Genomic DNA, 57,671 nt, shown 5'->3' on the forward strand with positions numbered 1-57,671 from the left:
GAAAATGAATGATTTTCCCTTAGCGGTGGTGTTTAGTCGTGATCTGGATACTGTGTTGTTGGAATGGCGTAAGCGCTTGGAACAAAAAATATTGATCGCCTCAATTTCCATTAGTTTTACCTTATTACTGGCGTATTTGTTATATCGCAAAGTCACTAGCTTGCGCCTCTCACGTGAAAAATTGAGTGAGAGTGAACGCCGCTACCGTATGCTGTTTCAGGACGCGCAAGACGGCATTTTATTGATAGACAAATCGTATAACTTTGTTGATGGTAATCAGAACGCTTTGGAAATGTTGGCGGTCGATAGTAAAGATGATTTCGTGCTCTTGGACATTAGCGAGTTTTCTGCTGACTTGCGTTATACGCAGCCTACAGTCGCCGCCAAGAAGGCAGAGGCGATTAAGAAATTTGTCGATTTAGCGTTTAAAGGGAAAGTGCAAAAATTTGAATGGATTGCCCACAGACGCGGTAAAGATTGGTATAGCGAAGTGACTTTGAGTCGGGTCAAAATCTCGGCTGAAGCCATGGTGTTTTGTGTGATGCGTGATATCTCCTTGCGCAAACATGCTGAGCGTTTGCTACAAGGGCAAAATCAATTATTGCAATTGATCGGTAGTAGTGAAAGTCTGGAATCGATATTGGTCGACACCTGTCATTTCGTGGAACGTAATAATCCACATTGGCATTGTGGCGTACAGTTATTGACCGTCGATCAAAAAGTATTTACCCAAACCATAGGTCATCACTTTCCTGAAATCTTACGCCGTCAGCTCACCGAAGCGCCCGTGTGTTATGGCAATGGCGTTTGGAGCGAAGCGGTGATTGATGTGGTTCCAGTTTGGACGCAAGACATACCTCGTTCTCCTTCTATGGAATTTATTGCCCAACGTAAGTTGTTGGCGAATTATGCTGCGGTAGGCTCATGGCCCATCATGGGGAAAACTGGTTTGGTCCTAGGAACCTTCACTTTATTTTCAGAATCTACCGTTGCTTTGAGCAATGAAGATTTAAGTTTGATTAGTATCGCTACTGATGTATCGAGTATCGCCATTGAAGGTAAGCGCGCGGAAGAAAAAGCGATACGTTTGGCGCACTATGATGACATCACTAAATTACCGAATCGCTTTTTGTTCAGTCAGTATTTATCGAAAGCCTTAATTTATGCGGATGACACCGATGGTAGTTTAGCGGTGCTCTTGCTCGATCTAGATAGATTTAAAGCGATCAACGATAGTTTTGATCATGATGAAGGGGACAATGTTTTACGCAAGGTTGCCGAGCGTCTCAAGGCCAGTTTGTCGGAGTCCGATACGATAGCCAGAGTGGGCGGCGATGAGTTTATGTTGTTGCTTGATCGGTATAAAACGCCGCGTGAACTAACCGATATCGCCGACAAGCTATTGCAAGCGGTTGCCACACCATTTGAGATCAATGGGCAAGAATTGCAGATCAGTGCGAGTATTGGTATTGCGGTATTTTCACAAGATGGTACTGATGCTCAAGTGCTGATGAAAAATGCAGAGATAGCGATGTATCGCGCCAAACACAATGGTAAGAATAATTACCAATTCTATGATGCGCACATGAACGTTCACACCATAGAGCGTTTGGCGTTTGAGGCACAACTGCGACGCGCTTTAGATAATCGTGAATTCTTGGTGTATTACCAGCCTAAAGTGTGTGTTACCACAGGTAAAATCCTTGGTGCCGAAGCTTTGGTACGCTGGAATCATCCCGAAAACGGCATTATTTTGCCCGCACAATTTATTACTCTCGCCGAGGAAGCTGGACTGGTGGGTCGTATGGGAATGCAAGTGTTAGATATGGTATGCCGTGACATCGTGCATTTTAAAAGTATGAATAGTGAATTTGGACGAGTGGCAATTAATTTGTCGGGGGCGCAATTTAATGATGATTTTCTTTTAGATGAATTGCAGAAGGTAATCGATTTTTGGCAAGTGCAACCACGCGATATTGAATTTGAAATTACCGAGAGCATGGTCATGAATAATCACGAACGTGCCATACAACATATGGATGGTTTAAATGCGGCTGGTTACACTTTATCTATCGACGATTTTGGCACTGGCTACTCATCTCTAGCATATTTAAAACGCTTCCCTGTCAATAGCTTGAAAATTGACCGATCTTTCATTCAAGATATGCCGGGAGATTCAAACGACACTGCCATTGTGTTGGCTATTGTGGCGATGGCTAAGACTTTAGGTCTAAAAGTGGTCGCAGAAGGCGTGGAAAATGCGACTCAATTGGAGACACTCGTATCGTGTCAATGTGACGAATATCAGGGATTTTATTTTTCAAAAGCGGTTCCCGCCGATGCTTTTGTCGCGTTGCTAGAACGTTCTGCGCTGCATTGAACGCAGGCTAGCTAGTAAGGAGTGTTAAGTTAGCATGGGCAAGAAATAAATACTATTCAGGCGCTTGCGATACAGCGCATATAGGCTTGCTCTAAGGTTTCAGCCTCATATTGTTGACGGCAAGCTTGCGGGCTACCGACGAAGCGCAATTGGCCTTCATGTAGAATCGCCATACGATCACAAATGCCTTCCACATCAGCTAAGGCGTGTGAGCTGAAAAACAGCGTACCATTTTGCTCACGCAATGCCTGTAGCCGTGCCCGCAACAAGGCGCGCGCTTTAGGATCGAGACCACTCATAGGTTCATCTAATACATAGAGTTTTTTTTGTGCCAAAAAGCAGGCCGCCAGGCCGAGTTTTTGAGTCATGCCTTTGGAGTAAGACCGGACGGGTTTGCTCAAAGCGGACAGGTCTAAATCGAGTTCATGTAGAGCTTGCTCGGCTGTCTCGGCTTGATACCTCATATTTTGTAAGCGCAGCATGTAAGTCAAAAAATCTTTACCGGTCAAATAATACGGCGGCATAAAACGTTCCGGCAAAAAGGCCAAAGACTCTCGTGCTTGGGTTAATCGGTTACTAACGCCGAAGATTTCTATACTGCCCTGATCGATAGCGCAAAAATCTAGCAAACACTTGAGTAATGTCGTTTTGCCTGCACCATTCATGCCAACCAAGCCAAAAAACTCACCTTGCGCGATCTCAAGATTAATTGATTTTAAGACCGTTTTTTTGTCGTAGTTTTTAATAACTTGTTGTAGGTGGATGGCAGTATTAGACATGGTATGAACGACAAGAAGAATTGACCGTAGCATCATAGCATCATAGTCATAATGATTGCTGCTATGTAAGCACTAGGGCCTGTTGATATATATTTTAGGTAAAGTTGGGGTAACAGCTTCGAGCAAACGTAAAAAAAGCCGGAAAATTTTCCGGCTTTTTTATTCTAGCTAGTAAGACTTATTGCAGACGACGGCACATAGTCCATGTCGTTGCTAATGTTTCGTTATAAGGGGTTGCAGCTGGTGCTGCAGCAGTAGGTGCCAAAGGTGCTGCGCCTGCTGCACCACGTGCGTCACCAGTGTTGTTCGCTGCGGCTGCACCATCAATAATTGTATCAACACCAAGAGCCTGCTTATGGGTCAGTGCAGAAACACAAATAGAAGGACCTTGCAATGCGTAAGGTGTGACACTAGCCCCCATCAAGCCGCCAGTGCCTGCACGTGGCAAGGCAGCAACGCCAGTTGCAGTTGAATCGCCAGTTAAGAAGCCTGACGCACGTAAGAATTGCCACATTGCTGCTTGTTCAGCCGCTGCGTTAGTGAATGTCTGTGCCTGTGCCATGACTAAAGTGCCGTCACCATTGCCGCCTGCTGCACCGACGTTCCAACCACGTCCGGTCGCTACGGCATTGGTTTCATCGCCAGGCAAAGCGCGGTAACGATCAAAATAACCTGTGAATGCAGTAGATACGCCGCGCATATCAGTAACAACTGATTTAATGCGAGAGTTTTCTATCATTTCTTGGCCTTTTAACACGCCACCTAGCAATAAGCCGATGATGACCAGAACGATAGCGATTTCGATCAAGGTAAAACCTGATTGTTGAGATTTGATTTGTTTCATACACACTCCAAAATTAATACAATAAACACCGATAAAACCGAAATAAAACGATAAGACACCAACTAATACAATTTACAGAGTCTAAGTTACCACAAAGAAAAATTGGCGCAAGATGTCTAATTTATTTACATGCGGCAATGTTTATGATGGTTTAACTATTTAAAGTATCTTGAGAAAGATTATTTAAATTTTTAATTTGATAAATGCACTTATTAAAATTACTTGAAAATATAGCTTCAATTTGGGCCTTCTCGATTGATGTCACCGCCGAATTTTTTTGGTAGCTGTAGCGTAAATGAAAGCTGTTGATATGCGTTGTGGCTTACCGTCAAGTTGGCACCGCAGCTTTCTAGTAAATGTTTTGCTTGATATAAACCTATGCCAAGGCCATGTGGGCTCATACTCCAAAATGGCTCAAACAATCGTTCTATCTGTGGCATAGCGGGTGTGTCGTCGGAGCTGATGGTGATGCTGACCTCTGCTGAAGATTCCGTTACCTTGATTTTTACTAGCGGTTTGACGCCACCAAGACGCAAGTGGATATCGCTGTAATTTTTTAGAATGTTTTCTAAGGCACCTTCCAGATTGGTTTCCGCGATATCAATCGCGGCAGATCCGCTTACTTCCGCATTGAGCTGATATAGATCGATCAGCGAGTTTAATAGTTGAGGTACATCGACAGTTCGTATGACTTCATTTTGGGCCTGCCCTAAGGTCAGTGTTTGTACAATACGGTCAGCACGTTGTCGCATGAGCGGCGCGGCGGTACGCAAATAGTTTAAGACTTGTAATTCTTTGCCTTGTGGTACGTCGGCCAATTGATCGGCCATCAGTTGAATAAACTGCGCCACATTTTTCATATCGTGTTGCAAGAATAATGTGAGTTTGGACATTTGCGCCAAGGTCGCATCGACGGCACCGGCTTTAATCCACATATCACTGCGTAACAGTAATAAAAATGTTTCTATCAAGGTCGCATCAAAGTATTTTTTTTCGCCGCGATGGCTTTGAAAAAACGCTATGCTTAAGTGCATTTCACCTATATGTATTTCTTGTTTGATGGACTTGCCTTGACGGATACCTTCTTCTGCTTGAATCAAGACCCCAAACCAGTCAAATTGCCAGCGTATGCCAATCAGCCCCGCGCTCTTTAATAAGGGCCAGGCATGTTGCAAGAACGCTGGTGCATCGAATTTGTGTTCTTCATTGAGGCGTATCAGTGCCAGATTGTGATTGCTCGCGCTACGTGCTTGCCACCATAAGTACGCCAGTACCAAACCTATCGTGGCACCGATGACAATGAGCAGAGGGTAGAGCAGATTAAGCATCGCGCTCGATACCGAATTTTTTTAAAAAATAGTAAATATTCTCGCGCTTCACGCCAAGACGTTTGGCGCTTTGGTTGACATTGAATCCCGTCTCTTTCAGGATTTGACGTACCAGACGTTCTTCCGCATCAACTCGCACACCTTTCAGCCCATCACTGATTTGCGCATTGATTGCGATTCGGGTAATGCCTTGTGCGCCTAATTCACGCTCCTTCTGTAAAAATAATTCAGCACGCCGCACGGCTCTTAATATCGCGTCCGCACTGGCAGGTTTGGCTAAAAAATCAAAGGCGCCTTCACGTATCGCAGCCAACGCGGCTGCTTCTTGATCTTGCCCTGTTAACACGATGACTTTGACTGGCAAAATCGCGTCCTGTATCGCCTGTAGTGTGGCGATGCCTTCGCTTATTTCGTGCGCATGTGGCGGCAAACCGAGATCAAGAACGACGACCGCGATATCGTTTGCTTCCGCTAATGCACGGAGTGCTGCGTCACGCGAATCGGCTTCGCTCACACGATAGTCAGAAAGCTCCAGAACGCCTCTGAGCATCATGCGCAATGCGGCATCATCATCGACAACCAGCAGGTGAGTCGCGTGCCTTGTATTCATGGTTTTTTTACTTTATTGGCCAAGCTAGTTTCAAGCGCCGCCAAACGTTGTTCAAGGAATTTGAATTCATGCGGATCGCTGATTTGTCCACTTTGCAATAAGCCGCCCAGTAAAATTTTAGCGCGCTCTAATTCATTCATATCTTCTAATAAAAATATCTCCATTTGCTTGGCCCAGCTCGGCACCTCTGGGGCAGTTGCATAAAGGCGAATTGCTTGGGCATATTTTTGTGCTAATGCGAGATCATTCAATCGATGGCGTGCCAGCGTCGCCGCATGTGCTAGCGCTTTCCAGCGGTGATTGGGATCGAGTAGGAATTGACGATAAATGAAATCGAGCATGCGTCTTTGCTTGGCCTCATTATTGATTTCGCCGTAGAGCTGGCTAGCCGCAAATAAGGGATACTGAGAGCGCGGATCAAGCGTTATTGAGCGATCTAACCATGCTTCAATTTGTGTGTAATCTAGCTGCTGAAATGAGAGATGAAGCCCGGCCTGATTGTCAAACGCTTGTACATATAACATTGCGACTTTAGACAGCGCAATGGGTTCACCAAAACTGGCCAAACGCATGCTAGCTAAACTGGGGGGCGCCATTAGGTTTTCTGCTTTTGCTATCTGTGTTGGCTGCATAAAATGCCAAAGTAGTTGTGCTAAAAAAGCCAAGGCTAATAATACTAGCGCTGGTTTGGGAACTGAGGAAATTGGGCGTTCACGCATGGATTTGACGTCTCATTCAAATGTTTTTGCGGTAGAGGTCAAATAGGCCTGCTGACACCAATAGCACTAGACAAATTGTGCTTTGTAATGCGATCAATTTCAAGTCAGCCCATTGTCCGGTTTGATACACCAGCCATTCCGTTTTGGTGAAGTTGTCTAAATGGGGAATGACGGCCGCGACGCCATTCATGACCATACTCATGAATTGTTGTGAGCTACTAGTTTCAAGTTGTGCTTCTTTGGCGATGAGTTGCAAGGCCGTGATTGATCTTGCCAATAAATAAAATCCCAGAGTTGCGCTTAAAGCCGCCATGATTTGATTAAAGCTCAGTACACATAACATCGCGAAAGCTGCGACTATCCAAAGTTCAAAAATTAGAGAAATCGTCCATAGCAGACTTTGGTTCAGACTACTAAAAAATAAGCTGAGTGCGCCAAATAAAAACGCCGGTACGATGGCCAAAGCTGCAAAGCCCGCTAATTTTCCCAGCAAATAGGCGGCGCGTGGCAAAGCCAGCGAGAGTAGTAACTCCAGACCTTTATCATTAAACTCACGCACCATGCTGGTCACCACAAAAGTGGCCAGTAAAAATGCGGCTGAAAAACGTAAGAATGCGGCCAATAAAGCCAACTGGGTTGCTTGACTTTCGGTTAATGCCAAAGCATTTAAGAAACCACTTAAACCTATTCCAAGAAAAACCACGATTAGCATCAGCCAACTCAAACGATTGCGCAATGCTTCTAATAAGGTGTAAGTGGCGATGCTATAAATTTGTTTGAACATAGGTGCTGGTGTCGATGTGGGTGCTAGTGTGAATATCGCTGCTGAGGCATAGCATAGCTTGAACTATGACAAAATCAAATATAGGGCAGAATTTAGGATTATAGTGTGGTTTAGTATCTGTGAATTTACAGCTGAGCAGGTAGTGAGCTTATGTTTATCGTTAAAATAGTCGCGGAAAGGCCATCATAAGAATTGAAGGATCAATATGAATCAGCAAAATAAAAGAAAAACGCAAGGTTTTAGTTTAATTGAGCTTGCGTTGGTATTGTTGATCGGTGGTTTAGCATTTGGCATGATCGTCGGCGTCACCGGTAGCCTGCGCGAAGGACAGCAACGCAGTACGATACGAACCCAGTTAGAAACCATAGATACGGCCTTGGCAAATTTTGTCACGCAGTATAAGCGTTTGCCCTGTCCTGCGAATGGCACTATCGCTAGCGACATTCCAGGTGCAGGACAAGAGACTTTATCGGCCGGACCACCGCCTGCGACATTACCTCCCAAAGGTACTTGTGACCCAAATAATCAACTAAACGGTGTGGTACCTTGGATCACTCTAGGGCTGAGTGAAGCAGATATCACCGATCCTTGGGGAGGACGTATTAGCTATCGTGTCGATCCTGCGCTAGCGGCAGGTAGCCCTTTCCCTGCTTTAATGGATATGAGTAATTGTGATCCTTCGAGTTTGGCTCCCACACCACCTTTTCCTGCTATAAGCGCTTGTAAAACACCTGTGCCCTCGTGCACCAACACCACTGGCTGTACTTCGCCGACCGAGTTTTTGTTTAATAAGGGTTTAGATGTGTGGGATGGCGTTAATGGAGCCACTGGTTGGAGTGTAAGGCAAAACAATCGAGGTGCCGGTACTGGGGCTGCTTATGTGTTGATTTCGCATGGTGTCAGTGGAACGGCTGCCTATAACGCGAAAGGCTTATTGCAACCAGGTAGTATCGCGGCGGGAGCGAATGAGATTCCTAATCGTAATAATAATCCTCTGATTTTGCCCGCCACTCTAGCAAGCACTTATCGCGACGCAGCCATGGACGATAGAGTGTCCGCCACGCACTTTGATGACTACCTGAGTCATCCAACTATCATGACCGTTTTGATGAAGGCCAATCTTGGACCACGCGCACATCCCTAATTCTATGCGGCGTCAGGCTGGTATTGCCTTGTTCGTTATCGTTGCCATAGTCGCGATCTTGGCGCTTGCCGTATTTGCAAAATGGGCGATGTCTGATGCTCAGCGGCGCTTGGGACAGAATACAGGGATTAACAAGGTTTTAAATAAAGCTGAATTGGCCCTAGCCAGTTTTGTCGCACAACATCGACGCCTACCTTGCCCTGCTGATGGACGTATGGTGAGTAATACAGCGAATGTCGGTTTGGAGTTGGCCAGTTGCACGGCTCAAGCACATGGCGTATTGCCGTGGGTGACTTTGGGATTAAGTGAGGATGACGCCCGCGATCCTTGGGGGGCTCGCCTGACTTATAGAGTCGATCCGGCGTTGACCGGAACCGCTGTGCGCCTGATGAATATGAGTAACTGTGATATTTCAGGCACCGGTTCTGTGGCTGGTGGTGGTGCTTGCCGTAGCCCTACCCCGACCTGCGTCGCCAATCCAACTTCATGTACTTCGCCCTCGACTTTTTTGGTTGGCAAGGGTTTGGATGTCTGGGATGGGACTGGCGGTGCGGCAGCTTGGGCTACCCGAGTTAATAATCGCGTGCTGGGTAGTGGTGCTGCGTATGTATTAATTTCTCATGGGGAAACCGGGGCGGGAGCCTATAACGCGCGGGGTATCTTGCAACCAGGTACGATAGGGGTGATCGCCTCAGTTCCACCTCCGGGAACGCAAATTGCAGGCGACGATGAGATGCCGAATTTTGCGAATTTGGGTTTAAATCTCCCTGCGACTCAGGCTAGCACTTATCGCGCTGCACGGTATAGCACGGGTATCAATTCCAGCCATTTTGATGATTACGTAAGGCATCCTACGATATCCGAGGTGCTGAAAAAAGCGAGTTTGCAGGATCGTATCCATTAGCGTTCTAGACCTCTGGCGCAGATCTAAGCTGTAGTCCCACGCTTAATAAATACCTTAAGGTTTATCTTCGGTTTTCTTCAGCGGCCTAGGCGGCGCTGCTTCATAGACCTCGCGTATTTTTCCAGTTGTGGCATCAAAACTTTGCCCCACTTTTAGCTCCTGACGTTTTCCTGATGGCAGTAATACCGTGACGGTGGGGGCTTTACTTAATTGCTGGCGCACTTTGATATTGGGCAAATTTTTCTGACTAAGATTGACTTGTTGATTTATCCACGTGGTTTCCATGCCGTTGCTGCGTTTTACAAAACCATTATGGGTAAATTCTTGTGGTGGTATCTCTGTAGCGGGAGTTGTGACAGTTTCGGTAGCGACTTCACCCAATTTATTTTGCAGGCGTAAACGATCCAGATTAGCGCGCTCTGCTGGCGTCGAAAATAGGCGCCCTAAACTTGGCTCTTGAGCCTGAGCTTGAGTCTGAGCGTGACTAAAAAATATCATGAGTGAAAGCACCACAGAAAACCTTGATCTGGTTTGCAAATCAGTTTTGCCGTGACGTAGCTTAATAATTTTCTGCAGTCGTTTACTTAGTGAGTGCATCGCGAACTCTTCTTTAATAATTTACTTCTATTGCGCTGGCGTAGCGGCTTGATCAGCAGGTACTGCGGCTCGGCGTCCCATCGTCACCCATTGCAAACTACACTCAGCTTCTAATTGCTGCGGCGTGCTCAGTGAATTGATTGCATTGCTGGTTTTTATGCTACAAGCTTGGGGGATAAATTGTCCGCGTTCTCGCAAGCTTTTGAATAGATTGAGCATATCCATTTCGTGAAGCAAATTCATGCGGAAAACTAATCTACTTGCGCGTAATTCTAATTCGCCTGCGTTAATGGGTGCCCCTGTCTGCTCCATTACTATTTCTGCGATAGGTACAATTTGTTGTGGAAATAATTCATAGCTCATCGGTAGCAAACGATATTTTGCTTGAATGGATTGAATTAATTCGACGATATCCAAACGCTTTTCTTCACCGACAAAACCACGTTCAACCAACTGTATATATCTGGGTTGGAATTCTTTGATGTCGTTTTTTTCATTGGTCGCGTAGGTGTATTTACCTTGTGCTTGGGTCAGTTCAGTTTGTGCAGCTTGTTGTAACGCGCTTTGCTGCAAATAGAAAAAGTGTGAGCCACCGATTAGGACTGCGGCGATCGCCAAGCAAATTCCCAGACGTATGCAGGCCTGCCGTATAATCGGAAAATCTTCGTGTAAAAAACCTTGCAATTTGACCGACTCTTTTGCTGTGCCGATATTTAATTTGCTAGGCGGCTGTTGATTTTGCGCCATCTTAGGGTTTCCAAATAATTTTCAGATTAAAACGAGGTTTTGCGAGTGCTTCGTCATTACCAATCTGGCTTTCTAATTTTACGCTGGGGCGTGTATCTAAGGCAGGTTTGACGACATTGACCTTGATGTGCGTATCTTTTTGTAATTCATCAACCAGCAACTGAACGCTTTCAAGCGCGCTGCGATAATCATTTTTAAACGGAATAATTTCCGCTTCTAATTCAAGAATTTCAAAAGCCCGTTTTGGGATACCTAATAAACCAGGCGCTACTGGTGCAGATCCATCAACTGGCGGTGCTGGCATGGCATTGGGATCAATGGGGCGGCCGTCGGTTTCGCTGCTTTTCCAATTTAGCTCATGGATTTTGATCTGAGGTAATCCATCTAGTGCACGACTGAGCGCGATTAATATCGCGCTTGGTTCCGGCGCATTTTGAGTCAGCATTCGTTCTAAATCGACGGCAGCTCGCATCTCTTGTGGATTGGCGACCGTGGCGGGCATGCTATTAGCGGTTTCACGATATTTGCTTAGTGTGCTCAAGGTTTCGATTTTTGCTTGTTGTGCAAACTGATGTGCATGGTAGGCGTCAAAGGCGTTCGAGCCAGACCAAAATAAAGCGAGCGCGACGCTAGCGACGCTGACGACATTGAGTGTGTCTCTAAGCTGAGAATAATAATGCGTGCGAGTTTGTTCCGCCGTTGCGTAATGACTGCTAATTCTTTGGGAACCCAACAAGGACAAGAAAAGCGGATCGCAATAAGTCAATTCCAATGAGGCAGGCATCTTAAACACTTGACGCGCTTCATTGAGATCAATGAAACGATAATGTGTTCCGTCTTCTTCGTATGATCGGGATTGCAAATGCGTCAGTATCTCGTCTTGCGCGACGACGACAATTTCTAGCGGAGCGCCGCGCGCTAACTGACGGGTGCTAGCCAAAAATTGGCGGGTCTTGCCGATTTCAATAGTTGTGGTGTCGGCAATCGATTCTGGACTCCAAGCAGTCTCGGGTGCTAAACGACTAAACCGTAAATAACCATCTTGAAAAAAACTCTGACGTAGCCCACTGGATTGATGTGTGACTAATAGCGATGCTTGCTTGCCTAAATTCAGACGTTTGAATAAATAGGGATTCAACAAGGCAACGGAATAAACCCCAGCGATATCAATTTTTAAATTTTGTAGCGCATCTACCCACGGTTTCAATAATTGCGGATTAGTCAGTGCGCTAAACAGCATCTGATCGTCTTTGCGTCCTTCTTTGGCGCGACCTTGTCGGCTGGCTTCGCGATAGGGGGTGTCGCGATAGAGGGAATTGAGACGACGTTCTACTAAATTTTTCCGGGCTGATCCATATACATGTGGAAGGCTGTCGCGTTGAAAATCTTCTTCGATCAAGTCGGTGAGAAAATAGGCGGAAAGTTTGACAGTGTCTTTTAAATACTCGGCAAACTTGGACCAACCGCTAGCATAGTTATCAAAAATCTGGACGTTGGACAAGACGCCTTTATCCCAGATACAGGCGCTTAATTGATTGTTTGTCAGATATAGCAGATGCTTAGCCAAAATCGTTCCCGGTTATTCTATTTTAGTTTTGTTAAATTATCGTAAATCGGTCCCATGACGGCCAACATAATCCAGCCCAAAGTCAATCCTAGGATCACCGTCATGGCTGGTCCTATCATGGCTTGGACTTTCTCTATCATTTCTTTGATGTCACGGTTGTAGAAATAACTTACATTGCGTAGCGCGGTATCCAATGCACCAGTTGCCTCGCCGATTTTCAGCATGCGTATCACCATAGGTGGGAAAATATCCGTGCTCTGGAACGCCGCTGTCACACTTTGACCTTCTGAAATCAAAGTGCCAGCACGACGTAAGCCTGCTGCGATCGCTTCGTTATCCACGATATCTTCGGACAAACGTATGCAATCCAAAATCGTAATACCTGACTCGTACATGAGTGCGAAGAAAGTGACGAATCGCGACAAAATAATTTTATGCAGTACAGGGCCGATCATCCAAATCCGTAGTTTGTAGGCATCGGCTTTGAAGCGCGCGGTGGGGCTGTTTTTTAGAGTCAGTATTACACCTATCCATAGCACGAAGGGCAAGCTTAGTACCAAATACCAATAGTGAATGAAAATATTAGATACAAAGATTAAGGCGCGAGTATGGAGCGGTAGCTCTTGCCCCATGCTAGTAATAAAAGCGATTAATTGCGGTACTAAATAAATCATCAAAAAGAAAATGACGGCCATCACGACACAGCCGACGGTGAGTGGGTACATGATGATTTTTTTGGTTTGAGCCGATAATTCATCTTGCCATTTGATGCTATCGCCTAAGCTCTGGAATACTTCTGAAATGCGTCCTGTCTTTTCACCTGCCGTAATTAAGCTAGTGAAAGTGCGATCAAAAATCATGGGATAGCGTTCCATGGCTTCGGATAATTGTGAACCACCTTCAATGTTTTCAATCAAGTCAGCCATCACACCACGAAAGCGTATATTCTCCGCACCATCTCTTAAGTCGCCTAAGCCTTCTAATATTGGCACACCTGCCGCCGTCATTTGCTCCATATGAAAGCAAAAATTGATCAAGTCTTTGCGGCTGACTTTGACGCGTCCTAAGGAGATCGATTTGGCAGCCTGTTCTTTGTAATCAATCAGGTCTAAGTCCATGCGCTTTAAGCGTAGCTCTAGCTCAGGCACATTCGCGGCATCCATGCTGCCTTTTTGTTTTTTACCGTTGCTATTAATAGCGCTGTAGCTGTACATCGTCATGGTTTTAACCTATCGGTCAGATCGACCACGCGCGATATTTCATCTAGGCTGGTGACGCCTTCCAATACACGTCTTACGGCATCTTCAACCAGTGGGCGGAATCCTCCCGCGATAGCGGCTTTACGCAGTTCACGTTGGGTCGCTCGACGGGCAATTAAATCATCTAAATCACCATCAATTTTTAAAATCTCTAATATGGACATCCTGCCTTTATAACCTTGATGCACGCAATGGGGGCAACCAACGGCGCGATAAATACGGGTCGGTGGTTCGTCTTTTTTGATGCCCAATAATAGTCTTTCCATCTCGTCTGCATTGACTGCTTCTTTACAATGCACACATAGTTTGCGAACCAAACGCTGCGCTACGATACCGATAATATTACCGGCCATAATATCCGGCAAAATGCCGATGTCGAGTAAACGCGGGATGGCACCAATTGCGGAGTTGGTATGTAAAGTGGAATACACTTGATGACCCGTCATGGCGGCGCTAAATGCCATTTCTGCAGTCTCTGTATCACGGATCTCACCGACTAAGATAATGTCAGGATCTTGTCGCATCATGGAGCGTATACCGCTGGCAAATCCCATTTTGGCCGATTCGTTCACTGAGGTCTGACGTATCATGGGCATAGGATATTCAACGGGATCTTCCAAGGTCATGATATTGACCGAATCCGTATTGACATGGTTCAGAATGGAATACAAGGTCGTAGTCTTACCACTGCCAGTTGGGCCCGTGACTAGAATGATTCCCTCAGGGCGCGCGATCATGAGTTTGAGTAACATCAGATCGTTTTCTTCTAAGCCTAGATTATCTAAAGGGACTAAACCTTTTTGGCGATCCAGAATACGTAACACAACGTTTTCACCGTGCGTCGTTGGTTGTGCGGCGGAACGAAAATCAATTTGTCTGCCAGAAAAATTGATTGAAATCCTGCCGTCTTGCGGCGAGCGAGTTTCAGCGATGTTCATATTGCTCATGACCTTTAGACGTACCACCATCGCCGGCCAATAGGTTTTGTGCAAACTACGAATCTGACGCAAAATGCCGTCGATACGATAACGTATGCGTAAGAAAAATTCTTCTGGTTCGAAGTGAATATCGGAGGCATTTTGTTGAACCGCATCAGCCAAAATCGCATCCATTAATCGGACTAGCGGCTGGCTGTATTCGTCGGATACCGATTGCAAACTTTTGTAATTAATTTCTCCGGTTTCTATCTCTTGCAAAATGCCGTCAATCGATAATTCAAATCCGTAATATTGATCGATTGCTTTAACGATATCCGACTCACTGGCCAGCATCGGTGTAACACCAATATCTTTTCCCAACATGGCGCTGATTTGATCGAGTGCGACAATGTTGGCGGTATCCGCCATCGCTAACATCAGCTTGCGCGAATTTTTATCGAATACCATAGGGAAAACGCGATAGCGCTTCGCCACATCTTTCGATATTAATTTGATGGCATTGGCATCGGCGATGATGCTGGTGAGATCGGTGCTTTGCTGATTGAGATTTTCACTTAGTGCTTCACGTACCGTTGCTTCGGTGACAAAGCCTAAGGTGATGAGTAGCTTACCGAGCGGCAGGCTGGTTGCTTTTTGCTCTATTAGTGCGATGCGTAATTGATCTTCACTGATGACCCCTTTCGAGATCAAAAGCTTACCTAAGGGAAGTTTGCTTGGTTCTGCCATACGTGTTTTTACGCTTGTGCTTTATCGATTTTGTTATGCTGGGATAAAGCAAAACATTGGGTTGATACGACTTGTTTTTTGCTTTGTTTTATTTAGGCTATTCATGCAGCGCCTTATCCAGATCGGCGATACGCTGTTGAACTTTGCTACGATTAAAGTTTCCTGTGCCTGCTTGTCCAGAATCTAAAGCGCGTTGATAGTAGTCTTTAGCGAGTTTACTTTGATTCAGTCTGTCTAAGCTCACCGCAAGATTAAATGCGTAATCAGCATTGTTGGATTGCGTGGTGTAAGCTCGGAAATAGTATTGTTGTGCTTCGGACCAGCGCGCTTGTTGGGCATATAGATTCCCCAAAGCGAACATGATAGCACCAGCATTCGGGTGCATGCTTAAAGCTTTCTTTAAGCGACTTTCGCTCTGTGCGGGGTCGCCTTGTTGCAAGCTGGTGAGGCCAGCGATAGCATCAGGATCGTTCGGGTCCAGTTCCAATAATCTGCCGTAAAAGCTGCCTGATTTATCCGCATCTTTTTGGTTTAAGGCGAGTGCTGCGAGGCCAAATAAGGCATCTCGGTTATACGGCTCTTGTACTAATACACTTTGATATTGGCGCTCTGCTGTTGCGGTATCACCGGTGATAAATGCCTGATAAGCACTACTCAATGTCGGGTTGATCTGATTGCCACTATTCCCTTTGCGAATCTGGATGGCATTGGCATCACTAACTAAGTGCGAAGGCAAATTGTTTGCTTTTAAGGCGGTATTTCTTGTCAGCTTGCCGCTGGAGGTGGTAGCGCTACGATCAACTGGGTCGGGCGCCTTATCTGCCCTTATCTTGCCAAGGGGAGCGGTTTTATCGCTCGTATCTTGTCCTTGCTTTTGATTTGATGCCGTCGCTGTCCCGTTGACTGCAATTGTTGCTGCATCTGTTTTATTAGGCGTCGCGCTGGCAGCAGCGCTTGCGATCACAGGCACATTATTAGCATTGTCCGAAGTGCTGGCTCCGACACTGGCGTCTACCGCCGCATTTGGTTCAGGAATAGGATTGGGTGCCGTATTGGCCGCACTACCTAACAATCCAGGACGATTTTCGAACTGCTTATTTTGCCAATACACATAAGCAAAACCCGCTGCCATGAGCAGGCCGACACCACCAAGTGCAATTAACCAGTTTTTTCTGGATGGTTGAGCTAAGGTCTTAGAGGAGAAGACGGATTGTGCTTTTTTTTGCTCAGCTGCGAGGGAAGCGCCTGCTTTTGCATTGGCTCGCAGTTGTTCTGGATCTATTCGAGGTCTGTGCAATTTATCCGCCATGGACGGCACTGAATCCGATTTTGGCATGGCCTTGGATGTGGTTACATCCAACATAGCATCGGCCGGGTGCGCTTGCTGCGACTTATTTGCCGCCGGCATAAGCCGCTCGGTGTCAGCGAGAAATGGCTCGTGTTGAGCTGCTAAGGCATATGCAGCCTGATTTGTACTCTCAGCGTGGGGCGTTGGCGTAAGCGACGGGATATCTTCGATGATATGTGTGTTTGATTCTTGTTGAGTCAGACTCAATGAAAGCGAGGTGGCATTGTTCGTGTTGTTATTGTTAACGCCATCGTCAGCATTTTCGTTTAGCTGTTTATTTAAAGCAAGAAATTCAGTCGTGTCGTCGGTAGGTATTACCGCAGCATCTTGCGCCATATCTCTTGCCGCATCTTCTGCAGGATGATTGTCCGTGGGAGACAAAGACAGAACTGCTTCGCTTTGTTGCTTTTGCTTAGTTTGTTCTGCTTTTTTTAATGCTTGCATTAACAAACTCATAGCTGACCTGCTTTCTTAGTAGTGCTGGCAGATGAGGCAGGTGCTGATTCTGTGTAAGGCTCTTTGTTAATCGGAGCGTCATTGGGTAGCAAATAACGATAATTTTTGTAGTCGCCACTTAAACTGGCATCCTTGACGACGATAGGGCGCATAAAAATAACCAACTCCGATTTAGTCGCAGTCTCATTTCTATAGGCGAGCGCATTTCCGAAAAACGGAATCTTGCTCGCGCCTGGTACTTCATCTTTGAGATTGTTGACGCTGTCTTGCATCAAACCACCCATGACTGCAATCTGACCGCTGCTGACTTTCAAGACCGATTCCATCTCACGAGTTTGTATCACCGGCACATTACTAACGACCGGTACTACCGCATTGGATAAGGCGGGGTTTGGATCTTGCACAAAACCGATAATGCGTGAAATGCTGGGGCGAACATTGATCGTCACTTCTTCGCTGTCGGCGATTTGCGGTGTCACGCTCATCACGAAACCTACTGGTACGGTATTGAGTGTAGAAGTGTAAGTGGTGATCGCAGGCGTGTTGACGCTGCCTTGCTGTGTGGTGGCCGTGATGGTGAAATAGACCCGGTTATCGACTACTTTGAGTAAGGCAGTTTGATTATTTAAGACGCTAATTTTAGGGCTGGACAGCACTTTGACTTTGCCAAAGGATTCCAACAGTTGTATGGTCGCAGCGATATTGCCTACGCCTGTTAAGGGTTTTAAGAAATTAAAGTTCAGAATGCCCTGGCTAAGGCCGGGGTTGATTCCTGACGGCAGCGCTGTTCCATTTGCCTGACCAAAACTGACGCTAGGACCTTCATTGGGACTAGTACGTAATGAAGACCAATTGATACCTTGTTGATATTGATCATTGAGCTGCACTTCGATGACGGTCGCTTCTATCAAGACCTGACGCTTGGCGCTGGACATGACCATGTCTAAAAATTCTTGTATTTTTTCGTGCTGACGACCCGTAGCGCGCACTGCGATCAGGCCGGTTTCTGGATTGGCAATGACCGAGGCAGCCTCCCGATACACTGGCTGACGTGCAGGAGTGTTTGGTGTAGCGTTATTTGGTGTGCCGCCAGTGGCGGTTGGTGTGGCTGCTTGTGTCGTGGAATTGGCGGCGTTGTTGTCAGGTAGCTGCTTGTCTGTTTCGCGTAAGGTATCCTTGATGTTCTCAACCAAGGTTGTCCAAAAGCGATTATTTGAGGTATTCGATACCGTCGTGGTCGAATTATTATTGCCACTACCGCTGCTTCCGCTGTCTCCACTGGCGGTTGAAATTTGAGTGGCGATGCTAACGGTGCTATTGGTGTCACGTGATACGTTGACATAATCAATCTTGTAGTTGCGCAAGAAAGGTGTATCAGGCAAAACGACTAAATTGTTTCCATTTAATTCAAATCGCATATCTACTTGTTTGGCAATTCGCGACAAGATCTGCGGTAAGGTTTGATCTAAGGCATTTAAGGTTATTTCGCCTTCGATACCAGAATGGATGTCGACATTGACTTTGGCATCACGAGCTAAAGCAAATAATAAAGATTGTACGGGCACTTTGTAGACCGCAACGCTGTAGGTTTCTACCTTAGGCGTGGGTTTTGGCGGGCTGATACTGGCACTTTGGCGTACAGTTTCAGGAATCGTATCCTGACTACGATTGGTATCTTGAATGTGACTGGTGGACGGTGCGATGGCTTGCGTACCGCAGCCAGCTAGGAGAACACAACAGGTAACAGCTAATTTATTCATCGGTTCTAGTCATTGATCAATTGTTCTTCGGTGGCTGCTGAGTTGTTACTTTTGTTTGTTATGCAGCAGAATTGCAGCTTAGTTGTAGTTCAGTTGTAGTTCTTAATTGAGTTTGGTGAACATTCAACCTTAGCCTAATTACATGTTCATACATGGCAATTCTAATGCTGTCCGGCAAAATAGGCCGTAGATTTCTCTATTTCACCACAAATCTTCACTCTGAGAGCGCTGTATTTCCGTCTTTAAGCCTTCTATAGTGCGTAATTGCGCATGATACTTAGCGCTATCTTCTAATTCTTTCCGTTTCAGCCAAGCATTTTCGCGTTTGCTGAAGCTGTTATAGACAATTCCAAAACGTTTTTGGTTCGCCAATCGGGTTGGGTATAGATAGAGATTATCGATGCCAAATTGGCTGGCATATAGTTTTAGTAATTGTTCTAATTTATCGACGTCTTTGCTATCGACTAAGCTGAGTTGTAGGGTATAAAAATGTTCTGGTGTTTCGTGCAGCCATTTCTTTGATTGCTGAATGCGCTGAGTGAAGAGGCTGGAATTTTCATTGCCTGGTAGCGGCGCTTCAGTGATCGAATTTTGTGTCATCGATTCGGTTATGTTGGCGGGCTGTTGCGGGGCGATGCTGGGCGCCGCCTGGTTGGTGGTATTGCTGGCTGCTGTTGTTGGTGATGTCGCTTGCGCCGCTACCTGTGTTGAAGCGTGAGTGTCAGCGCCGGTTTGTTTTGTTGACGTAGCGACCGATGCAGGTTCCGTTATGGTATTTGAATGACTAACTTTCCAGGTCCAGTGCGCCCAGTATGCTAATGCGCAGCTTAAAATCAAGCCAAGTAAGATCAAGCCGATTTGTTTAAAGTGATTGTCTGATTTATTTGACGAGAACTCACTGTCACTGATAGCTGCGTTGATATGTTTGGTTTGAACTTCATGGGTATTATCTGCGAATGCCGCAAGTAAGGCTTTATCCGCCAGTATGTTAATTCGTCTGACTATGCCCTCTGAAACTTTCGCCAAGCGTTTAATGGCGCCTCGACTAAAGACATTGGGGCCATGATAGCCAGCTGCTCTCATCCGGAACATGAGAAATTCGGGAATCAAACTGGCGGGCATAGGCGGTACCATAAAACTATGCGTGATCCGCTCTTTTAATTGCCGCATGCTGGGTAAATTGAGATTTTGGTCTAGCTCAGGCTGTCCAAATAAAACGATTTGTAATAGCTTATGGTGCGCTGTTTCCAGATTGGAGAATAGGCGTATTTCCTCCAAAGTATCGAGTGGCATTGCTTGCGCTTCCTCGACCAATAATACGACTTGCTTGCCGTTGATATGTTTACTAATCAAGTCTTGATGCAGCAGACGTATCACTTCATCTGGTCGTTTTCCTTCGGTTGGAATGGCTAACTCGCCAGCGATGGCAAATACGACTTCTTCGCGACTTAAAGTGGGATTCACCAGATAAATAACTTCGACATGCGCCGGCATTAGTCCTTCTAGCATGCGGCATAGCATGGTTTTGCCACTACCCACTTCACCCGTAACTTTGATAATGCCTTCACCATGCGTCACCGCATAAATTAAGGCATCCAAAATATCACCACGCTTGCTGCCTGAATAAAAAAAAGCAGGATTGGGCGTGATACTGAAAGGAGATTGGTTCAGTCCAAAATGAGTATGGTACATAACACCTAAAATAAACTAAGAGAAATGACGGTCTGTTATTCAAGTGGCGATTATAAGCATTTCTCTTTGCAAGCATACGCACTATCTAGGCGAGCTTGAGAGAATTCAATGAGTCTTGTTGTTTCTTTATGAGCTCATTTTTAATAAATGATAGTGTTCTAGGTAAGAATGTCTCTGAAGTTGCTTGATGGCGATAGTCGTTTTGCTTCTTATTTTTTACAAAGTCGACTCAGCTCTATACTCATTTCTTTGAAATACTTTGGATAATACTAGGCGAAAAAGAAAAATCGATAGGATAATAGTGCTCAATAGAGTTTCAATTAGCGCTAACATTTTTTTGGATAATTATGGTTTCTCATATGACTAATAGTGTGACGACAAAAGTCGCAAGTTCTCTGCGCTTAATTTATGCATTGTTTGGATTGCTAGTGACTGCGATGCTTCTCGTTTCGTGTGGTGGAGGTGCCGGTACAGTCGGCATTCCTACAGGTAAGTCTTTATACACGACAGCGTCTGGAACGGTGAGTATTGCACTCGGTAGCACGGTGAGTTATGAAATAGGTGGCGGCACTGCGACTTATAAAGCCAGTAGCAGTAACGCGTCAGTGGCTAGTGTGGAAGTCAAGGGAACGGCTTTAAGTATTAAAGGTCTGCTGAACGGCACGGCGCAAATTATCGTTAGCGATGCGACAGGAACACAAGTTGGTTTTAATGTCACGGTTGGTAGTGGTAATACTAGCGTTGATTTGTTTGTGACCGCACCGAGTAACTTGAGCTTAGCGCCCGGATTTTCAAATAGCTACGTGATTGGTGGCGGCAAACCCGCTTATTTTGTGAGTAGCAGTAATACGGCAATTGCTGCAGTCGGGATTAATGGCAATAGCTTTTTCATCTCCGGACTGAAAGCAGGTACGGCTCAAATTATTATTGTCGACAGTGTCGGTACCGCAGTTACTTTGAATGTGACTGTGGGCAACGGTGGTACTTTAGCGCCTCTTTATGTAACTGCTGCAGGTACCATTAATTCAAGTATCGGTGAGCTCAACGATTATGTGGTCGGTGGTGGACTTGGCCCATATTTAGTGACTAGCAATAATAAGAGTGTCGCTACCGTTTCACTTAATGGAAATGCGATTTCGGTGAAAGGTGTTGCCAAAGGATCTGCTCAAATCATGGTATTTGACGCAACGGGGGCATCGGTCACTACCACTGTTGTCGTTGATCCTACAGGTACCGTAATTCCACTGTACATTGCAGCCGCCAGCGCAGTAACGATGGAGCCGGGTGCAAAAGCTTCTTACACAGTTGGCGGTGGAAGCGCACCCTACGCTGCGACCAGCAGTAACATTAATGTAGCGAGAGCTGAGGTGGCTAACAACCTATTAACTATTAATGCTGTAAGCGCTGGTAGTGCACAAATTTTAGTGTTTGATGCGAATGGTGTGTCGGCGACAATCACGTTGACGGTGGGTTCGGGTGGAGGAAGTACAACGGCGCTTTATACTACGGCTGGGACTGCGATTGCAATGCCTGTAGCGACAAGCAATACCTATACGATAGGTGGTGGTAAAGCGCCTTACAAAGCGACTAGTAGTAATTCTGCTGTGGTAACGGTACCTTCTTCTATAACTGGCACCGAATTTACTATTTCTAGTGTAGCTGTCGGCACAGCGCAAGTAACTATATTTGACGCCACCGGCGCTTCGGTCAGTTTTAGTGTGACTGTTGGCTCTGGTGAGGATGGCATTAGTCTTTTTACGACTGCTGGTACAGGTGTTGTGACGCTAAGAGCTAGTAGTAACACTTATACGATAGGTGGCGGTAAAGCGCCTTACAGAGCGACGAGCAGTAATTCTGCTGTGGTAACGGTACCTTCTGCGGTAACAGGCACAGAATTTACTATCTCTAGTGTTGCCGTTGGTTCTTCACTAGTAACAATATTTGACGCCACCGGGGCATCAGTTAGTTTTAGTGTGACGGTCAGTTCTGGTGATAGCAGCTCACCTTTATATACTACCGCTGGAAATAGCCTGACTCTTGCTGCTGGTGTCGCAGACACGCATCTGATTGGTGGTGGTGTTGCACCTTATCGCTCTACTAGCAGCAATCCAAGTGTGGCAACCACCACAGTTATTGGTGGGACTACACTGTACATTAGTCCAAATGTCGCGGGTAATGCGGTGGTCACGGTGTTTGATAACACGGGTGGGTCTGTAACGATAGGGGTAACGGTTACTTCCGCATCCTTTGGTCCGATTGATGTTCAACCCAGTGGCGCTAGCGGTAATGTTGGAAGTAGCTTGAATTTTTTAGTGCTTGGTGGAAAACCGCCTTACTCAATCATAAGTAATAACTCTAGCATTGCAACGGTTACCCCAAGTTCGGTGAGTGCTAGTGGTGGAAGTTTTATCGCTAATTTGCAAAGTAGTGGAGATACTTCCATTGTTATTACCGATGCTTTGGGGCAAGTTAAGTCCATTGCCTTGACCGTGAATCCAGTGTCGTCGTCATTGATCACTGTGCAGCCAGATGGTGCTGGAGGTAATGTTGGCGACGCTTTGACATTCCTGATCAGATCAGGAACGCCACCTTATACTTTAACGGTCAATAATCCTAGTATAGCGTCCGTGGTTCCATCTTCTGTACCGAGTAGTGGTGGGAGTTTTACGGCGACTTTGTTGAACGTCGGAAGTACGATTGTTACGATTACAGATGCGTCGGGGCAGAGCAAAGCCTTTACCTTAACTGCTAGTCAAATTAATACAATTTTGCGTTTATCCCCGAGCCCGTTCTTGCTTGGTGAAGATAGTACTGACACCATTAATTTGAATATTTTTGGTGGTACAGCACCTTATCGCGCTTTTACTAGTGATCAACGATTGTCTAGTGTGAGTGTTGCTGGCAGCGTTTTGAGTGTCGGTCTTGGAAGTAATGGTAATCGCTGCTTTACTCCGTTCGACCCTGACGGCAAGCGTGTTCCTTTTGGGACCTTTGATGTAACGATTACCGTACTTGATAGCCTTGGGGCGGCTGCTACATCTACCATGACGTTGAAAGATAATGGTCGTGGCGATGGTGTAACTCTGCCCTTGTGTAATTAACTGATATTAGAAGTTTTGAGAAAGAGTCCAGCTGCTTAGTCTGGGCTCTTTTTCTTTGCGCTCGATTTCGTTTGTTGATTTGCTAGCCGCTTGCCTTGCTCCAATGGTCTGGCGAGCGGGCGCTCGCTCTTCCCCTTCTTGTCGTATTTCTCTCGCTATTCACAATTTAGGTCATCTAGCCAAACACATGGGTATAGCTGATATCCTACTTTCAGTATCTTTCGTAAGTCTCTAATTTATTGAGGTATTCTTCCTTACGTCAGTTTAACTGTGTGCGCTAAGTCCTTGACTTCATTCAATAATTTCTCATTTTGCATATGAATTTGCTTGACCATGCTCAAGTGATCCTCTAAAGTGGGGAAAAGTGTGAAAAAGTGTTTTTTTGTGGCATAAATTTGTAAATCGCAAAATTACTCAACTTCTCGAAGTTATTTCTAGAAAGCAAGGCCAAAATCGTGTTTCAAGGCGCGTCAGCACTCAATTTAGATGCAAAAGGTAGGATGTCTATTCCTGCCCGGCATCGTGACGCGCTCGCTTTGCAATGCGAAGGTCGGGTGACCTTGACCCGCCATCCTCATGGTTGCCTCTTATTGTTTCCTCGCCCTATTTGGGAGTCACATCGCGAACAGATCGCCGCATGGCCTATGGCAGCGCGTGCCTGGCAACGTATTTTTCTTGGTAACGCCTCTGACGTGGAGATGGATGGCTCCGGTCGTATTTTGGTCTCGCCTGAATTGCGTAATGCGGTCGGTATGGAGCGTGATGTCATGTTGCTTGGCATGGGTTCGCATTTTGAAATTTGGGATGCGACCAAGTTGGCTGAAAACGAAGCGCAGGCTATCGCTGGTGGTATGCCCGAAGCACTCAGTAATTTCTCTTTCTGATAGCGCGTTATGACTGTGAATCATCAGGAAGAATTCATTCACCACACGGTGTTGTTGGACGAGGCAGTTAACGCGCTCGATATACAAGGTCCGCGTGCCAACGCGATTTTCGTGGACGGCACTTTTGGTCGCGGCGGTCATAGTCGCAAGATTCTGAGTCAACTCGGCCCTCAAGGTCGACTAATTTCCTTTGATAAAGATTTATACGCGATTGCCAATGCGCAGCAGATTACTGATGCGCGTTTTCATATCGTGCACGACAGTTTTGCCACTATGTCTGATGCTTTGCGTGAGCAAGGTTTGGCGCAGGTGGATGGTATTTTGATGGATCTCGGTATTTCATCGCCGCAGGTGGACGATGCGGAGCGAGGTTTTAGTTTTAGAAATGATGGCCCATTAGATATGCGTATGGACACGACACGCGGTATGTCTGCGGCGGAGTGGTTGGCGCAAGAGGATGAGCAAAAAATTAGGGAGGTCATAGAAAATTATGGGGAAGAACGGTTTGCTTTTCAGATTGCAAAGGCGATTGTTGCTCGCAGGGCGAGCGAGTCCATTTCAAGTACTCGGCAGCTTGCCGAACTCGTCGCACACGCCGTCAAAACTCGCGAGAAGGGCAAAGACCCGGCAACTCGCACCTTTCAAGCTATACGGATTTTCGTCAATAAAGAACTTGAAGACCTCGAGATCGGTTTAACTGCTGCATATGAGAGCTTGGCACCCGGTGGTCGTATGGTTGTGATTAGTTTTCATTCGTTGGAAGACCGCATCGTGAAGCAATTTTTTGCGTCTAAAGCGAAGGTGGTGCAGCCGGATCGTCGTTTGCCTATTCGCGATGCTGATTTACCCAAGCCGCAAATGCGTTTGATTTCCAGAATTAAACCGAGCGAGGAAGAAGTGTCCCGTAATCCGCGCGCTCGTTCAGCCATTATGCGTGTCGCTGAGCGCATGGCGGGAGTAGCGTGATGGGCGCACGTCTAAATATTGTATTGGGAGCAGCGTTGGTCATTTGTGCCTTGACGCTGATTAATTCGCAATATCAGGCTCGTCGCTTGTTTATTGAGTTGGAGCGCGCTCAAACTTTAAGTAAGCAATACGAAGTCGAATGGACTCAACTCAAATTAGATCAATCGACTTTTGGTAAGCATGCACGGATTGAAACCGTCGCCAATCAAGAGTTAGGTATGGTGCACGTGACACCGGATCGCACTCAGTATTTAACTGCCGAGGTGGTTAAATGAGTCGCGGAAATTCAAATTCCAGAATGGCCGCTGGCAAAGGTGTGTCGTTTTCTTCTAATCCAGTGCTGGCGGTGAAGTTACCTGTCTGGCGTTCTCGTTTGCTGTTATTTTTCTTGTTCGCTGCGTTTTTTGCTTTGATGACGCGCGCTTTGTATTTGCAAGGAATGACGACCGAGTTTTTGCAAAAGCAAGGTGAAAACCGTTATGCCCGAACTTTAGAGTTGTCAGCGACACGCGGCAAGATCATCGATAGACATGGTCAGGTCTTGGCCTCGTCTGTGCCAGTAAAAGCGATTTGGGCGATACCAGAAGATGTCTTGACCGCGCCAGATGCCAAGTTGCGTGAATTGGCCGGACTGTTGGAGATGTCAGAAGCTGAATTAAGAAAAAAATTGGATTCAGATCGCCAATTTGTTTATTTAAAACGTCAGGTGGAACAAGCTGCCGCCGACAAAATTGTGGGGCTCGGTATTCCGGGTATAGAAACGCGTAAAGAGTACAAACGCTTTTACCCTGAAGGTGAAGTGATGGCGCACGTCGTTGGTTTTACCAACGTAGAAGATAAAGGTCAGGAGGGAATTGAACTCGCTTCTGAGAAAAATCTCGCAGGTAAAACAGGTAGCCGTCGTGTGATCAAAGACCGTCTCGGCCGTATCGTTGAGGATATTGAATCGATTCGTCCGCCGCATGATGGCAAAGATATCAAGTTGTCGATAGACAGCAAAATTCAATACATCGCCTACACGCATGTCAAAGAAGCGGTAGAAAAATTCAAGGCGAAAGCCGGCGCTGCGGTTGTGCTCGATGTGCAGACGGGAGAAGTCTTGGCGCTGGTGAATCTGCCTACTTATAACCCGAATGACCGTTCAGTGTTAACCGGTGCGCAATTGCGTAATCGTGTGATTACCGATACCTTCGAGCCAGGCTCTACGATGAAGCCTTTTACGATTGCTTTGGCATTGGAAACCGGTCGCGTCACACCAGAGACCATCATACAAACCGCGCCTGGCGCGATGACTATCGGCACTCAGACGATACATGACGCGCACAAGCAAGGTACTTTGACAGTCGCTGGCGTGATTCAAAAATCGTCCAATATTGGCACTGCAAAAATTGCCTTGCAAATGCCACCTCAAGAAATGTGGGAAATGTTCGCCACTTTGGGCTTTGGACAGCAACCGAATATAGGATTCCCGGGTGCGGTAGCTGGGCGTATGCGCAACTTTAAAACTTGGAAACCGATTGAGCAGGCCACCATGAGCTATGGTCATGGCTTGTCAGTTTCTTTATTGCAGATTGCCCGTTCTTACATGATCTTTGCACGCAAAGGCGATTTGATTCCATTGACCTTTCAACAGTCAACTGAAATGCCGATGGGCACTCGTGTGATCTCAGAAGCGACCGCGATGAAAATGCGTGACATGCTGGAGAGCGTAACGCAGCCAGGCGGTACTGCAACGCAGGCACGTGTACCTGGCTATCGTGTTGGTGGTAAGACCGGTACCGCACATAAAGTCGAAGCGGGTCGTTACGTGAATAAATACGTCAGTGACTTTGTTGGCTTTGCACCTATGTCTAACCCACGCATCATTGTCGCGGTGATGCTCGACGAACCTAGCGGCGGCGCTTACTACGCAGGTACCGTCGCTGGACCGGTTTTTGCGGCGATCATCGCTAATGTTTTACGTTCTATGAACGTTGTTCCCGATTCTTCAGTCATGAATATCATTCCTGAGCCTAGTGTGCCGGAGGCATTGTAATGACGAGTCAAACTATGATTTCAGTACAGATACAAGAAATAGTCGATTGGTTGCGCGCCAATGTGGCTGATGTCGTAAAAGCGCAGTTAACTTCCGATTCGCGTGAAATCGGACAAGGCGATGTGTTTTTCGCTTTTCCAATTACATCTGGTATTGCCGCTAAAGGCGATGGTCGTGCCTTTATTCACAACGCGATTGAGCGTGGTGCTGCTGCCATTGTGTACGAGAAAACAGATGTTTCCGCAGCGATGGAAATCAGTGTGCCGCATTTGGCAGTGTCTGGCCTGATCGATTTGCTCGGCGCGATTGCTAGCGCATGGTATGGCGAGCCTGATAAAGAGATGTTCAGTGTGGCGGTGACCGGCACCAACGGCAAGACCTCATGTTCGCAATGGATAGCCAAAGCCTTGTCTTTGCCAAACACGCCATGCGCCGTGATTGGCACTTTGGGCGTTGGTACTTATCGTGACGGTATGGTCGCTAGTTTACAAGAAACAGGATTTACTACGCCTGACGCGCTACAACTGCAACGTCGTTTGGCGGCATTGAAAAAAAATGGCGCAAAGGGTTTGGCGATAGAGGCCTCATCGATAGGCTTGCATCAGGGGCGCTTAAACGCTTTGCACTTTGACGTCGCTTTGTTCACTAATTTAACGCGTGATCATCTCGACTATCATCAAACCATGGAAGCTTATGCGGCGGCGAAAGAGGCACTATTTCAATGGACAGGTTTGCAAGCTGCGGTAATCAATGCAGACGATGCTTTTGGCGCAGAGTTATTGCAAAAACTATCTGTTACCCAGCCTGCACTTAAGTTGCTCGCGTACTGTATCGATAGTGCCTCGGACTTGGGTGGTTCAACTTCAGATGTTGCAATGTTACGTGCAAGCCAATTGAAAACTACCCACACCGGTACGCAGTTTTACCTAGAATCTCCGTACGGAAGCGGACTAGTTAAAACGCAGACCATAGGCCGTTTTAATATCAGTAATGTGCTGGGGGTTTTGGGTGTGCTGTTAATGCGCGGCATTACTTGGGAGCGCGCAATCGCCAGTATAGAAAAATTGACGTCAGTGCCGGGTCGTATGCAACAACTCGGCTCTGCGGGGCAAGCTATGGTTGTGGTCGATTATGCTCACACTCCCGATGCGCTGGAAAAAACTTTAGAAACTTTGCAGCAAGTTGCGCTCGAACGTCAAGGTAATTTGTGGTGCGTATTTGGCTGCGGTGGTGATCGTGATCCGGGCAAGCGTCCACAAATGGGTAAGATCGCGCAGATGGCGCAGCATGTCGTTGTCACCAGTGATAATCCACGCACCGAAGCACCCGCGAAAATTATTCAAGACATTTTGCAAGGTATGAGTGGTGCGCCACATGCAATTGAAGACAGAGCTAGCGCAATCTTGTTCGCGGTTAAACATGCACAAGTCAATGATGTCATCTTGATCGCTGGTAAAGGCCATGAAACCTATCAGGACATCAATGGAAAAAAATGGCCATTCTCAGATGAAGAACATGCGTTGTTGGCGCTCGCCACCGTGGCAACCAATAGCACCATGAGGAGAACGACATGATTCATTCTTCTCTACTCGCCTTGCAAAAAGTCGTTGCGAATTCGAGCGTGACAGCCGATGCGCAGTTTAGTGGCTTGAGCACCGATAGTCGTAAAGTAGAAAGCGGTAATGTCTTTCTCGCTTTGCGTGGCGAGACATTTGATGCGCATGATTTTCTCAATCAGGTAGTGCAAGCCGGCGCGGTCGCGGTCATCGCTGAGCGCCTTCCTGCTGATTTTTCAGTGCCTGCTTTAATTGTGCCTGACACCAAGTTGGCTTTGGCGGCTATCGCAACTTATTGGCGTCAACAATTTAATTTGCCCGTGATCGGTGTTACCGGCAGCAACGGTAAAACCACAGTGAAAGAAATGATCGCGTCTATTCTGTTAGCGCAATATGGCAGCGAACACATGCTTTCTACCAGAGGTAATCTGAATAATGAAATCGGTGTGCCATTAACGGTTTTTCGTCTACAGCAACAACATCAGGCAGCCGTGTTTGAACTCGGAATGAATCATCCAGGTGAAATTGCCGTATTAAGCGATATAGCGAAAGTCAATGTGGCCTTGGTGAATAACGCGCAGCGCGAGCATCAAGAATTCATGCAGACCGTAGAAGCGGTCGCGATTGAAAATGGTTCGGTGATCCGTAGCTTGCCAGTCGACGGTGTTGCGGTTTTTCCTGCGCAAGACACTTACACGCCGATCTGGCGTGAGTTTGCCGCCAATCGTCGCTGTCTGACATTTGGCTTAAGCTCATCTACTGGCTCGCAAGCAGATGTCTATGCCAGTTTCGTTCCACACGATTTTGGTAGCGAATTGCAAATGTCAATTTTGGGTGAGCTTGTGACGGTGAGTTTGGCAGCGGCTGGGCAGCACAATGTGCTCAATGCGCTCGCTGCTGCTGCCTGTTGCAAAGCGATAGGCGTTTCCAATGAAAAAATTGTCGAGGGCTTACAAACATTTTCTCCGGTATCTGGTCGTCTACAAGCAAAGCAAGCAGCGGCAGGTGCCTTGGTAATTGATGATACCTATAACGCTAATCCCGACTCGGTGAAAGCGGCGATTGAGGTACTCGCAGCAGCAAAAAATACGACGACTTTGGTACTCGGTGACATGGGGGAAGTCGGTGTTGATGGTGCCGCGTTTCATCAAGAAGTTGGGCAATACGCGAAGGCCTGTGGTGTGGAATATTTGTTCACACTCGGACACTTAGCACAGGCATCTACGCAAGCATTTGGTAGTGGTGCGCAACACTGCGAAGATTTACCGCAGCTATTAACGCAACTGAAAGATAAAGCGCGTGCAGGGAATACGATTTTAGTTAAGGGTTCGCGTTTCATGAAGATGGAGCGGGTAGTTGCACATTTGATTTCAGGCGAGCATCTATAAAGATTCAAAAAGATTTAAAAAATTAAAAGAGAAATTAGGGAAAAATATTATGTTGCTTTGGTTGGCGGAGCTTTTTAAACAAGACATCAGCTTCTTCCGCGTATTCGGATTTATTACTTTCCGTGCGGTTTTTGCGACGATGACGGCGATCTCGATAGGTTTGCTCGCGGGGCCTGCCGTGATTCGTATGCTTACGCGTTTAAAAGTGGGGCAGGCAGTACGTACCGATGGCCCACAAACCCATTTAATTAAATCTGGTACACCGACGATGGGTGGTGCTTTGGTGTTGATCTCGATCGGGATTTCAACTTTGTTGTGGTCAGATCTGAGCAATCGATTTGTGTGGGTAGTGTTGATTGTGACTTTGGGTTTTGGTGCGATCGGCTGGGTAGATGATTATCGCAAGGTGGTTTATCGTGATCCAAACGGTATGGCATCCCGTGAGAAATTTTTCTGGCAATCTTTGATTGGTATTGTGGCTGCGGTGTATTTGGCGTTTTCTGTGTCGGCACCAACCAATACCAAAGTAATGGAATTATTTTTAGCTTGGGTGCAATCTGGTTTCAGCATGGATTTGCCACCGAAGGCGGATTTGATTATTCCGTTTTTCAAAACTTTTAATTATCCGCTCGGCGTTTGGGGATTTATTGCCTTAACTTTTTGTGTGATTGTTGGTACTAGTAATGCCGTGAATTTGACCGACGGCTTGGATGGTCTGGCGATTATGCCGACCATTATGGTGGGTTCGGCATTAGGTATTTTTGCTTACTTAACAGGGCATGTTGGTTACTCTAAGTATTTGTTGATTCCTTACATTTCTGGTGCGGGGGAACTCTTAATTTTCTGCGGTGCGATGGCAGGCGCTGGCTTGGCATTCTTGTGGTTTAACGCCCATCCGGCGCAAGTGTTTATGGGTGATGTAGGTGCTTTAGCTCTAGGCGGTGCACTGGGTACGGTAGCCGTCATTGTGCGTCAAGAAGTGGTGCTGTTCATCATGGGTGGCATTTTTGTCGTGGAGACTTTTTCCGTGATGCTGCAAGTGACTTATTTTAAGTTCACTAAGAAAAAATATGGCGTAGGTAAACGCTTGTTTTTGATGGCTCCATTGCATCATCATTTTGAACAAAAAGGTTGGAAGGAGACGCAAGTAGTCGTGCGTTTTTGGATCATTACGATGTTGTTAGTGTTGTTAGGTTTGTCGTCATTGAAATTGCGGTAAATAGGGTTAAGTATGAACTCCTCGGATTTATTGAATAAGCAGGTATTGATCGTCGGACTGGGTGAATCCGGTTTGGCGATGGCACGCTGGTTGTCGCGCTGTGGCGCACGCTTGCGGGTTATCGATACGCGTGCAAATCCTGAGCGTTTGCCTGCTTTAAAAGATATAGCGCCTGAGGCCGAATTTTTGGGTGGCAAGTTTCTAGCTGAACAGGTCGATGGTGTCGATCTGGTCGTTCTTAGTCCCGGTTTATCACCTCAGGGTGAATTGCAAATCATTTTGCAGCGTGCTCAGGAATTGAATTTGCCAATCTGGGGTGAAGTTGAATTGTTTGCACAAGCCTTGGCTGACTTGAAAGTGACGACCAACTACGTACCAAAAATTATTGCGATTACAGGTACCAATGGCAAGACAACCGTAACCAGTTTGACTGGACAATTATGCGCACGTGCGGGCATGAGTGTCAAAGTCGCCGGCAATATTAGTCCAGCGATGCTCGATGTTTTATGTGATTGCATCACGACAGAAACTTTGCCCCAAGTCTGGGTTTTGGAGTTATCGAGTTTTCAGCTCCATACCAATGTAAGTCTTAATCCTGATGTCGCGACTGTGCTGAATGTGACGCAAGATCACTTGGATTGGCATGGCGATATGAAGAGCTATTGCGCAGACAAAGCCAAAATTTTTGGTGCTACAACTTTACGTTTGCTCAATCGGGACGACGAGCAAGTAATGGCAATGCAAGGCGCCGATGGTAACTTTGTCAGTTTCTCTTGCCGTGCGCCGCAACACGACGGTGAATTTGGTTTGTTGAATGAACAAGGGATGACTTGGTTGGCAGTGGCAAATGCGGATCAAGATGAATTGCCTGCATCGCGCAAGCGCAAAAAGGAAATCGTCGACATCCCAGTTACGATTACGCGATTGATGCCGGCCGATGCGTTAAAGATACGGGGGCAGCACAATGCGAGTAATGCATTAGCGGCTTTAGCTTTGTGTCGCGGAATTGGACTTCCATTAGCACCGTTATTACATGGCTTGCGCGAGTACAAAGGTGAGCCACATAGAGTGGAGTTAGTAGCGACGATTAGTGGCGTTGATTATTTTGATGATAGCAAGGGCACAAATGTAGGCGCTACCGTTGCTGCATTAAAAGGACTCGGTGAAGAGCGCGGCGGTTCAGAAAAGCGAATTATTTTGATTGCCGGCGGTGATGGCAAAGGTCAAGATTTTTCTCCTTTGGCGGAACCAGTATCGCGGTATGTCAAAACCGTTTTGCTGATTGGTAAAGATGCGCCTGAGATTCAAACGGCATTGGAGATCACCTCCGTAGCGATGCATAGTTTTGATAGTTTGGAGCAGGCGGTAGCGAGTGCGGGCGAATCCGCACAAGAAGGCGATATCGTTTTGTTGTCGCCAGCTTGCGCGAGCTTGGATATGTTTAAGAATTACGCTCATCGCGCTCAAGTGTTTGTTGACGCGGTGCGTGATATCGCATTAAACCGTGGTGAGATTTGCTGATGAAACAGCTACTCCTGAATTTGAACCTATGGCGTTCGTCTGGCAATAGTCAGACCCGAACTCATTTTGTTCAGCGTTCAAAAATGATGGAGTATGACCAAGCTTTGGTGTGGGTGACTTTGATCTTGATGGTGTTCGGTATGGTGATGGTGTACTCAGCATCGATCTCGTTGCCGGATTCACCTAAGTATGCCAACTATAAGAATAATCATTTTTTAGTGCGTCAGGCGATGTTTGTGAGTTTCTCTATTTTGATGAGTTTTATCATTTTTAGAGTGAAAGTCGAAGATTGGCAAAAAGCAGCACCTTATTTATTTATTTTTACTTTAGCGCTGTTGCTGTTGGTATTGATACCAGGTTTAGGAAAAGGCGTGAATGGCGCGAAGCGTTGGTTGTCGTTCAAAGTGTTTAATCTACAGCCTTCAGAGTTGATGAAATTATTTATGGTCTTGTATGCGGCCGATTATACCGTCCGTAAGCAAGAGTACATGCATAAATTGACCAAGGGCTTTTTGCCTATGATGGTGACGGTGGCTGTATTGGGTTTGCTACTGTTATTGGAGCCTGATCTCGGCGCATTTGGTGTGATCGTTTGTATCGCAATGGGGATTTTGTTTTTAGGTGGGATTAACGGTATTTGGTTCGGTGGTATTGCAACGACTTTGGTAGGGATTTTTGCTTCAGTCATTCTGTTATCACCATGGCGCCGTGAACGTATTTTCGCTTATTTGAATCCTTTTGAAGAAGACAATGCCTTAGGTAAAGCGTATCAGTTGACACATTCCTTGATCGCATTTGGCCGCGGTGAATTGTTTGGCGTTGGTTTGGGCGCTAGCGTTGAGAAACTGCATTACTTACCAGAAGCACATACTGACTTTTTATTAGCCGTGATTGGTGAAGAGCTTGGTTTTGTCGGCGTCGTTACGGTAATTTTTTTGTTTTATTGGATAGTGAAACGCGCATTTGATATCGGGCGTCAAGCCATCGTGCTTGATGCAACTTTTGCAGGCTTAGCAGCAAAAGGCATTGGTATCTGGATCGGTGTCCAGACGTTTATCAATATGGGTGTGAATTTAGGATTGCTGCCGACCAAAGGTTTAACTTTACCTTTGATGAGTTATGGCGGTTCCGGTGTTTTAATTAATTGTATAGGTTTAACCCTCCTACTTCGTATCGATTATGAAAATCGACTCATGATGCGCGGAGGACGAGTATGACGAATTCAAGCAAAGTGAAAAAACATTTAATGATTATGGCTGCTGGTACAGGTGGACATATTTTCCCCGGTTTAGCGATCGCTGATGAAATGCAGACTCGTGGCTGGAGTGTTTCATGGCTAGGAACCAAGACCGGCATGGAAGCGGAAATTGTGGCCAAGCATGGCATCACCATGGATCAGCTCGATTTCACTGGACTACGCGGTAAAGGTTGGAAACACAGTTTGACGGGTGCCTATAAATTGGTAGCAAGTTTTTTTTCTTGCATTGATATCGTCAGAATACGTAGACCCGATGTGGTTCTTGGTATGGGGGGGTATGTGACTGTGCCGGGCGGCGTGAGTAGCGCATTGATGGGCAAGCCATTAGTTTTGATGAATGCGGATGCGCCTTTGCTTTTATCGAATAAAACACTGAAACCGTTCGCGAAAAAATTGATGTTTGGTTTGCCTTCCAACGCACCTATGCAAGAGCGCAAATTTGTATTCACGGGCAATCCTATCCGTCACGAAATTAGTAATCTGGATTTGCCACAGCAACGTTATGCGCAACATCAAGGGCCATTAAAAATTTTGGTAGTGGGCGGCAGTTTGGGTGCGCGTGTTTTGAATGAGGCTGTGCCAGATGCATTAGCCCTAATTCCTGAAGCACAACGCCCACTGATTACGCATCAATCGGGTAAGCAGCACGTCAATGATTTGCGTCAGCGTTACCAAAAAAATGGGGTGCAAGCGGAGGTCTTGGATTTTATTCATGATATGCCGCGTCGTTATGCAGAGGCTGATCTGGTGATTTGCCGCGCTGGTGCCATTACTGTATCGGAATTGACGGCGGCGGGTGTTGCCAGTGTGTTGGTACCGCTAGTTGCATCCAGTACTTCGCATCAAAGAGCCAATGCAACTTGGCTAAGTGAGGCCGGTGGTGCCGTACATTTGCCTCAATCAGAATTGAATGCGGAAAGTTTAGCGGCGCTGATACAAAGTATGAATCGTGAACGTTGTTTGCAGTTCGCGAGCAAAGCCTATGAATTAGGTAAGCGCGATGCGAGCGCGACAATCGCGGAGATTCTAGAAGCACTGGTTAATAAAACTAACTGAGTATGAAATAACTAAGTAAAAAATTGTTGAGAAAGTAGTAGAGAAATATTATGAAACATAAAGTGAAGCACTTACATTTTGTTGGTATCGGTGGCTCAGGTATGAGTGGCATCGCCGAAGTGCTATTAAATCTGGGCTATGTGATTTCCGGTTCGGATTTAAGCAGCAATGTGGCTTCACAGCGTTTAGCAAGTTTGGGTGCAAAAGTAACCGTAGGTCATGCCGCTGAAAATATTGAAGGCGCCGATGCGGTAGTCACCTCAACTGCCGTCAAGGCTGATAATCCAGAAGTGATCGCTGCTCGCGAAAAACATATTCCTATCGTGCCGCGTGCTTTGATGTTGACCGAGTTGATGCGTCTAAAAAGTGGTATCGCAATTGCTGGTACACACGGCAAGACAACGACTACCAGTCTGGTTGCGAGTATTTTGGCAGAAGGTGGTTTAGATCCTACCTTTGTGATCGGCGGTTTGTTGAATAGTGCTGGGGCTAATGCGCGGCTCGGTAGTGGCCAGTATATTGTGGCTGAGGCGGATGAATCCGATGCCTCATTCCTCAATTTGTTACCCATGATAGAAGTGATTACCAACATCGATGCGGATCATATGGAGACCTATGATCATGATTTTTCAAAATTAAAACAAGCCTTTGTCGACTTTACTCAACGTCTGCCTTTTTATGGTGTTGCTATGTTGTGCATGGATGATCCGAATATCCGTGAAATCATGCCAAGAATTACTAAGACCATTGTTACCTATGGTTTTCATGAAGAAGCTGAAGTGCGCGCGGTGAATGCGACAGCTGCAAATGGCAAGATGCATTTCACGGTGGTGCAAAAAGGCTATGAAGATATGCAGGTGAGTTTAAATCAGCCGGGTATGCACAATGTGCAAAATGCCTGCGCTGCGATCGCGATTGCGCGCGAAGTGGGCGTTGAAGACAGTGCGACGCAAAAAGCTTTAAGTGAATTTAATGGCGTGGGGCGTCGCTTTACACGCTATGGCGAGATCTCGTTAGCAAGTGGTGGTAGCTTTGCACTAGTCGATGATTATGGACATCATCCGGTAGAAATGGCGGCGACTTTAGCCGCGGCGCGTGGTGCCTATCCAGGTCGTCGTTTAGTGTTGGCATTTCAGCCGCATCGTTATACCCGCACTCGTGACTTGTTTGAAGATTTTGTGAAAGTGATTTCGACTGCGGATGCGGTAGTTTTAGCAGAAGTTTATGCTGCTGGCGAAGCGCCAATTGTTGCTGCTGATGGCCGTGCCATGACACGTGCTTTGCGTGTGCTCGGTAAGGTTGAACCTATTTTTGTTGAACAGATGCAGGACATGCCGCATGCATTGCTTGGTATGTTACATGATGGCGATGTGTTGATCGTGATGGGCGCTGGTTCCATTAGTGCGGTGCCAGGTAAACTGGCGAATCAGTGACCGTAAATAGATATAAGAATAGTCACCGTAAATATTATTGAATTGAATGGACGCAAGATGAAAGAATTAGGCAAAGTTGGCGTGTTATTTGGTGGTCGTTCAGCAGAGCGTGAAGTATCCATCATGTCCGGTACTGGTGTCTTGAATGCTCTAAAAAGTCGCGGCATTGATGCACATGGATTTGACCCAGCGGAACGCAGCTTAGCGGAGCTGGCTGCTGAAAAATTTGATCGCGTATTTATCGCATTGCATGGTCGTTATGGTGAAGATGGTAGTTTGCAAGGCGCATTAGAACAACTGGGCATACCTTACACCGGTAGCGGTGTCATGGCCTCTTCGGTCGCGATGGACAAGATTTTTACGAAAAAAATCTGGCTCTATCATCAGCTTACAACGCCGAAATATGCGGTACTGAACGCTGATAGTAATTTGGCGCAAGTGACACAAGAACTTGGTTTGCCATTAATCGTGAAACCACCGCACGAAGGTTCTACGATAGGCATTACGAAAGTGACTGCAGATGAGGCTTTGCCAGCGGCTTATCAACTGGCTGCGCAGTTTGACGAAGAAGTATTGGCCGAAGAATTTATTCAAGGGCGTGAATTGACTGTCGCTGTATTAGGTCGCGGCGCTGGCGCACGTGCATTACCTGTGATTGAAATTGTGGCACCAGAAGGTAACTACGATTATCAAAATAAATATTTCACAGACGACACGAAGTATTTGTGCCCGGCGCCTTTGGATGAGAATTTAACTGTAGAGATTCAACGGATGTGCGAGGATGCTTATCGCGCGGTGAATTGTGAAGGCTGGGCGCGGATTGATGTGTTGTTGCGGGCGCATGATAACAAACCATTTTTGATTGAGATTAATACTTCACCAGGTATGACGGGTCATTCTTTGGTACCGATGGCAGCGAAGGCGGCTGGCATGAGTTATGAAGATGTTTGTGTTGAGATATTGAAGACCGCGCGATTGAAAATCGCAGCAGATTCTCAATAATTTGTTGCGCGAAAGAGTGTAAGAGAATTTATGTGGCAAGACGCAAAATTGCTCAATGCAACCGCCAATGTTTTATTTAGCATCGTGTTGCTTGCCATGTTGGTGTCGGGTGTGTGGTGGCTGATTCATCGTCCGGTGTTCGCTTTGCAAGTGGTTCGTGTGGAAAGTGAAAAGGCGGGGGTAAAGCAGAATGAGTTAAGGCATGTGAATACCTTGACTATACGAGATCAGGCAGTGCCCAAAATTACAGGTAATTTTTTTACGACCAATTTGGAAGAAGTAAAGCAGGCGTTTGAATCGGTGCCTTGGGTGCGCAAAGCTAGTGTGCAAAGAGTTTGGCCTGACACTTTAGTGGTGCAGCTTGAAGAGCATGATGTATTGGGAACGTGGGGCGAAGATGGCCGTCTGATTTCAGTCGCAGGCGATGTCTTTACCGCGAACTTGGCTGAAGCGGAAGAGGACGTGCAATTAATAGGATTCTCTGGACCTGAAGGTAGTGAAAAAGAAGTGGTGGCGCAGTATCTACAATTTAAGCAATGGTTTGCTAGTTTAAATTTGGAGCCAGAAGCGGTTCAATACTCAAGCCGTTATGCTTGGAGCGTCAAGTTAAATAATGGTTTGCAAGTTGAGTTGGGTAAAGTGCAGGAAGTCAATGCCTTGAAAAAAAGGGTCGATCAGTTGATTAAGGTCTATCCGCAGTTGGTAACTAGATTACAGGGCAGTATTGTGAGTGTGGATATGCGCTATCCGAACGGACTGGCGTTAAAAACTAGTAATCAGTCAGTCGCATCGAATCGTAAGTAAGCATAGTAGTAGTCGCAAACATAGCGAAACAAGTAGAGCAAAAAGAGTAAAAGCAAGGGCAAAAGTAAGAGCAAACGAGTGTCATTCGGATTGTAACGAGTACCTTAATATAAGTAAGTGGAAGACTATGACAAAAGACGCAAAAAACCTGATTGTTGGCCTCGATATTGGGACATCAAAAATTGTGGCGGTCGTTGCTGAAGTGATGCCAGATGGTCGTCACGAAGTAATCGGTTTAGGTCAACATGAATCGAAAGGTTTGAAGAAAGGTGTGGTCGTCAATATCGAAGCGACTGTTGAATCGATACAGCGCGCTTTGGAAGAAGCTGAGTTGATGGCTGACTGCAAGATTCGCACTGTCTACACGGGTATCGCCGGCAGCCATATTCGTAGTTTTAATTCCAGCGGTATGGTGGCGATTAAAGATAAGGAAGTCACTGCGACTGATGTGTCGCGTGTGATTGAAACGGCGAAAGCGGTGAATATTCCAACTGATCAGCAACTACTCCACACTTTGCCACAAGAATTTATCGTTGATAGCCAAGACGATGTGCGCGAGCCTATAGGCATGAGTGGTATTCGTCTTGAAGTTAAAGTGCATATCGTGACTGGTGCGGTGTCAGCCGTTCAAAACATCGTGAAGTGTGTGCGTCGTTGCGGTTTAGAAGTATCGGATTTGATTCTGCAACCGATGGCGTCAGCCGATGCAGTATTGACCAATGATGAAAAAGAATTAGGCGTCGTGTTGATTGATATCGGTGGCGGTACCACTGATGTTGCCGTATTTAGCGAAGGTTCTATACGCCATACCGCCGTGATTCCAATTGCGGGCGATCAGATTACCAACGATATTGCGATGGCATTGCGCACACCGACTTCCGAAGCGGAAGAAATCAAAATTCGTTTTGGCGTTGCTAAGCAAGTGTTGGCCGATCCCGCCGATACTTTGGAAGTGCCGGGTTTAGGTGATCGCGGCCCACGTTCATTATCTCGTCAAGCCTTGGCGGCGGTGATAGAACCACGTGTTGAAGAGTTGTTCGCCTTAGTGCATCAAGTGGTGCGTGAATCTGGTTACGAAGATGTTTTGTCATCTGGCATTGTATTGACTGGTGGCTCATCGACGATGCAAGGCATGGTAGAAATGGCGGAAGACATTTTCTTAAAACCTGCGCGTTTAGGGATGCCAGCTTACTCAGGTCAGCTCGCCGATGTCGTGCGCAGCCCGCGTTATGCGACAGTATTAGGTTTGTTGTTGGAAGCAAAAAAGCAGTACTTACGAGGTCATATTGTGACGCGCCAAGCAGGTTCGGCAAACGCAGTTTGGCAACGTATGAAGGAGTGGTTTCAAGGGAATTTTTAATTCCATCTTTTGTTTTGAAAAATAGTGTTTCTTTATAGACGAAATAGGGCGATTTACAGCATATTTTTTACAAACTTTTGCTGTAATCATTTTATAATAGTGAGAATTACAGTTTTTATTCGCTAGGCGTCACATAGGGTGAGGATTAGCGACTGAAAACTGCCTACTTGGGGGATTCATGATGGAGTTCGATATGGTCGATAACGCTACGCAAGGCACAGTGATCAAAGTCGTTGGTGTCGGTGGCGCAGGTGGTAATGCAGTTCAGCACATGATTAACAAAGGTGTTTCTGGCGTGGAGTTTATCGCTGCAAATACAGATGCTCAAGCGCTGACACAATCCAATGCACATAATGTGATACAGATCGGTGAAACTGGTTTGGGCGCTGGGATGAAACCTGAAGTAGGTCGTCAATTGGCGGAAGAATCCCGTTCACGAATTGAAGATGCTTTGCGCGGTTCGCACATGGTATTTATCGCTGCCGGTATGGGCGGCGGAACAGGCACTGGCGCTGCGCCTGTGGTCGCGCAAGTCGCAAAAGAATTAGGTGCATTGACCGTTGCGGTTGTGTCCAAACCATTTTCTTACGAAGGTAAGAAATGCATGGATATCGCAGATGAAGGCTTAGAGGCTTTGTCCAAACATGTCGATTCTTTGATCATCATCTTGAATGAAAAACTCGAAGAAATTTACGAAGATGACAGCATGATTGAATGGTTAGGTCATGCAGATAATGTTCTGAATAATGCAGTTGCTGGTATCGCAGAAATCATTAATGTTCCAGGTCATATTAATGTTGACTTCAATGACGTGAAAACGATCATGGGCGAACAAGGTAAAGCGATGATGGGAACGGCCACCGCTTCCGGTGTCGATCGTGCACGTATCGCGGCAGAACAAGCAGTTGCTTCCCCACTGTTGGATGGTATTGATTTGTCTGGCGCACGTGGCGTGTTGGTGAACGTAACAGCTAGCCGTGGTTTGAAAGGTAAAGAAATTAAAGAAGTAATGGCTGCAGTTCGTGCTTTCGCTGCGCCAGATGCATCGATTGCTCAAGGTATCGCTTACGACGAAAGCATGGGTGATGATATTCGTGTGACGGTCGTTGCAACTGGCTTGGGTCGTGGCAAGAAAAATATTCAATTGGTTCAGACACCGATATTACGTACTGGTACTAATGATGAGCCTATGATGATGGCGACTTCAGTAGCTGCTGCAGCGCCAGGCAAAGCGACGACTTCGGTCAGTGCTGGTTTTGATAGTTTGACTAAGCCTGCGGTGTGGCGTCACTCTGCTACTGAACAAGTACGCGCCTTGGAAAAAAATGGGATGGAGACTTACGACATTCCTGCTTTCCTACGTAAGCAAGCGGATTAATTCAGCTGAAGAATTGAGTCGTAGTAGTAATCAGGCAAAACGCCAGTCAATTGACTGGCGTTTTGCTTTCTGCAGAAATCTTTTGTTTAAGGCATACTTGCACACTTCCCTGTATCGTATATTGAGCAGGTGAGAGTCCACTTATTAATTCATTTTTAGGGAGTTCATTATGAGCATCAAGATTGGTGATAAATTACCAGCAGGTAGCCTGGCCGAGTTTATTGAGGTGGAATCCGAAGGCTGTTCTTTAGGCCCAAATACTTTTGACGTCGCAGAATTGACGAAGGGTAAAACCATCGCAATCTTCGGTTTGCCTGGCGCATACACACCAACTTGCTCCGCTAAACATGTACCGGGTTATGTAGAACATGCCGCCGCTTTGAAAGCAAAAGGCGTGGATGAAATCTGGTGTATTTCTGTGAACGACGCTTTTGTTATGGGCGCTTGGGGACGTGATCAAAAAGCGACTGGTGTTGTACGCATGATGGCTGACGGCAACGCGACTTTCAGTAAAGCTTTGGGTTTAGATGCAGACTTCAGTAAGTTTGGCATGGGCGTACGCTCACAACGTTATTCATTGGTTGCCGTTGATGGCGTGGTCAAGCATTTGAATGTGGAAGAAGGCGGAAACTTCGCTGTGTCTAACGCTGAAACGATGTTGGCACAATTGGCATAATCGAATTTTGCTCGATATTAAAAATGCGCATCGTGTGGTGCGCATTTTTTTTGGATGTTTCGCTTGACGTTAGGAACAGCTATCAGGCCCTAGGTAATTTTCTGCATAAATTGCTTTTGCGATTTATAATCTCAGCATGTTAAAACAAAGAACCATAAAGCAAGAAGTGAAAACGATAGGTGTCGGTGTCCATTCCGGTACCAAGGTAACACTGACTCTGCGACCAGCTCCGATAGATACCGGCATCATTTTTACGCGTGTAGATTTGCAACCACCTGTGGTGTTTCCTGCAACGGCGTTAAATATTGGCGATACTAAGATGGCATCTACCTTGACGGTCGATGGCGCTAAAGTGTCAACCGTTGAGCATTTATTATCCGCGTGTGCAGGCTTAGGGATTGATAATCTTTATATTGATATCAGCGCGGAAGAGATCCCGATCATGGATGGCTCAGCTTCATCATTTGTCTATTTGTTGCAGCAAGCTGGCTTTGCTGAGCAAAATGCGCCCCGAAAGTTTATTCGGATTTTAAAGCCTGTAGAGATCCGCGAGGGCACAGGCAAGTCTGAAAAATGGGCTAGGCTGGAACCTTACGACGGATTCAAGTTGCATTTCTTTATAGAATTTAATCACCCTGCGGTCGATGGGACGATGCAAACCGCCGAAGTGGATTTTGAAAAAGTCTCCTACGTGAAAGACGTTGCGCGTGCCCGTACATTTGGTTTCATGCAAGACGTGGAAATGTTGCGGGGTATAGGTCTGGCACGCGGAGGATCTTTAGAAAACGCCATCGTGATGGATGAGTACCGCATTTTGAACGCTGACGGATTACGTTTTGACGATGAGTTTGTACGGCATAAAATATTGGATGCGATTGGAGATTTGTATTTGATCGGACATCCATTTTTAGCAAGCTATACCGCGCATAAGTCAGGTCATGGATTGAATAATCAATTGTTGCGTGTATTGCTCACTCAACCTGATGCTTATGAGATTGTTACTTTCGAGGATGCGGTTCAAGCGCCTATTTCGTATTTCGAGCAAGAGCAGCGCGAGTGGGCACTGAACTAGATTTGCCCATCTGCGCTCACATATTTTTAAGTATTTCTTCTCAATAGCCGCTCAAGTGCGGCTTTCAAATCAGCATTCTGCGGCGTTGTCGGTAGGCTACTTTTTAAGCTGGCAAAAGCAGAAATAGCCTTACTACTTAATATTGCCTGTTTGATAGGCACAGGTTTTTCGATAGTTCGTTTGACTTGTACTTTAATCTTGATTGCGTTAATCTGCCAACCTCGTTGCTGCAAATGGGCTTGCAATTTAGGTAATTGCTGTTTCAATTTACTAGCAATAGAGGCATTTGGCGTGGAGAGAACTAACTGCTCATCAGCTAGGTTTAATACTTCACAGCCATCAAAGATCGGCGGGAGTACGTTCCCGCATTCTTTTTGTAGCGAAAGATTTCGCTTAATGGTAGGTAACAGTGGTGATAATTTGTCGCTTTGTTGTAAGAACGAAGCGACGCCACTGGCATCAGCGAGCTTTTTGCCGCGCTTGATATTTAATCGATAAGGTTGTTGAGGTGCTTGCATAGTCGGCACATTACCACAATTCATTCTTGTTGATCACGGGGGTATCAGTTAATGCAAGTGATTATTATGCATTCGCGTTTAACGCAAGCCAAGTCACTGACGCTGACGTCAAAACACCTGGCAATTTTCATTTCTTTATTTGTTTTATTTGCGTTCATTATTTCTGTGACTGTCATTAATTTGACCGCTCGTTACAGCACAAGCGACTCCGTATTCGTTAAAGCGATTTTGCCTGCTGCATTACAAAATGGTGGTAGTTTTGGGGTGACGTCGAATGATCGATATCTGAAAGAAAACCTCGCTGCAATGGCGGTTAAAGTGGGCGAGATGCAGGCGCAGTTAATCCGTTTAGATGCCTTGGGCGAGCGTGTGCAGGGTTTGGCGGGGGTAAAACCTGAAGAGTTCAACTTCAAAGAGTCGCCTGGACGAGGTGGTGCTGAGGTGAGTTTGCTTTCTGGTAAAACTGATCTGAGTTTGGTGGATTTTCAAACTAGTTTAGATATGCTGGCAAAAGATGTGAATTATCGCTCGGACTACTTCAATGTCGTTGAATCAAAATTAATGAGCTTTAAATTGCAAGCCAAGCTGCTACCAACTATTGTCCCAGTGAACGTTGGCTACAATGCCTCGACGTTTGGACGTCGGCTTGATCCATTTTCGGGACGTACCGCGTTCCATGAGGGTTTAGATTTCTCCGCGCCTACTGGTACACCTATCGTAGCTGCGGCTGGCGGTGTCGTGATCGCAGCCGAATATCATCCTGAGTTTGGCAATATGCTGGAAATTGATCATGGTGGCGATATGATTACTCGCTACGCCCATGCTTCAAAACTGTTCGCCAAAGTTGGCGATATTGTAAAACGTGGACAACACGTGGCAAATATTGGCTCTACTGGCCGATCTACTGGGGCGCATTTGCATTTTGAGGTCAGAATTAAAGGCATTCCTCAAAATCCTCATAAGTTTTTAAATGCTGGAAATGACGGTGCTGACGTTTCAAAAATTGCTAGTCTTGTGCGTTAAACTGCCAAGTCTATCAAATTCTCCAAGAGTAATTGCGCGGGCCACCCTTGATTTTGTCTGATTTATCACCAACTCCAATCTAATCTTCCTGTCTGCTGCTCCGGATTTTCTGGAAAGGCACCTCAGGCATGTTAAAATAAAAAGTTAATCACATTTGCTGCGTTTTGAATCTCATCTGAATATTTAGATCCGGTTTTCGCAGTGTTTAAGAACCCAAAACTCAATCAAAGCATGTCATTCCTGACCAAAATATTCGGTAGCCGTAACCAGCGGCTCTTGAAACAATATCAAAAAATTGTGCGTGAAATTAACGCCTTAGAGCCAAAGTTGGAAGCTTTGACTGATGAGCAATTAAAAGCCAAAACACCAGAATTCAAAGAGCGCTTAGCGAAAGGCGAAACTTTAGATGCCTTACTGCCTGAAGCCTTTGCGGTTTGTCGCGAAGCGAGTAAGCGGGTTTTGAAAATGCGCCATTTTGACGTGCAGATGATGGGTGGTATGGCTTTGCATTTTGGCAAAATTGCCGAAATGGGTACCGGTGAAGGTAAAACCTTGATGGCGACTTTGCCGATTTATCTGAATGCTTTGTCAGGTAAAGGTGTGCACGTCGTTACCGTCAATGACTACTTGGCGCAACGCGATGCCGATCAAATGGGTGAACTGTATGGTTGGCTGGGTTTAACGACTGGCGTCAACTTGTCTCAGCTAGAACACGATGCAAAACAAGTTGCCTACGGCTCTGACGTTACCTATGGCACGAATAATGAATTTGGTTTCGACTACTTGCGCGACAATATGGTGTATGAAGCCAAAGATCGCGTACAGCGTTCTTTGAATTTCGCTGTGGTCGATGAAGTCGATTCGATTTTGATCGATGAGGCGCGCACACCGCTGATCATCTCAGGTCAGGCTGAAAATCACACTGAGCTATATTACAAAATTAACGAAGTACCGAAGCTCTTAACTTTGCAAATCGGTGAAGAAACACCCGATGGTAAAGGTGTGGTCGAGGTGCCAGGTGATTACACGAAAGACGAAAAATCACACCAAGTTTTATTGACCGAAGCCGGTCACGATAAAGCGGAACGTATTTTGACGCAGATGGGTTTATTGCCAGAAGGCGCGTCTTTGTATGATGCGGCGAATATCTCCTTGGTACATCATCTGTATGCTGCATTGCGCGCTCATGCTTTGTACTTCAAAGATCAACACTACGTTGTATTGAATGATGAAATCGTGATCGTCGATGAATTTACCGGTCGTATGATGACAGGTCGTCGTTGGTCTGATGGTTTGCATCAAGCAGTCGAAGCGAAAGAAGGCGTTCGTATTCAAAACGAAAACCAAACTTTGGCGTCGATCACTTTCCAAAATTACTTCCGTATGTATACCCGTCTGTCGGGCATGACAGGTACCGCGGATACCGAAGCTTACGAATTTCAAGAGATTTATAACCTTGAAACCGTCGTGATTCCTCCGAATCGTCCATCAGCCCGTAAAGACAGACAAGATCAGGTTTACAAGTCGGCCGAAGAAAAATATGGCGCAATGTTGAAGGATATTCAGGATTGCTACGAGCGTGGGCAACCAGTGTTGGTCGGTACAACCTCAATTGAAAATTCTGAATTGTTGTCGGGTATTTTAGATAAAGCGAAATTACCGCATAACGTTTTGAATGCCAAACAGCATGCACGTGAAGCTGAAATCATTGCGCAGGCAGGACGTCCGAAAGCGATCACCATCGCCACTAATATGGCGGGTCGCGGCACCGACATCGTGTTGGGTGGCAATGTCGGTAAACAAGTGCAATTGATAGAAGCATCCGAATCTTTGTCTGATACTGAGAAGCAGTTGCAGTCGCAAAAATTGCGCGATGAATGGCAGTCCTTGCATGATCAAGTCGTTGCTGCTGGTGGCTTACATATCGTGGGTACCGAACGTCATGAATCTCGTCGTGTCGATAACCAATTGCGCGGCCGTTCTGGTCGTCAGGGTGACCCAGGTTCATCCCGTTTCTATCTGTCTTTAGATGACGCCTTATTGCGGATATTTGCTGGTGATCGCGTACGAGCGATTATGGATAGATTGAAAATGCCGGAAGGCGAGCCTATCGAAGCCGGTATCGTTAGTCGCTCTATTGAATCTGCACAACGTAAAGTTGAAGCACGTAACTTCGATATTCGTAAACAATTGTTGGAATACGATGACGTTGCTAATGATCAGCGTAAAGTGATTTACCAACAGCGTAATGAATTACTCGAAGCGCATGATATGTCTGAGATGATCGCGTCTTTGCGCGATGGCATGTTCCATGATTTGGTGCGCCAATATGTACCGCATGAAACGGTCGAGGAGCAATGGGACTTGGCGGGACTGGAAGCAGTTTTGGCAAGCGAATGGGCCTTGGACTTGCCATTAGTCAGTTTATTGGAGACCGAGAAAAACTTAACTGACGAAGACATTTTGGATCGTGTAGTGGCTGCAGCGAAAGCAGCTTACGATGCCAAAGTTGAGCTGGTCGGTAAGGAAAGTTTTGCAGGCTTTGAACGTAGCGTAATGTTGCAAAGTATTGATAGCCACTGGCGCGAACATTTAGCGGCTTTGGATCATCTGCGTCAAGGTATTCATTTGCGTGGTTACGCGCAGAAAAATCCTAAGCAAGAATACAAACGTGAAGCTTTTGAGTTGTTTGGTCAAATGCTAGACATGATCAAAAATGAGGTGGTGCGTATTGTCGTGACAGTACGAATTCAATCTCGCGAAGAGATCGAAGCCGCCGAACAGCAAATGGCGCAATCTCAAGTTGAAAATGTCCATTATCAACATGCAGAATTTGATGCCAATGCTTCACCGGAAGAAATCTTGGCGCCATCACCGGTTGCAGGCAATGATGTTCAGGAACCATTTGTCGATCAAGGTTGGAAGATCGGTCGTAACGATGCGTGCCCATGCGGTAGCGGTAAGAAGTACAAGCAATGTCATGGTAAGTTAGCTTAAACGGGTTTTCGAAATTCAATAAGCTAAAAGACATAAAAAAGACGGGCAAGCCCGTCTTTTTTTATATGCAATTTTAAACGCCAACCACCTTATTCAAGTTCTTTAATTTACTGACTTATTACTTATTAACTTGCGCGTGTCAATGTTAATTTTAGTTTTAGTAGTTGCGCTTCTAGCGCATCATAATCTTCTAACTGATATTCGCTGAAAATTTCGCGCCCTTGTTTTACGACTTCAGGAAAAGCGTTAGCAAATTGCAGTTCACCCTCAGGCGTTAGTTTGACAAATAATTGACGGCGGTCTTCGCCACGCTCTCGTTGAATTAATCCTTTTTGCTCCAATCTGTCCAGCACACCAGTGAGTGTGCCTTTCGTGATCAAAGTTTTTTCACCTAGCTCTTTGCAAGTCATGCCGGGGGTGTTGCCTAGCGTTGCGATAATGTCGAATTGCGAGTCGGTAAAACCTAAAGAGCGTACTCGTTTGGAGGAGATTTTTTCAAATGATTGCATGCATTCCGAAAGTAAGCGAATGCTGCGTAGGTAGCGCTTTTCTAGCATGAGAATGAGCTTAAGGCTGAAGAGTATTTTGAAGCGAAACTACACAAGAGAAATTACTCAAGAAAAATTAGATGACAGGGATGGCTGACGAGCGTCAACCATCCGGTGAATCTACTATTAGTTGGTTTTATCCGCTTCAACTTGAATAGACAATTTTACGTCTGGAGAGAAGCCCCAGTTCAACGCAAAATTCATACCGAAATCAGAGCGCTTAAATTCTGCACTGGCATCAGCGCCACAGATTTCTTTTTTAGTCATGCCGTCTTGGATGCATTTAAATTTGTTCACGGTTAAATGAACTGGTTTTGTTACGCCCAATAAGGTCAATTCGCCTTCTACGCCTACCAATTTATCACCATCAAACTTCATGGATTTACCAACATAAGTGATGGTTGGGAATTGTGGTACGTTGAACATATCTTTGTTTTTTGCGTGATCATTCATTTTTGCATGACCGAAATCGATAGAGCTCGCGTCTATCGTGATGTTCATTGTGCCTGTTTTTGCTGCACGATCTAAAGTGATCGTTCCTTCTGTTTTGGTGAATTTACCGCGCCAGAAAGAAATACCTTTGTGATCTGCTTCAAAACTTGGGTAAGTATGGCTAGGGTCAACTTTGTAAGTTTGCGCGAAACTTGGTGCTGCAACTGCGAACAAGGCGATAGCGACGATTTTGGATAATTTCATGGTGATGCTCCTAAAAAAATAAATGGATCAGGTGTTACTAAATTGGTGCTAAGTCTTAAGTGCTGGATGCTGCGATTGTTTTACTTGATACTTGGTTTTTACTTCTACTGCTTATTTTCTCAACTGATTTCTTGTGTTTACTGATTCGCTACAACCTTAAATTTAATCATGACTTCGTCCGCGATCATGCTGGTGTCTTTCCATTCACCTTCGCCAATATTGAATGTTAGGCGTTTGATGGGCAGACTACCTTCGAAAGTGACCGACTTTCCTTCGGTCTTTATGCTTAAAGGGAAGCTAGCAACTACCGTTTTTCCTTTAATGGTCAGATTGCCGGTGACATCTAATTTGCCAGCGCCTGCAGATTTCATGGATGTCGAGACGAAGCTAGCTTTTGGAAATTGTGCGGCGTTAAACCACTCTTTTTTCAATACTTCGGCGTTGTATTCAGGCGCGGGTAAATTCAGGCTACTAGCATCAATTTCTACTTGCGCTTTAGAGCTTTCGGGCTTGGCACTGTTGTAGTCGATAGTTGCTGTAAATTTTTTAAATTGCGCTTGAACTGGCACATTCATTTGTTTGAAAATTACTTGCACGGTACTTTTCGGTGCATCAATTTGCACATTGGCAGCGTGGCTCAAGGTACTAACTGAACCGGTTGCGGCAGCTATAAGCAAGCTTGTTGCTAGCCTAGCGGGGTTGAATATTCTGCTGGCTGGTAGTTGAACTGCTTGAATGAGATTTTTCATATTTATTCCTTATTGGAGAAATCGGGCAACATTCTTTTTAAGATGTTGTCCCTGTCGATGAAGTGATGTTTAAGTGCGGCTGCTATATGCAAGATCACGAGTAAAAGCATTACATTGGTTAATATCTCATGCAGTTCTTTGAAGCTGTCTTTCATCGTAGGATCAGGCGTGATCAACGCGGGTAACTCAATTAAGCCAAGATAAACGACAGGAAAACCCGCGGCGTAACTGTAAAGGTAGCCCGAAAGCGGTACGCCGAACATTAAGACATAAAGTGTAATATGCGCCAGATTCGCTATTTGTTTCTCCCAGGTCTTCATACTGTTAGGATATGCAGGCGCTGTGTTAAATAATCGCACTAATAATCTAATTGCAACCAAAGCCAGTACGGTCACGCCTACCCATTTATGCCAGGAATATAGTTTCAGTTTGGTGGGACTAATTTTTAAATCAGTCATGTAGGTACCCAAAGCAAACGCGGCGATGATCAAGATGGCGACCAGCCAGTGCAATAAAATACTTTTACCTGAGTAACGTTGCATAGTTTCTGGTTGCATAAATTCTCCTAAAAAAGAAAATTAGTTCGAAGTAGAACTAATATAGCAAAAAAAAGCGAAGTCTGCACAACACCTTCAAAAAACGCTCAATCTTGGTTTTGCATTGGTATAAAGACAAAAAGCCTGCAGAATTACTTCTGAAGGCTTTTTATCAGGTTCAACCTGCTTGAGTCGTTAAACTCAATTGCGTGGAATTAAATCGCTTTTGCTAACTTAGCTGCAATACCCGTATAGGTCGCAGGGGTCATTGCCAATAGCAAGTCTTTGGCATCTTGCGGGATGCTTAAACCAAGTATAAATTCACGCAAAGCGTCTTTAGAAATTCCTTTACCACGCGTTAATTCCTTTAACTGTTCGTAAGGGTTTTCTACGCCGTAACGACGCATTACAGTTTGTACTGGCTCCGCTAACACTTCCCAGGTATTGTCTAAATCTTCCGCTAGACGAACTTGGTTGGTTTCTAATTTATTTAAACCGCGTACACAACTGTCGTAGGCCAATAAAGTATAGCCAAGCGCTACGCCAATATTGCGCAATACGGTTGAGTCGGTCAGGTCGCGCTGCCAACGTGAAATCGGTAATTTCTCAGATAAATGCTTGAGTAAGGCATTCGCCAAACCTAAATTACCTTCTGAATTTTCGAAATCAATAGGGTTCACTTTATGCGGCATTGTGGAAGAACCGATTTCGCCCGCTTTGGTTTTTTGTTTGAAATAACCAACTGAAATATAGCCCCAGATATCGCGATTTAAATCGAGCAAGATGGTGTTGGCGCGCGCAAAAGCGTCAAACATCTCGGCCATGTAATCGTGCGGTTCGATCTGAATTGTATAGGGATTGTAAGTTAAGCCTAAACGCTGTTCGATAACGTTTTTGGAAAAGCTTTCCCAGTCGTGGCTAGGGTAAGCGGACAAATGTGCGTTGTAGTTGCCGACTGCGCCATTCATTTTGCCGAGAATTTCAACCTGCGCGATGCGCTGCGCTGCGCGTTGCAGACGTGCGACGACATTCGCCATTTCTTTACCCAAGGTGGTTGGGCTGGCGGTTTGACCATGGGTACGTGACAGCATAGGCACATCGGCGTTGTCGTGTGCAATTTCCGTTAAGCGTGCGATTAATTTTTGCAAGGCTGGCAGCATCACGCCATCACGGGCTGTTTTTAACATCATGCCGTGTGAAGTGTTGTTGATATCTTCGGAGGTACAGGCAAAATGGATAAATTCTGCGGCAGCTTTTAATTCAGCGGTAATCTCCGGTGCAATGTTTAAACTGCGCTGTGGCAAATGATTGTAGCTATCAGGTAAAGCCAAGCCAACCGACTCTTTCAACCAATATTCAACGGCTTTCACATCATGATTGGTCACCGCTTCGATGGCCTTAATACGCGCAGCATCCTCTTCTGAAAAATTAGTCGCAATACGATCTAACAAAGCGTTGGCAGCGGCGGAGAATGGTTTGATCTCTGCAAAGCCCGCTAAAGACAAGGCTTGTAACCAAGAGATTTCAACTTTGACGCGATGATGCATGAAGCCAGCTTCAGACAAAGTTGCGCGTAAGGCATCCACCTTAGACGCGTAACGTCCATCAAGTGGGGAAAGGGCTGAGAGAGTAGAGAGAGACATGATGAGGAGAGTAGGTTGAAGAGTTGAAGATTGAGTTGGTAGAAGGATAAATAAGCTGGGTGACTGATTGTGTTAGCTATCTTGAAATCAAGCGTATCGCAAAATTCACTTTGTCAGCGTAATCCAAGATTTTACCATTTTTGAGCCGGGCATTCTCGGCTTAATTGTTGTCATGTCTTTATCTTTGTGGCGTGGTTTAGACTTTGATCCGGATCAGCAATGATATAATTTCCTCCGACAAAAAACTCTAATCATGTGAAAGTAATATGAAACTTATTGGTTCCCTCGCTAGTCCTTACGTAAGAAAAGTCCGTGTAGTAATGGCGGAAAAGAGGCTTGATTACGCCTTGCTACTGGAAAATGTCTGGGCTGCTGATACGACAATTCAACAATCTAATCCACTGGGTAAAGTCCCTTGTTTGTTGATGGAAGACGGTGGTGCCATGTTTGATTCGCGAGTGATTGTGGAGTATCTAGATACCTTGACGCCGGTTGGTAAATTGATTCCGCCACACGGGCGCGAGCGTGCGGAAGTCAAAAACTGGGAAGCCTTGGCCGATGGAATTTTAGATGCAGCCGTGTTGATACGCGCAGAGCGTACTATGCGCGACCCGGCGCTGCAGAGTGATAGCTGGGTAAATCGTCAGATGGATAAGGTTAATGCGGGACTGAAATCAATGTCGCAAGGTTTGGGCGAATCAGGGTTTTGTGTAGGAAATCATTTAACCTTGGCAGATATCAGTGTTGCTTGTTGCTTAGGTTGGCTGAGCTTCCGCTTCCCTGAGATCAAATGGCACAACGATTATCCTAATTTGGCGAAATTGTTCGATAAATTAGCTGAGCGTCCTTCGTTTAAAGATACTGTTCCTGAATAAGTGACCTAAATAAGTGCCTTAAATAAGCGATCGATTTTGTTTAGTTGGTTTTTTTAGCTTTAGCTTGGTCAAAATGAAAAAAGCATGTGAATTGTGTTCACATGCTTTTTTTACTTTTGCACACGACGACTAAATACTTAGCCGCGTAATGAGAAATTGATACTCGCAGTAGCTAACACCATAGTTGCCTTACCGTCTTCTACATAAGGTTTAAAAAGCGCGCGAAGTAGGGCTAATTTGGCAGATTCGTCAAGGCGTGCAAAACCTGAAGATTTCAGGATCTCTACTTTTTCGGCGCGACCTTTGTCGTTGACTAAGACTTGCATGACAACTCTGCCTTCTTCGCCGAGGCGGCGAGCTATGGCAGGGTAATCTGCTTGAGGCGCTTGTATGTATTCAACGGCGCTAACAACTTTAGGGCCAGCAGGTTCCGCTTTAGCTACTGGTGCTGGTGTATGCGTAACTGGTGCTGGGGTGACCGGAGCAGGGATGTCGGCAACTGTGGGCGCAACTTGAATGGCGTTCTCAATATCGCTGTTTACAGCGATTTGGGGCATCACCGGCGTTACGATGTTACGCACTGGTGGTGTTTTTTCTAGCTTCGCCACTTGTACCTTAGTTTGCGGCACAATGCTTGGCAGCATCATGACGACCGTTTCTTTCGGCTTGCTTTGAAAGCGTTCAATGGGATTGAGAATAATTAAACCAAAGACCGCGATGTGCGCTAATGCAATGAAGCTGCCGGTGGCAAATTGACGTGGTAATGGTGCTGGTTGCAGCGTGTTCATGGTGTTACGCCTCAGTAAAGATATGCTTTAATCTAAATAGGAATAATTCGTATTTAGATTATGTATCAAATTGTGGCGAACTGCAAGAAATTTGTGCGCTGCGGAAGTGTAAGTTTGCGCTGGCTCAAGTGCCAGCGCTTTGTGGAATAGTTGACCCTGCTTTGAGGGAGAATGAGTGCGCTTAGGCTAGAGATTTGCTTGCACTTGAACTGCGTGATCGAGTGAATGTAACAACACTGGCGTCTGTTTTGCCTTAAGCCCTAATTGATACTGACTTCATCGCCCATAGTCTCTCCTAGGCGTACTGCACCGGCTGGTTTCCATGTGGCGTTAAACTGCATGCTATTTTTGTTGAATAGCATTACGACCGTTGAGCCCAATAAAAAGCGGCCCATTTCTTCGCCTTTTTTCAATTGAATATTTTGATCGGTATAAGTCCATTCACGTACTTTATTTGTGCGTGGTGGATTGACGATGCCGTGCCAAGCGGTTTGCATGCTACCAACGATGGTCGCACCGACCAATACAAGGATAAATTCACCGTGGGGCGAATCGAAGACGCAGACCACGCGTTCGTTACGTGCGAATAAACCTGGAACGCCGCGTGCAGTCGTTGGATTGACAGAAAATAACTCACCCGGCACATAAATCATGCGTTTTAAGCGACCGTCACATGGCATGTGGATGCGGTGATAGTCGCGTGGACTCAAATAAATGTTGGCGAACTGACCGTCGTTGTACTGCGCCGCCAATTGAGCATCGCCACCGACCAAGGCTATGGCGGAAAAGTAGTGTCCTTTCGCCTGAAATATTTGCCCTTGATTGATCGTACCAAATTCACTAATCGCACCATCGACAGGGCAAGCATATTTAGCTGAGCTAATCGGGCGTGCGTCGGCGCGCAAAGGGCGGGTAAAAAATTCATTAAAACTGGCATAACTTGCCGTATCAGGATTCGCCGCTTCCTGCATGTTAACCTGATATTTTTTAACAAACCAATTGATCAGGCGCGTAGTACGTTTGCCGCCACGATCATTAGCAACCAGACCAGCAAAAGCAGTTAATAAATATTTAGGCAAGAAATATTGCGGGAGCACGGCTAAACGGTCGGACACGGCGAGACTCATGATAGAAATAAAGAACCGCGATTATAGCCGTAGAGTGTTTGAGAATAGTGATTTCGGGTTTTTCTTGTGGTAATTGGTAAAGCAAAAAACACTTATATAGTCAAAATAGTTAAGGCAGGCTTGGTCGAACTGAGTCGGGTACAGTCGAATAGAGTCGAATAAAAAGATAATGTAATCTGTCATACACTTTTAGTGAAACTCAACTATGATGCAGACGCAGCATTACTCCTCGAAGGAGGGGAGGGGGCGCAAAAAATGATTCATTAGCTGTTCCCTAAAACAAATTTAGAAATAATCTATTGGATTTGATGAATTCATAGTGATAAGCTTCGTCTCAGTTGTGAACGTAAACCGAATTCGTCGATGAGTGAGATGTGAAGCAGAGTCTTGAAAATTCATGCATCGGCAATAAATGAAATACTCATGTTAATTTTTTCTGGAGAAATCAATGAAAACAGTTGGACAAAAACTCGACGCGTTTAGCGTACCAGCAGCTAAGCCAGGTTTTAATCATCACGAAGAAAATGGTGTATCCGCTTTTGAAACAATTACAGAAGCTTCTTTCCCAGGTAAATGGAAAGTCATCTATTTCTACCCAAAAGATTTCACATTTGTTTGCCCAACAGAAATCGTTGAATTTGCTAAATTGGCGTCGGATTTCTCAGACCGCGATGCAGTATTGATGGGCGGTTCTACTGATAATGAATTCTGCAAATTGGCATGGCGTCGTGAACACAAAGATCTGGACAAATTGAATCACTATGCATTCGGCGACGCGACAGGTTCTTTGGTGGATATGTTAGGTGTACGTGATGTGAATGCTGGCGTAGCGTTGCGCGCAACATTCATCGTTGATCCAGACAATGTCATCCAACACGTTTCTGTGAACAACTTGAACGTAGGCCGTAACCCAACTGAAATCTTGCGTATTTTGGATGGTTTGCAAACGGATGAACTCTGCCCATGTAATCGTAGCGTAGGCGGTTCGACATTATAAATTCAATTGTAGGGGACATGGCGTTGTTGCTTGTCCTCGCAATACTAAAGTATTGCTCCATGGTATTTAAGACTCGGCGCCTAGCACAGTCCTCCTAAAATTGAATTTCTAATTGCCGAACTTTTCTAGATTTGGTAATTATTGCGAAGATATTGCAAAGTAGTCTTCGATAATGTGAATTTCTCAAGCACTTACTTTTGATGAGTAGTTCAGCTAAAGTACAATCAACCCGCTTCGGCGGGTTTTAAAAACACTTTTTGATAGGTGAAAACTATGGAATTTCTTACTTCGATTAAAAATAGCATTCCTGATTATGCTAAAGATATTCGTTTGAATGTGGACAGCACGATTGCTCGTTCTAGTCTGGAAGGTAACGATGCTGTAGCGGTTGCCTTGGCGGCGGCGTTTGCAGCGAAAAGTAAAGTATTGATTGATTTGATTAAAAACTCAGGACATATCGCCCCTGAGGAAGTGCAAGCGGCACTGACGGCGGCCTCGTTAATGGGGATGAACAATGTGTGGTATCCATTCGTAGAGATGGCCGATGATGAAGACTTGAAAACCCAGGGTGCGCAATTGCGTATGAATGCCTACGCGACCAATGGTGGTGTCGATAAGCGTCGTTTTGAAATGTACGCACTGGCTGCTTCTATTGTTGGAAAATGCCATTTCTGTGTGAAATCGCATTTCGATTTGTTGCGTAAAGAAGGTATGTCGACTACGCAATTACGTGATGTTGGTCGGATTGCTGCTGTGATCAATGCAGCGTCTCAAGTAATCGCGGCTGAAGGCTAATTTGCTGCCTTAGTTTCTCGAATTATGCCCAAATTGTGAATATGAATGGAGTGACTATGATGCATGCAGATTTCATTGCTAGTGTGTTGCAGATATTGACCGAAATGGGTAGCGCCAAATAAACAAAAGCCGACATCGAGTCGGCTTTTTGTTTGCGTAGATTTCATTTTACGCAGACTTACAATCAGATTAATTCAAGAAACTACAATCTTTTCACCACGACGCAACCGATAGAATAACCAGCGCCGAAAGAACAAATCACGCCTATCGCATCTTTGCTTAAATCATCTTGATGCTTGTGAAAGGCGATGATAGATCCGGCCGACGAGGTGTTGGCATAAGTGTCCAAAATAGTCGGCGATTCCTCTGGTGTCGCATCACGGCCAAGTATTAATCTGGCGATTAATAAGTTCATATTTAGGTTGGCTTGATGTAGCCAAAACCGTTGAATTTGACTAATCTCTAAACCAGAATTTTGTACTGTGGTGGTGATGGTTTCTGCTGCCATAGGACAGACTTCTTTAAATACTTTACGGCCTTGTTGACGGAATAATTTATCCGGTTTGCCGACGCCAGATTCATCTGCGCGATTTAAGAAACCAAAATTATTCCGAATATTATTGGAGAATTGCGTTTTGAGTTTCATACCCAAAATCGCGAATTGGTGCGGGGACGTTGCGAGGTCCGCCCGTTCTACGATAATCGCCGTGCAGGCATCGCCGAAAATAAAATGGCTGTCGCGATCTCGCCAGTTTAGGTGGCCGCTAGTAATTTCAGGATTGACTACCAGCACAGCGCGTGCCTGACCGCTTTGGATCGCGCTCATAGCAGCTTGAATGCCGAACGTAGCGGAGGAACAGGCGACATTAATATCGTAACCGTAGCCATCGATGCCGAGAGCATTTTGAATCTCCACCGCCATCGCTGGATAGGCTCTTTGCATATTACTTGCTGCGCAAATCACCGCATCAATATCGGCGACGGTTTTGCCCGCACGCTCTAAAGCCTGATGTGCTGCAACCACAGCCATTTGACACATAATGGACGCTTCGTCGTCGGAACGCTCTGGAATGCGCGGCACCATGCGA

At 45.8% G+C, this 57,671-nt stretch carries 49 protein-coding genes (2 of these 49 running past the window's edge); 26 read left to right on the forward strand and 23 right to left on the reverse strand.

Going from position 1 to position 57,671, the window contains the following annotated elements; translation table 11 throughout:
* On the forward strand, positions 1-2,380 hold the 3' portion of the coding sequence (locus tag ACFFJH_RS10410) for a bifunctional diguanylate cyclase/phosphodiesterase (RefSeq protein ID WP_390212254.1). The gene continues 839 nt to the left of window position 1, outside the view; only the last 2,380 of its 3,219 coding nucleotides appear in the window; its start codon lies off the left edge, out of view; its stop codon occupies positions 2,378-2,380.
* Between the two features lie 56 nt (positions 2,381-2,436).
* On the opposite strand, the gene ACFFJH_RS10415 is transcribed toward ACFFJH_RS10410, so the two are convergent.
* The 6 genes from ACFFJH_RS10415 to ACFFJH_RS10440 form a co-directional block, all read right to left on the reverse strand.
* Positions 2,437-3,159, reverse strand: a complete 723-nt coding sequence (locus ACFFJH_RS10415) for an ABC transporter ATP-binding protein (RefSeq protein WP_390212257.1) — start codon at positions 3,157-3,159, stop codon at positions 2,437-2,439.
* Positions 3,160-3,337: 178 nt separating this feature from the next.
* The gene (locus ACFFJH_RS10420; protein ID WP_390212259.1) at positions 3,338-4,003 is read right to left on the reverse strand and encodes a prepilin-type N-terminal cleavage/methylation domain-containing protein; all 666 of its coding nucleotides are present in this window, start codon (positions 4,001-4,003) and stop codon (positions 3,338-3,340) included.
* A 236-nt stretch (positions 4,004-4,239) separates the two neighbouring features.
* The gene (locus tag ACFFJH_RS10425) at positions 4,240-5,331 is read right to left on the reverse strand and encodes a sensor histidine kinase (protein ID WP_390212261.1); all 1,092 of its coding nucleotides are present in this window, start codon (positions 5,329-5,331) and stop codon (positions 4,240-4,242) included.
* Entirely contained in the window at positions 5,324-5,941 is a 618-nt protein-coding gene (locus ACFFJH_RS10430) for a response regulator (protein WP_390212263.1), read from the reverse strand. Before ACFFJH_RS10430 ends, ACFFJH_RS10425 begins: the two co-directional genes overlap by 8 nt.
* Positions 5,938-6,660, reverse strand: a complete 723-nt coding sequence (locus ACFFJH_RS10435) for a hypothetical protein (protein WP_390212265.1) — start codon at positions 6,658-6,660, stop codon at positions 5,938-5,940. Before ACFFJH_RS10435 ends, ACFFJH_RS10430 begins: the two co-directional genes overlap by 4 nt.
* Before the next feature lie 16 nt (positions 6,661-6,676).
* Positions 6,677-7,444 carry an ABC transporter permease gene (locus ACFFJH_RS10440; protein WP_390212267.1) on the reverse strand — a complete coding sequence of 256 codons (768 nt, stop codon included), beginning with the start codon at positions 7,442-7,444 and terminating at the stop codon, positions 6,677-6,679.
* Between the two features lie 205 nt (positions 7,445-7,649).
* Here ACFFJH_RS10440 and ACFFJH_RS10445 point away from each other — a divergent pair, with 205 nt between their 5' ends.
* Both ACFFJH_RS10445 and ACFFJH_RS10450 read left to right on the forward strand, forming a co-directional pair.
* Positions 7,650-8,588, forward strand: coding sequence for a type II secretion system protein (locus tag ACFFJH_RS10445; protein ID WP_390212269.1), 939 nt, complete (start codon positions 7,650-7,652; stop codon positions 8,586-8,588).
* Entirely contained in the window at positions 8,566-9,492 is a 927-nt protein-coding gene (locus ACFFJH_RS10450) for a type II secretion system protein (protein WP_390212271.1), read from the forward strand. The genes ACFFJH_RS10445 and ACFFJH_RS10450 overlap by 23 nt, the downstream gene beginning before the upstream one ends.
* 54 nt (positions 9,493-9,546) lie before the next feature.
* Here ACFFJH_RS10450 and ACFFJH_RS10455 read toward each other — a convergent pair whose 3' ends face one another.
* The 8 genes from ACFFJH_RS10455 to ACFFJH_RS10490 form a co-directional block, all read right to left on the reverse strand.
* A complete protein-coding gene (locus ACFFJH_RS10455) occupies positions 9,547-10,089 on the reverse strand; it encodes a hypothetical protein (protein ID WP_390212274.1) in 543 nt (180 codons plus the stop codon).
* Between the two features lie 27 nt (positions 10,090-10,116).
* Positions 10,117-10,836: a hypothetical protein gene (locus ACFFJH_RS10460; RefSeq protein ID WP_390212275.1), complete on the reverse strand. Its 720-nt coding sequence runs from the start codon at positions 10,834-10,836 to the stop codon at positions 10,117-10,119.
* Between the two features lies 1 nt (position 10,837).
* Positions 10,838-12,403, reverse strand: a complete 1,566-nt coding sequence (locus ACFFJH_RS10465) for a hypothetical protein (RefSeq protein ID WP_390212276.1) — start codon at positions 12,401-12,403, stop codon at positions 10,838-10,840.
* A 17-nt stretch (positions 12,404-12,420) separates the two neighbouring features.
* The gene (locus ACFFJH_RS10470; protein ID WP_390212277.1) at positions 12,421-13,623 is read right to left on the reverse strand and encodes a type II secretion system F family protein; all 1,203 of its coding nucleotides are present in this window, start codon (positions 13,621-13,623) and stop codon (positions 12,421-12,423) included.
* The gene (locus ACFFJH_RS10475) at positions 13,620-15,326 is read right to left on the reverse strand and encodes a GspE/PulE family protein (protein WP_390212279.1); all 1,707 of its coding nucleotides are present in this window, start codon (positions 15,324-15,326) and stop codon (positions 13,620-13,622) included. Before ACFFJH_RS10475 ends, ACFFJH_RS10470 begins: the two co-directional genes overlap by 4 nt.
* Positions 15,327-15,423: 97 nt before the next feature.
* On the reverse strand, positions 15,424-17,130 hold the full coding sequence (locus ACFFJH_RS10480) for a tetratricopeptide repeat protein (protein ID WP_390212281.1): 1,707 nt from the start codon (positions 17,128-17,130) through the stop codon (positions 15,424-15,426).
* Positions 17,127-18,890, reverse strand: a complete 1,764-nt coding sequence (locus tag ACFFJH_RS10485; protein WP_390212282.1) for a type II secretion system protein GspD — start codon at positions 18,888-18,890, stop codon at positions 17,127-17,129. Before ACFFJH_RS10485 ends, ACFFJH_RS10480 begins: the two co-directional genes overlap by 4 nt.
* Positions 18,891-19,091: 201 nt before the next feature.
* Entirely contained in the window at positions 19,092-20,582 is a 1,491-nt protein-coding gene (locus tag ACFFJH_RS10490) for an ExeA family protein (RefSeq protein WP_390212283.1), read from the reverse strand.
* Between the two features lie 359 nt (positions 20,583-20,941).
* On the opposite strand from ACFFJH_RS10490, the gene ACFFJH_RS10495 reads away from it, so the two are divergent.
* From ACFFJH_RS10495 to lpxC, 18 genes are all read left to right on the forward strand, one after another.
* Positions 20,942-23,683, forward strand: coding sequence for a beta strand repeat-containing protein (locus ACFFJH_RS10495; RefSeq protein ID WP_390212285.1), 2,742 nt, complete (start codon positions 20,942-20,944; stop codon positions 23,681-23,683).
* Between the two features lie 455 nt (positions 23,684-24,138).
* On the forward strand, positions 24,139-24,567 hold the full coding sequence (gene mraZ / locus ACFFJH_RS10500) for a division/cell wall cluster transcriptional repressor MraZ (RefSeq protein WP_390212287.1): 429 nt from the start codon (positions 24,139-24,141) through the stop codon (positions 24,565-24,567).
* Positions 24,568-24,576: 9 nt separating this feature from the next.
* Entirely contained in the window at positions 24,577-25,533 is a 957-nt protein-coding gene (gene rsmH / locus ACFFJH_RS10505) for a 16S rRNA (cytosine(1402)-N(4))-methyltransferase RsmH (protein WP_390212290.1), read from the forward strand.
* Positions 25,533-25,808 carry a cell division protein FtsL gene (gene ftsL, locus ACFFJH_RS10510; protein ID WP_390212291.1) on the forward strand — a complete coding sequence of 92 codons (276 nt, stop codon included), beginning with the start codon at positions 25,533-25,535 and terminating at the stop codon, positions 25,806-25,808. The genes rsmH and ftsL overlap by 1 nt, the downstream gene beginning before the upstream one ends.
* Positions 25,805-27,568 (forward strand): peptidoglycan D,D-transpeptidase FtsI family protein, encoded by a 1,764-nt coding sequence (locus tag ACFFJH_RS10515; protein WP_390212293.1) that lies wholly within the window; start codon positions 25,805-25,807, stop codon positions 27,566-27,568. Before ftsL ends, ACFFJH_RS10515 begins: the two co-directional genes overlap by 4 nt.
* Positions 27,568-29,142 (forward strand): UDP-N-acetylmuramoyl-L-alanyl-D-glutamate--2,6-diaminopimelate ligase, encoded by a 1,575-nt coding sequence (locus tag ACFFJH_RS10520; RefSeq protein ID WP_390212295.1) that lies wholly within the window; start codon positions 27,568-27,570, stop codon positions 29,140-29,142. Before ACFFJH_RS10515 ends, ACFFJH_RS10520 begins: the two co-directional genes overlap by 1 nt.
* Positions 29,139-30,512: a UDP-N-acetylmuramoyl-tripeptide--D-alanyl-D-alanine ligase gene (locus tag ACFFJH_RS10525; protein ID WP_390212297.1), complete on the forward strand. Its 1,374-nt coding sequence runs from the start codon at positions 29,139-29,141 to the stop codon at positions 30,510-30,512. Before ACFFJH_RS10520 ends, ACFFJH_RS10525 begins: the two co-directional genes overlap by 4 nt.
* A 49-nt stretch (positions 30,513-30,561) precedes the next feature.
* Positions 30,562-31,731 (forward strand): phospho-N-acetylmuramoyl-pentapeptide-transferase, encoded by a 1,170-nt coding sequence (gene mraY, locus ACFFJH_RS10530; protein ID WP_390212298.1) that lies wholly within the window; start codon positions 30,562-30,564, stop codon positions 31,729-31,731.
* A 12-nt stretch (positions 31,732-31,743) separates the two neighbouring features.
* Complete coding sequence (murD, locus tag ACFFJH_RS10535) at positions 31,744-33,252, forward strand: UDP-N-acetylmuramoyl-L-alanine--D-glutamate ligase (protein ID WP_390212300.1); 1,509 nt, start codon at positions 31,744-31,746, stop codon at positions 33,250-33,252.
* An 83-nt stretch (positions 33,253-33,335) separates the two neighbouring features.
* Positions 33,336-34,469, forward strand: a complete 1,134-nt coding sequence (gene ftsW / locus ACFFJH_RS10540; RefSeq protein ID WP_390212426.1) for a putative lipid II flippase FtsW — start codon at positions 33,336-33,338, stop codon at positions 34,467-34,469.
* The gene (gene murG / locus ACFFJH_RS10545; RefSeq protein WP_390212302.1) at positions 34,466-35,566 is read left to right on the forward strand and encodes an undecaprenyldiphospho-muramoylpentapeptide beta-N-acetylglucosaminyltransferase; all 1,101 of its coding nucleotides are present in this window, start codon (positions 34,466-34,468) and stop codon (positions 35,564-35,566) included. The genes ftsW and murG overlap by 4 nt, the downstream gene beginning before the upstream one ends.
* Positions 35,567-35,616: 50 nt before the next feature.
* Positions 35,617-36,999: a UDP-N-acetylmuramate--L-alanine ligase gene (gene murC, locus ACFFJH_RS10550; RefSeq protein WP_390212303.1), complete on the forward strand. Its 1,383-nt coding sequence runs from the start codon at positions 35,617-35,619 to the stop codon at positions 36,997-36,999.
* Between the two features lie 57 nt (positions 37,000-37,056).
* Positions 37,057-38,001, forward strand: a complete 945-nt coding sequence (locus ACFFJH_RS10555) for a D-alanine--D-alanine ligase (protein ID WP_390212306.1) — start codon at positions 37,057-37,059, stop codon at positions 37,999-38,001.
* Between the two features lie 30 nt (positions 38,002-38,031).
* Entirely contained in the window at positions 38,032-38,805 is a 774-nt protein-coding gene (locus ACFFJH_RS10560) for a cell division protein FtsQ/DivIB (RefSeq protein WP_390212307.1), read from the forward strand.
* Between the two features lie 127 nt (positions 38,806-38,932).
* Positions 38,933-40,165: a cell division protein FtsA gene (ftsA, locus tag ACFFJH_RS10565; protein WP_390212309.1), complete on the forward strand. Its 1,233-nt coding sequence runs from the start codon at positions 38,933-38,935 to the stop codon at positions 40,163-40,165.
* 181 nt (positions 40,166-40,346) lie between these two features.
* Positions 40,347-41,543: a cell division protein FtsZ gene (ftsZ, locus tag ACFFJH_RS10570; RefSeq protein WP_390212427.1), complete on the forward strand. Its 1,197-nt coding sequence runs from the start codon at positions 40,347-40,349 to the stop codon at positions 41,541-41,543.
* Between the two features lie 169 nt (positions 41,544-41,712).
* The gene (locus ACFFJH_RS10575) at positions 41,713-42,219 is read left to right on the forward strand and encodes a peroxiredoxin (protein ID WP_390212312.1); all 507 of its coding nucleotides are present in this window, start codon (positions 41,713-41,715) and stop codon (positions 42,217-42,219) included.
* Between the two features lie 136 nt (positions 42,220-42,355).
* On the forward strand, positions 42,356-43,291 hold the full coding sequence (lpxC, locus tag ACFFJH_RS10580) for a UDP-3-O-acyl-N-acetylglucosamine deacetylase (RefSeq protein WP_390212313.1): 936 nt from the start codon (positions 42,356-42,358) through the stop codon (positions 43,289-43,291).
* A 26-nt stretch (positions 43,292-43,317) separates the two neighbouring features.
* Here the strand turns inward: lpxC and ACFFJH_RS10585 are convergent, their stop codons facing one another.
* Positions 43,318-43,809: a DciA family protein gene (locus tag ACFFJH_RS10585; RefSeq protein ID WP_390212315.1), complete on the reverse strand. Its 492-nt coding sequence runs from the start codon at positions 43,807-43,809 to the stop codon at positions 43,318-43,320.
* 51 nt (positions 43,810-43,860) lie between these two features.
* Between ACFFJH_RS10585 and ACFFJH_RS10590 the strand changes: the two genes are divergently transcribed.
* The gene (locus ACFFJH_RS10590; protein WP_390212317.1) at positions 43,861-44,832 is read left to right on the forward strand and encodes a M23 family metallopeptidase; all 972 of its coding nucleotides are present in this window, start codon (positions 43,861-43,863) and stop codon (positions 44,830-44,832) included.
* Positions 44,833-45,063: 231 nt separating this feature from the next.
* Positions 45,064-47,829, forward strand: a complete 2,766-nt coding sequence (gene secA, locus ACFFJH_RS10595) for a preprotein translocase subunit SecA (RefSeq protein WP_390212319.1) — start codon at positions 45,064-45,066, stop codon at positions 47,827-47,829.
* Positions 47,830-47,954: 125 nt separating this feature from the next.
* Here secA and ACFFJH_RS10600 read toward each other — a convergent pair whose 3' ends face one another.
* From ACFFJH_RS10600 to purB, 5 genes are all read right to left on the reverse strand, one after another.
* Positions 47,955-48,338, reverse strand: a complete 384-nt coding sequence (locus ACFFJH_RS10600) for a MarR family winged helix-turn-helix transcriptional regulator (protein ID WP_390212321.1) — start codon at positions 48,336-48,338, stop codon at positions 47,955-47,957.
* A 165-nt stretch (positions 48,339-48,503) separates the two neighbouring features.
* The gene (locus ACFFJH_RS10605; protein WP_390212323.1) at positions 48,504-49,073 is read right to left on the reverse strand and encodes a YceI family protein; all 570 of its coding nucleotides are present in this window, start codon (positions 49,071-49,073) and stop codon (positions 48,504-48,506) included.
* A gap of 137 nt (positions 49,074-49,210) precedes the next feature.
* The gene (locus ACFFJH_RS10610; RefSeq protein ID WP_390212324.1) at positions 49,211-49,822 is read right to left on the reverse strand and encodes a YceI family protein; all 612 of its coding nucleotides are present in this window, start codon (positions 49,820-49,822) and stop codon (positions 49,211-49,213) included.
* Positions 49,823-49,824: 2 nt separating this feature from the next.
* Positions 49,825-50,364: a cytochrome b gene (locus ACFFJH_RS10615; protein WP_390212430.1), complete on the reverse strand. Its 540-nt coding sequence runs from the start codon at positions 50,362-50,364 to the stop codon at positions 49,825-49,827.
* Between the two features lie 209 nt (positions 50,365-50,573).
* Positions 50,574-52,001, reverse strand: a complete 1,428-nt coding sequence (gene purB / locus ACFFJH_RS10620; RefSeq protein WP_390212326.1) for an adenylosuccinate lyase — start codon at positions 51,999-52,001, stop codon at positions 50,574-50,576.
* Positions 52,002-52,267: 266 nt separating this feature from the next.
* Here purB and ACFFJH_RS10625 point away from each other — a divergent pair, with 266 nt between their 5' ends.
* The gene (locus tag ACFFJH_RS10625; protein WP_390212327.1) at positions 52,268-52,876 is read left to right on the forward strand and encodes a glutathione S-transferase N-terminal domain-containing protein; all 609 of its coding nucleotides are present in this window, start codon (positions 52,268-52,270) and stop codon (positions 52,874-52,876) included.
* A 137-nt stretch (positions 52,877-53,013) separates the two neighbouring features.
* Here ACFFJH_RS10625 and ACFFJH_RS10630 read toward each other — a convergent pair whose 3' ends face one another.
* Together ACFFJH_RS10630 and asd are read right to left on the reverse strand one after the other, a co-directional pair.
* On the reverse strand, positions 53,014-53,664 hold the full coding sequence (locus tag ACFFJH_RS10630; protein WP_390212328.1) for an energy transducer TonB: 651 nt from the start codon (positions 53,662-53,664) through the stop codon (positions 53,014-53,016).
* Positions 53,665-53,924: 260 nt separating this feature from the next.
* A complete protein-coding gene (gene asd, locus ACFFJH_RS10635; protein WP_390212330.1) occupies positions 53,925-54,791 on the reverse strand; it encodes an archaetidylserine decarboxylase in 867 nt (288 codons plus the stop codon).
* A gap of 448 nt (positions 54,792-55,239) precedes the next feature.
* Between asd and ACFFJH_RS10640 the strand changes: the two genes are divergently transcribed.
* Positions 55,240-55,788, forward strand: coding sequence for a peroxiredoxin (locus tag ACFFJH_RS10640; RefSeq protein WP_212674735.1), 549 nt, complete (start codon positions 55,240-55,242; stop codon positions 55,786-55,788).
* A 273-nt stretch (positions 55,789-56,061) separates the two neighbouring features.
* Positions 56,062-56,583: a carboxymuconolactone decarboxylase family protein gene (locus ACFFJH_RS10645; protein WP_390212332.1), complete on the forward strand. Its 522-nt coding sequence runs from the start codon at positions 56,062-56,064 to the stop codon at positions 56,581-56,583.
* A 202-nt stretch (positions 56,584-56,785) separates the two neighbouring features.
* On the opposite strand, the gene ACFFJH_RS10650 is transcribed toward ACFFJH_RS10645, so the two are convergent.
* Positions 56,786-57,671: the 3' portion of a beta-ketoacyl-ACP synthase III gene (locus ACFFJH_RS10650; protein ID WP_390212334.1), read on the reverse strand. Its footprint extends 236 nt past the window's final position; the window shows 886 of its 1,122 coding nt (coding positions 237-1,122); the start codon falls outside the window, past its right edge; the stop codon is at positions 56,786-56,788.

Origin of the sequence: Affinundibacterium danionis (genome assembly GCF_042432465.1) — a bacterium.
Lineage (GTDB): Bacteria > Pseudomonadota > Gammaproteobacteria > Burkholderiales > Burkholderiaceae_D > Undibacterium > Undibacterium danionis.

What these genes read in the sequence shown, in the direction of transcription:
- ACFFJH_RS10415 (WP_390212257.1), bottom strand. Translation starts at nt 3,159, where the DNA reads ATGTCTAATACTGCCATCCACCTACAACAAGTTATTAAAAACTACGAC.
- ACFFJH_RS10420 (WP_390212259.1), bottom strand. Translation starts at nt 4,003, where the DNA reads ATGAAACAAATCAAATCTCAACAATCAGGTTTTACCTTGATCGAAATC.
- ACFFJH_RS10425 (WP_390212261.1), bottom strand. Translation starts at nt 5,331, where the DNA reads ATGCTTAATCTGCTCTACCCTCTGCTCATTGTCATCGGTGCCACGATA.
- ACFFJH_RS10430 (WP_390212263.1), bottom strand. Translation starts at nt 5,941, where the DNA reads ATGAATACAAGGCACGCGACTCACCTGCTGGTTGTCGATGATGATGCC.
- ACFFJH_RS10435 (WP_390212265.1), bottom strand. Translation starts at nt 6,660, where the DNA reads ATGCGTGAACGCCCAATTTCCTCAGTTCCCAAACCAGCGCTAGTATTA.
- ACFFJH_RS10440 (WP_390212267.1), bottom strand. Translation starts at nt 7,444, where the DNA reads ATGTTCAAACAAATTTATAGCATCGCCACTTACACCTTATTAGAAGCA.
- ACFFJH_RS10445 (WP_390212269.1), top strand. Translation starts at nt 7,650, where the DNA reads ATGAATCAGCAAAATAAAAGAAAAACGCAAGGTTTTAGTTTAATTGAG.
- ACFFJH_RS10455 (WP_390212274.1), bottom strand. Translation starts at nt 10,089, where the DNA reads ATGCACTCACTAAGTAAACGACTGCAGAAAATTATTAAGCTACGTCAC.
- ACFFJH_RS10460 (WP_390212275.1), bottom strand. Translation starts at nt 10,836, where the DNA reads ATGGCGCAAAATCAACAGCCGCCTAGCAAATTAAATATCGGCACAGCA.
- ACFFJH_RS10470 (WP_390212277.1), bottom strand. Translation starts at nt 13,623, where the DNA reads ATGACGATGTACAGCTACAGCGCTATTAATAGCAACGGTAAAAAACAA.
- ACFFJH_RS10475 (WP_390212279.1), bottom strand. Translation starts at nt 15,326, where the DNA reads ATGGCAGAACCAAGCAAACTTCCCTTAGGTAAGCTTTTGATCTCGAAA.
- ACFFJH_RS10480 (WP_390212281.1), bottom strand. Translation starts at nt 17,130, where the DNA reads ATGAGTTTGTTAATGCAAGCATTAAAAAAAGCAGAACAAACTAAGCAA.
- ACFFJH_RS10485 (WP_390212282.1), bottom strand. Translation starts at nt 18,890, where the DNA reads ATGAATAAATTAGCTGTTACCTGTTGTGTTCTCCTAGCTGGCTGCGGT.
- ACFFJH_RS10490 (WP_390212283.1), bottom strand. Translation starts at nt 20,582, where the DNA reads ATGTACCATACTCATTTTGGACTGAACCAATCTCCTTTCAGTATCACG.
- ACFFJH_RS10495 (WP_390212285.1), top strand. Translation starts at nt 20,942, where the DNA reads ATGACTAATAGTGTGACGACAAAAGTCGCAAGTTCTCTGCGCTTAATT.
- rsmH (WP_390212290.1), top strand. Translation starts at nt 24,577, where the DNA reads ATGACTGTGAATCATCAGGAAGAATTCATTCACCACACGGTGTTGTTG.
- ftsL (WP_390212291.1), top strand. Translation starts at nt 25,533, where the DNA reads ATGGGCGCACGTCTAAATATTGTATTGGGAGCAGCGTTGGTCATTTGT.
- ACFFJH_RS10515 (WP_390212293.1), top strand. Translation starts at nt 25,805, where the DNA reads ATGAGTCGCGGAAATTCAAATTCCAGAATGGCCGCTGGCAAAGGTGTG.
- ACFFJH_RS10520 (WP_390212295.1), top strand. Translation starts at nt 27,568, where the DNA reads ATGACGAGTCAAACTATGATTTCAGTACAGATACAAGAAATAGTCGAT.
- ACFFJH_RS10525 (WP_390212297.1), top strand. Translation starts at nt 29,139, where the DNA reads ATGATTCATTCTTCTCTACTCGCCTTGCAAAAAGTCGTTGCGAATTCG.
- mraY (WP_390212298.1), top strand. Translation starts at nt 30,562, where the DNA reads ATGTTGCTTTGGTTGGCGGAGCTTTTTAAACAAGACATCAGCTTCTTC.
- murD (WP_390212300.1), top strand. Translation starts at nt 31,744, where the DNA reads ATGAACTCCTCGGATTTATTGAATAAGCAGGTATTGATCGTCGGACTG.
- ftsW (WP_390212426.1), top strand. Translation starts at nt 33,336, where the DNA reads ATGATGGAGTATGACCAAGCTTTGGTGTGGGTGACTTTGATCTTGATG.
- murG (WP_390212302.1), top strand. Translation starts at nt 34,466, where the DNA reads ATGACGAATTCAAGCAAAGTGAAAAAACATTTAATGATTATGGCTGCT.
- murC (WP_390212303.1), top strand. Translation starts at nt 35,617, where the DNA reads ATGAAACATAAAGTGAAGCACTTACATTTTGTTGGTATCGGTGGCTCA.
- ACFFJH_RS10555 (WP_390212306.1), top strand. Translation starts at nt 37,057, where the DNA reads ATGAAAGAATTAGGCAAAGTTGGCGTGTTATTTGGTGGTCGTTCAGCA.
- ACFFJH_RS10560 (WP_390212307.1), top strand. Translation starts at nt 38,032, where the DNA reads ATGTGGCAAGACGCAAAATTGCTCAATGCAACCGCCAATGTTTTATTT.
- ftsA (WP_390212309.1), top strand. Translation starts at nt 38,933, where the DNA reads ATGACAAAAGACGCAAAAAACCTGATTGTTGGCCTCGATATTGGGACA.
- ftsZ (WP_390212427.1), top strand. Translation starts at nt 40,347, where the DNA reads ATGGAGTTCGATATGGTCGATAACGCTACGCAAGGCACAGTGATCAAA.
- ACFFJH_RS10575 (WP_390212312.1), top strand. Translation starts at nt 41,713, where the DNA reads ATGAGCATCAAGATTGGTGATAAATTACCAGCAGGTAGCCTGGCCGAG.
- lpxC (WP_390212313.1), top strand. Translation starts at nt 42,356, where the DNA reads ATGTTAAAACAAAGAACCATAAAGCAAGAAGTGAAAACGATAGGTGTC.
- ACFFJH_RS10585 (WP_390212315.1), bottom strand. Translation starts at nt 43,809, where the DNA reads ATGCAAGCACCTCAACAACCTTATCGATTAAATATCAAGCGCGGCAAA.
- ACFFJH_RS10590 (WP_390212317.1), top strand. Translation starts at nt 43,861, where the DNA reads ATGCAAGTGATTATTATGCATTCGCGTTTAACGCAAGCCAAGTCACTG.
- secA (WP_390212319.1), top strand. Translation starts at nt 45,064, where the DNA reads ATGTCATTCCTGACCAAAATATTCGGTAGCCGTAACCAGCGGCTCTTG.
- ACFFJH_RS10600 (WP_390212321.1), bottom strand. Translation starts at nt 48,338, where the DNA reads ATGCAATCATTTGAAAAAATCTCCTCCAAACGAGTACGCTCTTTAGGT.
- ACFFJH_RS10605 (WP_390212323.1), bottom strand. Translation starts at nt 49,073, where the DNA reads ATGAAATTATCCAAAATCGTCGCTATCGCCTTGTTCGCAGTTGCAGCA.
- ACFFJH_RS10610 (WP_390212324.1), bottom strand. Translation starts at nt 49,822, where the DNA reads ATGAAAAATCTCATTCAAGCAGTTCAACTACCAGCCAGCAGAATATTC.
- ACFFJH_RS10615 (WP_390212430.1), bottom strand. Translation starts at nt 50,364, where the DNA reads ATGCAACGTTACTCAGGTAAAAGTATTTTATTGCACTGGCTGGTCGCC.
- purB (WP_390212326.1), bottom strand. Translation starts at nt 52,001, where the DNA reads ATGTCTCTCTCTACTCTCTCAGCCCTTTCCCCACTTGATGGACGTTAC.
- ACFFJH_RS10625 (WP_390212327.1), top strand. Translation starts at nt 52,268, where the DNA reads ATGAAACTTATTGGTTCCCTCGCTAGTCCTTACGTAAGAAAAGTCCGT.
- ACFFJH_RS10630 (WP_390212328.1), bottom strand. Translation starts at nt 53,664, where the DNA reads ATGAACACGCTGCAACCAGCACCATTACCACGTCAATTTGCCACCGGC.
- asd (WP_390212330.1), bottom strand. Translation starts at nt 54,791, where the DNA reads ATGAGTCTCGCCGTGTCCGACCGTTTAGCCGTGCTCCCGCAATATTTC.
- ACFFJH_RS10640 (WP_212674735.1), top strand. Translation starts at nt 55,240, where the DNA reads ATGAAAACAGTTGGACAAAAACTCGACGCGTTTAGCGTACCAGCAGCT.
- ACFFJH_RS10645 (WP_390212332.1), top strand. Translation starts at nt 56,062, where the DNA reads ATGGAATTTCTTACTTCGATTAAAAATAGCATTCCTGATTATGCTAAA.